This is a genomic window from Flavobacterium sp. KH_001 (genome assembly GCF_057840745.1).
In genome coordinates this window covers 2,768,229-2,825,899 of sequence record NZ_CM174520.1, presented here as the reverse complement: position 1 = coordinate 2,825,899, position 57,671 = coordinate 2,768,229, and the positions used below count along the sequence as shown (strand labels likewise).

Annotated in this window: 54 protein-coding genes (2 of these 54 cut by a window edge); 36 read left to right on the top strand and 18 right to left on the bottom strand. The window is 33.7% G+C overall.

The features are described from left to right. Together AC3ITQ_RS12225 and AC3ITQ_RS12220 are read right to left on the bottom strand one after the other, a co-directional pair. Nucleotides 1–150, bottom strand: the beginning of a protein-coding gene (locus AC3ITQ_RS12225) for a hypothetical protein (protein ID WP_489234514.1). It extends 468 nt beyond the left edge of the window; 150 of the gene's 618 nt are visible here — the first part of the coding sequence; it begins with the start codon at nt 148–150; the stop codon falls past the left edge of the window. A gap of 112 nt (nt 151–262) precedes the next feature. Continuing rightward, nucleotides 263–673 carry a helix-turn-helix domain-containing protein gene (locus AC3ITQ_RS12220; RefSeq protein WP_489234513.1) on the bottom strand — a complete coding sequence of 137 codons (411 nt, stop codon included), beginning with the start codon at nt 671–673 and terminating at the stop codon, nt 263–265. A 212-nt stretch (nt 674–885) separates the two neighbouring features. On the opposite strand from AC3ITQ_RS12220, the gene AC3ITQ_RS12215 reads away from it, so the two are divergent. Next, nucleotides 886–1,209 (top strand): hypothetical protein, encoded by a 324-nt coding sequence (locus AC3ITQ_RS12215; RefSeq protein ID WP_489234512.1) that lies wholly within the window; start codon nt 886–888, stop codon nt 1,207–1,209. Nucleotides 1,210–1,282: 73 nt separating this feature from the next. Beyond that, nucleotides 1,283–1,624 (top strand): hypothetical protein, encoded by a 342-nt coding sequence (locus tag AC3ITQ_RS12210; RefSeq protein WP_489234511.1) that lies wholly within the window; start codon nt 1,283–1,285, stop codon nt 1,622–1,624. A gap of 81 nt (nt 1,625–1,705) precedes the next feature. Here the strand turns inward: AC3ITQ_RS12210 and AC3ITQ_RS12205 are convergent, their stop codons facing one another. Then, nucleotides 1,706–2,149, bottom strand: a complete 444-nt coding sequence (locus AC3ITQ_RS12205; RefSeq protein WP_489234510.1) for a hypothetical protein — start codon at nt 2,147–2,149, stop codon at nt 1,706–1,708. A gap of 215 nt (nt 2,150–2,364) precedes the next feature. Next, a complete protein-coding gene (locus tag AC3ITQ_RS12200) occupies nt 2,365–5,805 on the bottom strand; it encodes a methylmalonyl-CoA mutase family protein (protein WP_489234509.1) in 3,441 nt (1,146 codons plus the stop codon). Between the two features lie 295 nt (nt 5,806–6,100). Between AC3ITQ_RS12200 and AC3ITQ_RS12195 the strand changes: the two genes are divergently transcribed. The 4 genes from AC3ITQ_RS12195 (at nt 6,101) to purU (ending at nt 10,183) form a co-directional block, all read left to right on the top strand. Continuing rightward, nucleotides 6,101–7,708 carry a L,D-transpeptidase family protein gene (locus AC3ITQ_RS12195; protein WP_489234508.1) on the top strand — a complete coding sequence of 536 codons (1,608 nt, stop codon included), beginning with the start codon at nt 6,101–6,103 and terminating at the stop codon, nt 7,706–7,708. A 109-nt stretch (nt 7,709–7,817) separates the two neighbouring features. Beyond that, nucleotides 7,818–8,237 (top strand): cytochrome c oxidase assembly factor Coa1 family protein, encoded by a 420-nt coding sequence (locus tag AC3ITQ_RS12190; RefSeq protein WP_489234507.1) that lies wholly within the window; start codon nt 7,818–7,820, stop codon nt 8,235–8,237. A 263-nt stretch (nt 8,238–8,500) separates the two neighbouring features. After that, nucleotides 8,501–9,220, top strand: a complete 720-nt coding sequence (locus tag AC3ITQ_RS12185) for a DUF4197 domain-containing protein (RefSeq protein WP_489234506.1) — start codon at nt 8,501–8,503, stop codon at nt 9,218–9,220. Nucleotides 9,221–9,328: 108 nt separating this feature from the next. Further along, a complete protein-coding gene (purU, locus tag AC3ITQ_RS12180; RefSeq protein WP_489234505.1) occupies nt 9,329–10,183 on the top strand; it encodes a formyltetrahydrofolate deformylase in 855 nt (284 codons plus the stop codon). A gap of 352 nt (nt 10,184–10,535) precedes the next feature. On the opposite strand, the gene AC3ITQ_RS12175 is transcribed toward purU, so the two are convergent. From AC3ITQ_RS12175 to pyrF, 3 genes are all read right to left on the bottom strand, one after another. Beyond that, nucleotides 10,536–12,029, bottom strand: coding sequence for a catalase (locus AC3ITQ_RS12175; RefSeq protein WP_489234504.1), 1,494 nt, complete (start codon nt 12,027–12,029; stop codon nt 10,536–10,538). A 485-nt stretch (nt 12,030–12,514) separates the two neighbouring features. Beyond that, nucleotides 12,515–13,315: an ABC transporter substrate-binding protein gene (locus AC3ITQ_RS12170; RefSeq protein WP_489234503.1), complete on the bottom strand. Its 801-nt coding sequence runs from the start codon at nt 13,313–13,315 to the stop codon at nt 12,515–12,517. Between the two features lie 179 nt (nt 13,316–13,494). Beyond that, on the bottom strand, nt 13,495–14,322 hold the full coding sequence (pyrF, locus tag AC3ITQ_RS12165; protein WP_489238929.1) for an orotidine-5'-phosphate decarboxylase: 828 nt from the start codon (nt 14,320–14,322) through the stop codon (nt 13,495–13,497). Nucleotides 14,323–14,558: 236 nt separating this feature from the next. Here pyrF and AC3ITQ_RS12160 point away from each other — a divergent pair, with 236 nt between their 5' ends. The 11 genes from AC3ITQ_RS12160 (at nt 14,559) to AC3ITQ_RS12110 (ending at nt 21,090) form a co-directional block, all read left to right on the top strand. Then, entirely contained in the window at nt 14,559–15,032 is a 474-nt protein-coding gene (locus tag AC3ITQ_RS12160; RefSeq protein WP_194655368.1) for a Dps family protein, read from the top strand. Between the two features lie 107 nt (nt 15,033–15,139). After that, nucleotides 15,140–15,325: a CsbD family protein gene (locus tag AC3ITQ_RS12155; protein WP_375033442.1), complete on the top strand. Its 186-nt coding sequence runs from the start codon at nt 15,140–15,142 to the stop codon at nt 15,323–15,325. A gap of 158 nt (nt 15,326–15,483) precedes the next feature. Next, the gene (locus tag AC3ITQ_RS12150; protein ID WP_072975628.1) at nt 15,484–16,035 is read left to right on the top strand and encodes a helix-turn-helix domain-containing protein; all 552 of its coding nucleotides are present in this window, start codon (nt 15,484–15,486) and stop codon (nt 16,033–16,035) included. A gap of 20 nt (nt 16,036–16,055) precedes the next feature. After that, nucleotides 16,056–16,505 (top strand): response regulator, encoded by a 450-nt coding sequence (locus AC3ITQ_RS12145; RefSeq protein ID WP_489234502.1) that lies wholly within the window; start codon nt 16,056–16,058, stop codon nt 16,503–16,505. Nucleotides 16,506–16,517: 12 nt separating this feature from the next. Beyond that, complete coding sequence (locus AC3ITQ_RS12140) at nt 16,518–18,302, top strand: sensor histidine kinase (RefSeq protein ID WP_489234501.1); 1,785 nt, start codon at nt 16,518–16,520, stop codon at nt 18,300–18,302. 201 nt (nt 18,303–18,503) lie between these two features. Continuing rightward, the gene (locus AC3ITQ_RS12135; protein ID WP_489234500.1) at nt 18,504–19,079 is read left to right on the top strand and encodes a DUF4142 domain-containing protein; all 576 of its coding nucleotides are present in this window, start codon (nt 18,504–18,506) and stop codon (nt 19,077–19,079) included. A 43-nt stretch (nt 19,080–19,122) separates the two neighbouring features. After that, on the top strand, nt 19,123–19,764 hold the full coding sequence (locus tag AC3ITQ_RS12130) for a porin family protein (protein WP_489234499.1): 642 nt from the start codon (nt 19,123–19,125) through the stop codon (nt 19,762–19,764). A 37-nt stretch (nt 19,765–19,801) separates the two neighbouring features. After that, complete coding sequence (locus tag AC3ITQ_RS12125; protein ID WP_139257033.1) at nt 19,802–19,954, top strand: lmo0937 family membrane protein; 153 nt, start codon at nt 19,802–19,804, stop codon at nt 19,952–19,954. A 47-nt stretch (nt 19,955–20,001) separates the two neighbouring features. After that, nucleotides 20,002–20,286, top strand: coding sequence for a YtxH domain-containing protein (locus tag AC3ITQ_RS12120; protein WP_072975636.1), 285 nt, complete (start codon nt 20,002–20,004; stop codon nt 20,284–20,286). 37 nt (nt 20,287–20,323) lie between these two features. Beyond that, nucleotides 20,324–20,692, top strand: a complete 369-nt coding sequence (locus AC3ITQ_RS12115) for a hypothetical protein (RefSeq protein WP_489234498.1) — start codon at nt 20,324–20,326, stop codon at nt 20,690–20,692. 20 nt (nt 20,693–20,712) lie between these two features. Further along, nucleotides 20,713–21,090, top strand: coding sequence for a hypothetical protein (locus AC3ITQ_RS12110; protein ID WP_489234497.1), 378 nt, complete (start codon nt 20,713–20,715; stop codon nt 21,088–21,090). Between the two features lie 560 nt (nt 21,091–21,650). Here AC3ITQ_RS12110 and AC3ITQ_RS12105 read toward each other — a convergent pair. Together AC3ITQ_RS12105 and prfA are read right to left on the bottom strand one after the other, a co-directional pair. Continuing rightward, nucleotides 21,651–22,982 carry a DUF5723 family protein gene (locus tag AC3ITQ_RS12105; protein WP_489234496.1) on the bottom strand — a complete coding sequence of 444 codons (1,332 nt, stop codon included), beginning with the start codon at nt 22,980–22,982 and terminating at the stop codon, nt 21,651–21,653. Nucleotides 22,983–23,384: 402 nt separating this feature from the next. Then, the gene (gene prfA / locus AC3ITQ_RS12100) at nt 23,385–24,461 is read right to left on the bottom strand and encodes a peptide chain release factor 1 (RefSeq protein ID WP_026981929.1); all 1,077 of its coding nucleotides are present in this window, start codon (nt 24,459–24,461) and stop codon (nt 23,385–23,387) included. Nucleotides 24,462–24,851: 390 nt separating this feature from the next. Here prfA and AC3ITQ_RS12095 point away from each other — a divergent pair, with 390 nt between their 5' ends. Further along, nucleotides 24,852–25,544 carry a hypothetical protein gene (locus AC3ITQ_RS12095; RefSeq protein ID WP_489234495.1) on the top strand — a complete coding sequence of 231 codons (693 nt, stop codon included), beginning with the start codon at nt 24,852–24,854 and terminating at the stop codon, nt 25,542–25,544. Between the two features lie 335 nt (nt 25,545–25,879). Beyond that, nucleotides 25,880–26,830 carry a hypothetical protein gene (locus AC3ITQ_RS12090; RefSeq protein ID WP_489234494.1) on the top strand — a complete coding sequence of 317 codons (951 nt, stop codon included), beginning with the start codon at nt 25,880–25,882 and terminating at the stop codon, nt 26,828–26,830. A gap of 321 nt (nt 26,831–27,151) precedes the next feature. Here AC3ITQ_RS12090 and AC3ITQ_RS12085 read toward each other — a convergent pair whose 3' ends face one another. Then, a complete protein-coding gene (locus tag AC3ITQ_RS12085) occupies nt 27,152–27,385 on the bottom strand; it encodes a hypothetical protein (protein WP_489234493.1) in 234 nt (77 codons plus the stop codon). 230 nt (nt 27,386–27,615) lie between these two features. Here AC3ITQ_RS12085 and AC3ITQ_RS12080 point away from each other — a divergent pair, with 230 nt between their 5' ends. From AC3ITQ_RS12080 to AC3ITQ_RS12060, 5 genes are all read left to right on the top strand, one after another. After that, entirely contained in the window at nt 27,616–27,984 is a 369-nt protein-coding gene (locus tag AC3ITQ_RS12080; protein WP_489234492.1) for a hypothetical protein, read from the top strand. Nucleotides 27,985–28,051: 67 nt separating this feature from the next. Further along, the gene (locus AC3ITQ_RS12075; protein ID WP_489234491.1) at nt 28,052–29,029 is read left to right on the top strand and encodes a hypothetical protein; all 978 of its coding nucleotides are present in this window, start codon (nt 28,052–28,054) and stop codon (nt 29,027–29,029) included. An 80-nt stretch (nt 29,030–29,109) separates the two neighbouring features. Continuing rightward, a complete protein-coding gene (locus tag AC3ITQ_RS12070) occupies nt 29,110–29,481 on the top strand; it encodes a VOC family protein (protein WP_489234490.1) in 372 nt (123 codons plus the stop codon). Between the two features lie 54 nt (nt 29,482–29,535). Then, on the top strand, nt 29,536–29,880 hold the full coding sequence (locus tag AC3ITQ_RS12065) for an avidin-fold protein (protein WP_489234489.1): 345 nt from the start codon (nt 29,536–29,538) through the stop codon (nt 29,878–29,880). Between the two features lie 32 nt (nt 29,881–29,912). Continuing rightward, nucleotides 29,913–30,344, top strand: coding sequence for a hypothetical protein (locus tag AC3ITQ_RS12060; RefSeq protein ID WP_489234488.1), 432 nt, complete (start codon nt 29,913–29,915; stop codon nt 30,342–30,344). A 106-nt stretch (nt 30,345–30,450) separates the two neighbouring features. Here the strand turns inward: AC3ITQ_RS12060 and AC3ITQ_RS12055 are convergent, their stop codons facing one another. After that, nucleotides 30,451–32,082, bottom strand: coding sequence for a hypothetical protein (locus AC3ITQ_RS12055; protein WP_489234487.1), 1,632 nt, complete (start codon nt 32,080–32,082; stop codon nt 30,451–30,453). Between the two features lie 237 nt (nt 32,083–32,319). Between AC3ITQ_RS12055 and AC3ITQ_RS12050 the strand changes: the two genes are divergently transcribed. The 8 genes from AC3ITQ_RS12050 to AC3ITQ_RS12015 all read left to right on the top strand — a co-directional run bounded on the left by AC3ITQ_RS12050 (nt 32,320) and on the right by AC3ITQ_RS12015 (nt 40,827). Beyond that, nucleotides 32,320–33,399, top strand: coding sequence for an acyltransferase family protein (locus tag AC3ITQ_RS12050; RefSeq protein WP_489234486.1), 1,080 nt, complete (start codon nt 32,320–32,322; stop codon nt 33,397–33,399). 193 nt (nt 33,400–33,592) lie between these two features. After that, nucleotides 33,593–34,495, top strand: coding sequence for a hypothetical protein (locus AC3ITQ_RS12045; protein WP_489234485.1), 903 nt, complete (start codon nt 33,593–33,595; stop codon nt 34,493–34,495). Continuing rightward, nucleotides 34,485–35,240: a helix-turn-helix domain-containing protein gene (locus AC3ITQ_RS12040; protein WP_489234484.1), complete on the top strand. Its 756-nt coding sequence runs from the start codon at nt 34,485–34,487 to the stop codon at nt 35,238–35,240. The genes AC3ITQ_RS12045 and AC3ITQ_RS12040 overlap by 11 nt, the downstream gene beginning before the upstream one ends. A 61-nt stretch (nt 35,241–35,301) precedes the next feature. Beyond that, nucleotides 35,302–36,459: an FAD-dependent oxidoreductase gene (locus tag AC3ITQ_RS12035; protein WP_489234483.1), complete on the top strand. Its 1,158-nt coding sequence runs from the start codon at nt 35,302–35,304 to the stop codon at nt 36,457–36,459. A 325-nt stretch (nt 36,460–36,784) separates the two neighbouring features. Beyond that, nucleotides 36,785–39,100, top strand: coding sequence for a type IA DNA topoisomerase (locus tag AC3ITQ_RS12030; protein ID WP_489234482.1), 2,316 nt, complete (start codon nt 36,785–36,787; stop codon nt 39,098–39,100). Between the two features lie 268 nt (nt 39,101–39,368). Further along, the gene (locus tag AC3ITQ_RS12025; RefSeq protein WP_489234481.1) at nt 39,369–39,845 is read left to right on the top strand and encodes a DUF6265 family protein; all 477 of its coding nucleotides are present in this window, start codon (nt 39,369–39,371) and stop codon (nt 39,843–39,845) included. A 35-nt stretch (nt 39,846–39,880) separates the two neighbouring features. Continuing rightward, entirely contained in the window at nt 39,881–40,360 is a 480-nt protein-coding gene (locus AC3ITQ_RS12020) for a hypothetical protein (RefSeq protein ID WP_489234480.1), read from the top strand. 11 nt (nt 40,361–40,371) lie between these two features. Then, entirely contained in the window at nt 40,372–40,827 is a 456-nt protein-coding gene (locus tag AC3ITQ_RS12015) for a hypothetical protein (protein ID WP_489234479.1), read from the top strand. Nucleotides 40,828–40,905: 78 nt separating this feature from the next. Here the strand turns inward: AC3ITQ_RS12015 and AC3ITQ_RS12010 are convergent, their stop codons facing one another. Continuing rightward, nucleotides 40,906–42,066 carry an MFS transporter gene (locus AC3ITQ_RS12010; protein WP_489234478.1) on the bottom strand — a complete coding sequence of 387 codons (1,161 nt, stop codon included), beginning with the start codon at nt 42,064–42,066 and terminating at the stop codon, nt 40,906–40,908. Nucleotides 42,067–42,277: 211 nt separating this feature from the next. Between AC3ITQ_RS12010 and AC3ITQ_RS12005 the strand changes: the two genes are divergently transcribed. From AC3ITQ_RS12005 to AC3ITQ_RS11995, 3 genes are all read left to right on the top strand, one after another. Beyond that, the gene (locus AC3ITQ_RS12005) at nt 42,278–43,003 is read left to right on the top strand and encodes a DUF4198 domain-containing protein (protein WP_489234477.1); all 726 of its coding nucleotides are present in this window, start codon (nt 42,278–42,280) and stop codon (nt 43,001–43,003) included. Nucleotides 43,004–43,282: 279 nt separating this feature from the next. Continuing rightward, nucleotides 43,283–45,589 carry a TonB-dependent siderophore receptor gene (locus tag AC3ITQ_RS12000; protein ID WP_489234476.1) on the top strand — a complete coding sequence of 769 codons (2,307 nt, stop codon included), beginning with the start codon at nt 43,283–43,285 and terminating at the stop codon, nt 45,587–45,589. A 194-nt stretch (nt 45,590–45,783) separates the two neighbouring features. Continuing rightward, the gene (locus AC3ITQ_RS11995; protein ID WP_489234475.1) at nt 45,784–47,097 is read left to right on the top strand and encodes an APC family permease; all 1,314 of its coding nucleotides are present in this window, start codon (nt 45,784–45,786) and stop codon (nt 47,095–47,097) included. A gap of 83 nt (nt 47,098–47,180) precedes the next feature. Here the strand turns inward: AC3ITQ_RS11995 and AC3ITQ_RS11990 are convergent, their stop codons facing one another. Beyond that, the gene (locus AC3ITQ_RS11990; RefSeq protein ID WP_489234474.1) at nt 47,181–49,817 is read right to left on the bottom strand and encodes a valine--tRNA ligase; all 2,637 of its coding nucleotides are present in this window, start codon (nt 49,815–49,817) and stop codon (nt 47,181–47,183) included. Between the two features lie 207 nt (nt 49,818–50,024). On the opposite strand from AC3ITQ_RS11990, the gene AC3ITQ_RS11985 reads away from it, so the two are divergent. Further along, the gene (locus tag AC3ITQ_RS11985; protein WP_194659342.1) at nt 50,025–50,405 is read left to right on the top strand and encodes a DUF1573 domain-containing protein; all 381 of its coding nucleotides are present in this window, start codon (nt 50,025–50,027) and stop codon (nt 50,403–50,405) included. Nucleotides 50,406–50,477: 72 nt separating this feature from the next. Here the strand turns inward: AC3ITQ_RS11985 and AC3ITQ_RS11980 are convergent, their stop codons facing one another. The 5 genes from AC3ITQ_RS11980 to AC3ITQ_RS11960 all read right to left on the bottom strand — a co-directional run. Beyond that, nucleotides 50,478–50,966, bottom strand: coding sequence for a hypothetical protein (locus AC3ITQ_RS11980; RefSeq protein ID WP_194659341.1), 489 nt, complete (start codon nt 50,964–50,966; stop codon nt 50,478–50,480). A gap of 100 nt (nt 50,967–51,066) precedes the next feature. Further along, on the bottom strand, nt 51,067–53,196 hold the full coding sequence (locus AC3ITQ_RS11975; protein WP_489234473.1) for an OmpA family protein: 2,130 nt from the start codon (nt 53,194–53,196) through the stop codon (nt 51,067–51,069). A 10-nt stretch (nt 53,197–53,206) separates the two neighbouring features. Then, on the bottom strand, nt 53,207–54,136 hold the full coding sequence (locus tag AC3ITQ_RS11970; RefSeq protein WP_489234472.1) for a PorP/SprF family type IX secretion system membrane protein: 930 nt from the start codon (nt 54,134–54,136) through the stop codon (nt 53,207–53,209). Nucleotides 54,137–54,168: 32 nt separating this feature from the next. Continuing rightward, complete coding sequence (locus tag AC3ITQ_RS11965) at nt 54,169–56,802, bottom strand: T9SS type B sorting domain-containing protein (RefSeq protein ID WP_489234471.1); 2,634 nt, start codon at nt 56,800–56,802, stop codon at nt 54,169–54,171. Nucleotides 56,803–56,963: 161 nt separating this feature from the next. Then, on the bottom strand, nt 56,964–57,671 hold the 3' portion of the coding sequence (locus tag AC3ITQ_RS11960; protein WP_489234470.1) for a PDZ domain-containing protein. The gene runs 615 nt beyond the window's last position; only the last 708 of its 1,323 coding nucleotides appear in the window; its start codon lies off the right edge, out of view; the stop codon is at nt 56,964–56,966.

Genomic DNA, 57,671 nt, shown 5'->3' with positions numbered 1-57,671 from the left:
GCAAAAAATATCCTTGAGAAATACCTCTGTATCATAATAATAACCTCCATTATATAAAAACAAAACAACAACTTCACCTTCTTCCAAAACAAAAGGCGGCACATAAAAATAATCTGTTTGGATTCCTTTATTTTCCAGTACAATATTCATTATAACTTCACGATTTGATTTTAAATATACAATAATGCTCCGAAACATTTGCATTAAATAGAAAAGCACCAACCGTGGCTGATGCTTTTTTATGAATAAACTCTTTATGGAATTATTTCCCTTTGAGCAATTTCTCTAAATATTCGATTTTGTCTTTTTCTGCCTGAAGCAAACGCTCGTATAGCTTTTTGTTTTCTTCTACTGTTTCCATTAATTTATCTAATGGATTGAAAGTGCAATTATTTCCAAAATTCACATTACTGTCTTTTGTATCATTAAAAGTATTGAAGTAATTAATAACTCCTTCTTCCGAAAAATTCTTAATTGCTTCTGCCGTTACACCAAGTGCTTTTGCAACTTCAATCAATTTTGCCTCATCAATAGTCTCGCTATTTTCCAGAGCCGATATAGCTTGTTGGTTTGTTCCTAAAGCTTGTGCCAAAGCTTCCTGTTTCATATCACGAAGTTCACGAATACGGCTTATTTTTCGCCCTATATGGTTTGGTTTTGTAAGTGTGCTCATAATTCAAAGATAATAATTAAGTGTAATAACGGCAGCGGCAAACTGTAAAAAACAGATTTAGTGCTGTACAATACGGTTAAAAATGATTGGATACAGCACCCTCTATTGCTTCCTTCGCTGGGTTAAACAAAAGTACGATTTTTCTTTCTATAAAATTATAAAAGTCAAGTTGTAAAACGTTTAACAAGATACAAATTAAAAATATACGCCTTATGAAAACCAATGAAACAGAAACTTTAGAAAGACTAAGAACATTAACTGCCTTACATTTCCGCACCTTAAAACCTGCCAATGACGAATCTAAAACCTATACCGCCCAAATTAAGCTTTTAAATTATTTTGAGTTGGGTTGCGTTATCAGCGATATGATAAAATTATGCATTCTCGCACTCGATCACGATATGCATAATGTTGGAGAAAAGAAAAAACAATCTATTAATGTGAGTTTGATTTTAGAAACGGTATTGCAGCTGTTTCCTTTGGAAGAAATGGAGTTTTTGGGTTGTGTTGGGGAGATGGTTGGTGAAAAGTCTTAAATATTTTTTTAATTTTAAAGTCGAAAGCTTTTGCTGGTACCGCTCGTAAAACTTAAAACTAAATACAAAAGCTATGGATTATAGTACCAAAGAACTTTTTTATTATTTAAATCAATCAATATCAAATAATGTAACTTATAGAGAGTTATCAAATTTATGCTTAACATTATTTTGTACCTGTAGTGTCTTACCCGAAAGGTTTGAAACAACAATTATTAATAAAGAAAAATTAGCGATGCTATTTTCTAAAATTGCAAAAGAGAAAAATATTGTTTCTTACCCACCAACTGCTTCATTTTATGGGGCTTCATTTCATAACACTCATAATGAAGGACATTGGTTAGAGGTAATGGCCAGTGCATTGAAATTAGCAAGAGAACCTAATATACAGGAAGCTAAGAATTTATTAGTATAACTCTTTGTCTCGTACTGAAAAAAGTTTAGAAAACAAAAAAGACAGCTTTTTGAAAACTGTCTCTCTTTTATTATCCCTTATTTAATCTGCAATTTTATAATCTGTGAACTTATAAGTATCATTAATTTTTCCCATTAATTCAATAGATTGAAAATTAACTCCTTCATCGGTAATTTGATAATTATAAACATCAATAACACCATCGTAGTTGTGCAGTTCATAATACTTACCATTTTCAACCCACCACTTTCCGTTTTCGGTTGTTTGTTGTACTTTTCCGTCTGGGTATATCGCAACAAATAGCAAGGTACTTGTTCCATTTTCAAAGCGGCATGATACCCAATATTTACTTACTCCATCTTGTTGCTGCCCAGTTTCTGAGCCCTTCCAGCAACCAAAAAGCTTTGAATCATATGTTTTTGTTTCAGATGTATTTTGTGATTTTACTGTCAGCTTTTCTTTTGCCTGACTAAAACTAAAGTTCGTTATAAGTAATAATCCAAATATAAAAATGCTTTTTTTCATGTAAAATTAATTTTTTAAGTTATTATAGTTTTAAATAAACGTTCATATGATTCTCTATTTCAGCTATCTGATATTCAATTCATATTAATATTCTGCGCTAATATAAATAAAGAATTCTAGTTTAAATTGAGGAAACCCGTAAAGTGGAGAAATTTCGAGTCATAAAAAAACCTCCCATTTCTGAGAGGTTTTTAAAATCTATAAATAATAAAAAATTACATATTCCTTCTATACTGCCCACCCACTTCAAACAAAGCCGAAGTAATCTGACCCAAAGAACAAACCTTTGTAGCTTCCATTAAATGGTCGAATAGGTTTTCGTTTTTAATAGCAGCCTCCTGTAGTTTATTTAAATGCTCATTTACTTTTGCTTCGTGGAATTGGTGTAAATTATCCAGCATCGTAATTTGGTATTGTTTTTCTTCTTCGGTGGCGCGAATTACTTCTGCCGGAATTACCGTTGGAGAACCTTTTGAACTTAGGAAAGTGTTTACACCCACAATTGGGAAATCTCCGTTGTGTTTCAAGGTTTCGTAATACAAACTTTCTTCCTGAATTTTAGAACGTTGGTACATGGTTTCCATAGCACCTAAAACGCCTCCTCTTTCTGTAATTCGGTCAAACTCTTGTAAAACGGCTGCTTCAACTAAATCAGTTAATTCTTCGATGATAAACGATCCCTGAATTGGGTTTTCGTTTTTCGCCAAACCTAATTCTTTATTGATAATCAACTGAATCGCCATGGCGCGACGCACTGACTCTTCTGTTGGTGTTGTAATCGCTTCATCGTAAGCGTTTGTATGTAGTGAATTACAGTTGTCGTAAATCGCATACAAAGCCTGCAAAGTCGTTCTGATATCATTAAAATCAATCTCCTGAGCGTGTAATGAACGACCAGAAGTCTGAATATGGTATTTCAGCATTTGTGCTCTTTCGTTGGCTCCGTATTTGTTTTTCATGGCTTTTGCCCAAATTTTACGCGCCACACGACCAATTACTGAATATTCAGGATCTACTCCGTTCGAGAAGAAGAACGATAAATTCGGTCCAAAATCGTTGATACTCATGCCACGGCTTAAATAGTATTCCACGTAAGTGAAACCATTTGAAAGCGTGAATGCCAACTGTGTAATAGGGTTCGCTCCTGCCTCTGCAATATGATATCCTGAAATCGAAACCGAATAGAAATTACGAACGTTTTTGGTAATAAAATATTCCTGAACGTCACCCATTAATCGAAGTGCAAATTCAGTTGAGAAAATACAGGTATTTTGCGCCTGGTCTTCTTTTAAAATATCAGCCTGAACGGTACCACGAACTTGTGATAAGGTTTTAACCTTTATTTCATTGTAAACATCCAAAGGTAAAACCTGATCTCCGGTAACACCCAAAAGCATTAATCCTAAACCATTGTTTCCTTCCGGTAAATCACCTTGGTATCTTGGACGTTCCGTTCCTTTTTCCTTGTATATTTTGTTGATTTTAGCCTCAACTTCTTTTTCTAAATCATTCTCCTTAATATAATACTCACATTGCTGATCAATTGCGGCATTCATAAAGAAACCTAACAACATTGGCGCTGGTCCGTTGATGGTCATACTTACTGATGTTAAAGCATGTACCAAATCGAAACCAGAATACAGTTTTTTAGCATCATCTAAACAACAAATCGAAACTCCGGCATTTCCAATTTTTCCGTAAATATCCGGACGTAAATCGGGATCGTTTCCGTATAAAGTCACACTGTCAAAAGCAGTCGAAAGACGTTTTGCCGGCAATCCTGCACTTACATAGTGAAAACGTTTGTTGGTTCTCTCCGGTCCACCTTCTCCTGCAAACATTCTTGACGGATCTTCTCCTTCACGTTTAAATGGATATAATCCTGAAGCAAAAGGAAATTCTCCAGGGACATTTTCCTGTAAACTCCAACGCAAAATATCGCCCCAAGCCTCATATTTAGGCAAAGCAATTTTCGGAATTTGTAGGTGTGATAAACTCTCGGTATGTGTCGCGATTTTAATTTCTTTATCACGAACCTTAAAGGTATAAACCGGGTTTTTATATTTGTTTACTTTCTCATCCCAATTCAGGATAATTTCCCAATTGTACGGATCTAAATCCATTTTTACTTTATCAAACTGATTTAGTAAAAGGTTTAAGAAAATTCTGTTTTCATCATGTTCCTGAATACCGCTAGGTAAAACAGTTGCATCATCAAGTCCGGCCTTTGTAATTTGTGGAATTTTACCAGAAACTGATTCTATCGTTTTGAAAATTCCGTATAATTTCTGTGCTACTTTTTGTTGCGAAAGCGCAATTTCATCATAGCTTCTGTTGTTCTCTGCGATTTCAGATAAATAACGTGTTCTGTGTGGCGGAATCACGAAGATTTTCTCGCTCATTTCACGTGTAATTTCAAAAGTCGATTTTAAATCTGAACTGGTTTTCTCAACAATTTTATCCATAATCGCTTTGTAAAGCGTGTTCATTCCAGGATCGTTAAACTGCGAAGCAATCGTTCCGAAAACCGGCATTTCGTCCGGATTTTTATCCCATAAATTATGGTTGCGCTGATATTGTTTCTTAACGTCACGAATGGCGTCAAGAGCACCTCTTTTATCAAACTTGTTTAAAGCTACCAAATCAGCAAAATCAAGCATGTCAATTTTCTCCAATTGCGTTGCAGCTCCAAATTCCGGTGTCATTACATATAAGGATACATCAGAGTGGTCCATAATCTCTGTATCAGACTGACCGATTCCTGAAGTTTCAAGGATAATCAAATCGTATTTTGCAGCTTTCAAAACCTGAATCGCCTCGGCTACATATTTAGATAAAGCCAAATTAGATTGACGAGTTGCCAAAGAACGCATATAAACACGTGGGTTATTAATAGCATTCATACGGATTCTGTCTCCTAAAAGCGCTCCTCCTGTTTTTCTTTTAGATGGATCGACAGAAATCAATCCGATAGTTTTTTCCGGGAAATCAATTAAAAAACGACGAACTAATTCATCTACTAAAGATGATTTTCCGGCTCCACCTGTTCCGGTAATTCCCAGAACTGGAATTTTAGAATCAGCATTATTGGTATGAATCTGATCAAAAACTGGTTTTGCAATTTCAGGGAAGTTTTCTGCTGCCGAAATTAAACGTGCAATTGCAGTTGGAATTTTATTTTCAATATGATCGATTTCTCCATTTAGTTTATCTCCAATAGGATAATCAGCACGTTGTACCAAATCATTAATCATTCCCTGTAAACCTAAAGAACGGCCATCATCCGGAGAATAAATTCTGGTAATACCATATTCATGCAATTCCGAAATTTCGCTTGGCAGGATTACTCCTCCGCCTCCTCCAAAAATCTTGATATGTCCCGCTCCTTTTTCATGAAGCAAGTCATACATATATTTAAAGTATTCATTATGCCCACCCTGATATGATGTCATTGCAATGGCATTTGCATCTTCCTGAATGGCGGTATTCACCACTTCTTCAACGCTTCTGTCGTGACCTAAATGAATCACTTCGACACCCGTTGACTGGATAATACGACGCATAATATTGATCGCGGCATCGTGCCCGTCGAAAAGAGAGGCTGCGGTGACAATTCTTACTTTATTTTTAGGAATATATGGTATTTGTTGTTCCATTTTATGAATATGATAATTTTAAGGGAGCAATTTACAAAATATTTTAATATTTGATCATTGCAATAGCTTTATGTTAACAAAAAAAAGAATAGTTTTTTCATCTTGAAGGGTAACAATTTGAGACCTAATCAAATATACTATATATAAACCTACAAAACATGGCAATTTCGCAACATTAAAATAAAATCTAACAACGTGTTTACCAGCATCCTAAAGTAATTTAGCATCGTAGAAAAGCCCCAAATTTTTACCAAAACTTACTTATTCAAGCAATAACGTAAAAATTCAAAATAAAATGAAAACATTATTTCCAATCACCGCAATTTTAATTACAAGTTTCTTTCTTTCTTCTTTTAATAGCGTGGACAAAAATGATTTAGAGAAGAAGAAAACATTAACTCATAATTACCTTTCTACTAATCAAAATGATGATGTAGTTGATAGTGAACTTTTGAGTGATTTTTTCAAAAGATACACTAACCTAAAAAAATACCAAAACGATGTGATCTCCTTATACAAGGACAGATCGTACGGAACTATTTGGTTTGAAAATGGAAAAATTACGCAATACGGATTTTTATTGTACTCAAAAATAACAACTGCTAGTTTTGAAGTACCACTTGAATTTCCGTACAAAAATGAAATTGACCAGATTTTCAATAAAACTGCAACCGAAAAACCTTCAAAAACGGATTCTGACATGTTATTAAGTGCTGCTTACATAATATATGCCCACCATACATTTGAAGGAGTAGATATTGAAACCGTTAAAAATTCAGAATGGTTGTTGCCTAAGAAAAAAGTAACTGCTGATACCTTAACAGCTGTTGCAACGACAAAACCTGTTGCGGAGAACAATAATAAAATTGTAAAATTTGATCAATACAACAAACTTCAAAGTGTTCTAAACAAATACAAAAAAATAGAAAGAGACAATACCTGGAAACCAATAACTGTTGAAACTCCTTTTAAAGATATTAGACCTGATGCAAAATCAGCTACAATTGCTCAAATCAGAAACAGATTGTTTGTGATGGGAGATTTACAAAACGACTCAAAAAGTGATTTTTATGATCAGGAATTAATGGAAGGTGTAATGAAATATAAAGTACGTAACGGTTTAAAACCAAATTACATTATTTCTGAAGCCAATATTAAAGACATGAACGAGTCGATACAGGAAAAAATTAAAAAAATTACCATTAACATGGAGCGTTGTAAAGAGATTTACCCAACCTTATTAACAGACACAGAATATGTAATGGTTAATGTTCCCTCCTTTGAGTTGATTTATGTAAAAAATGGTAAAGTAGAACTGGTATCAAAAGTTTTTGTTGGAGCACCTTTAACTAAAACAACTATTTTTAGCGGAAAAATTGAAAAAGTGGTTTTTAGCCCTTACTGGACAGTTCCGCAAAGTATTGTTGAAAATGAATTAAAAATGAAAATAGCTGCCGATCCGAATTATTTGGCAGAACGCAATATGGAAATGGTAAATGGTATGGTGAGACAAAAACCGGGTCCGAATAACTCATTAGGTTTAGTGAAATTTATTTTCCCAAATCCGGATGATATTTACATGCACGATACACCCTCTAAAACCTTGTTTGATTTTGAACAAAGAACTTTTAGCCACGGTTGTATTAATGTACGTGATGCCAAAGAACTTGCGATTGCAATGGTGAAAGATTATCCGGAATGGACCACTGAAAAAATTGACCAGGCTATGGACGGAACAGGAGAAACGACTTTTAAATTACCGACTTCAGTTCCTATCTATATTACTTATTTTACAACATGGGTAAACGAAGCGGGTCAGGTAAGTTTCTTTCAGGACGTTTATGAAAAAGATAGTGATTTTGACCAAAACCTTTCTCCTGAAAATAATGTTGTAAGCAATTAAAAATACATTTTTTTTAAACTCGGGGGTAATTTTAGAATTTGATTTAGAATTTGGAAGAAAAATAATATCTTTCGAATATTAAACTCAAATCTAAAATTACCCTTTTATTATGGATGATAATTACACAGAAGTTAGAAAAAATTGGTGGGACAGAAACTGGAAATGGTTTGTTCCGACCGGATGTCTGGGTCTTATAGTTCTTTTTGGATTGTTTATTGCCGGAATCTTCTTTGGTGTAACTTCGATGATGAAAGATTCTGATGCTTATAAAGAATCCATGACTATCGTACAAAATGATAAATCAGTAAACAATAAACTAGGATCTCCTATTGAAACTGACGGAATGGTGAGTGGCAATATCAGTATTCATAATGATACGGGAAACTGCGATTTACAAATCCCTATAAAAGGCTCTAAAGGCAAAGGAACGTTATTTGTAGTTGCCGAGAAAAAAGGCAAATGGAAATACAGTCAAATGTCTGTTTATATTGAGGCAACGGATGAAGAAATTGATTTACTGGCTAAGTAATTTTTTTGCACGCAGATTTACGCGGATTTTAGCAGATCAGCGCAGATTTTGTATATTCTTTCCTCTTAAAAATTGAAAAAACGAAAACCTCTAAACTAGCCCCGATAGTAGTGGAAATCCTTTTGTGCCGGGGTTCGGCACAAAAGATTGGAACGGATAGCGGGACTAATGTTAATTATGAAACAAATTACGTGTGCTCCTAAAATAAAATTGTGGCTTTGTTTTTGAATAAGTAGTATTTTTGAACTCATAAAACCCCAAACATGAAAAAGATTTTATTATTAGCCCTTACGTTCTCACTTACATCCTGCGCTGAGATGCAGCAAACATTAAATCAGTTCCCGCAAATTTCATCACAAATTCCCGGAGTGGGCGGCGTAGACATTGCTTCCGGATTGAAAGAAGCCTTAAATAAAGGAATTACACAACAAGTAAGCAAATTAACTGCTGTTGATGGTTTTTATAAAAATGAAGCTGTAAAAATTTTATTGCCTGCCGAATTACAAAAAGTAGACGCTACTTTACGAAAAATAGGTTTAAGCTCATTGGCTGATGAAGGTATTAAAGTATTGAATCGTGCTGCTGAAGATGCGGTAAAAGAAGCGACTCCGATATTTGTATCAGCAGTGAAAAACATGACTTTTACAGATGCGAAAAACATTTTATTAGGAAACGACAGTGCTGCAACAAGTTATTTGCAAGGAAGTACGACAACAGCTTTGTACGGAAAATTTAATCCGGTGATAAAAAGCTCGTTCGCAAAAGTAGGTGCCGATGTGGTTTGGACAAAGATTATTACAAAATACAATACGATTCCGTTAGTGAAAAAAGTGAACCCTGATTTGACTGATTATACAACCAATCAGGCTTTAACAGGTGTTTTTAAAATGATTGCTGTTGAAGAAAAAGAAATCCGAAATAACATTAGTGCAAGAACAACGCCTTTATTGAAAAGTGTTTTTGCGATGCAGGACGGAAAATAAATTTCTTGAAGGTTCATAGGGACAAAGTAACAAAGGTACAGAGTGAACCTTTGTTACTTTGAGCCTTTGCAACTCTGTCACTAACCAAACCAAAAAAAACAACCAAAAATGCAAAAGATTACCATTCTGATTCACTGTAAAGACCAAAAAGGGATTATAGCTGCAGTAACCACTTTTATTGCCAAAGTAGAAGGAAATATTACGTACATCGATCAACATGTTGATGTGGAGCAAAATGTGTTTTTTATGCGATTGGAATGTGAATTAACGAATAGTCACATTACTATTGATGGATTTAAAGCGGATTTTGACCAAACTATAGCAGCCGCTTTTAATATGTCGTGGGATTTATACAATCAGGAACAAAAACCAAAAATGGCTTTGTTTGTTTCTAAGTACGATCACTGTCTGTTTGATATTTTAGGACGTTATAGTGCCGATGAATTAAATGTCGAAATTCCGGTAATTATTAGTAACCATAATGACTTACGATCAATTGCGGAACGTTTTGATATTCCGTTTCATTGTGTGCCTTTTACAAAAGATAATAAAGAAGAAGGCGAAGCCAAACAAATTGAACTTCTTAAAAGATATCAGATCAATTTTATTGTCTTAGCACGTTATATGCAAATTATTACACCTAAGTTGATTTCGCTTTACGAGAATAGAATTATTAATATTCACCATTCGTTTTTGCCTGCTTTTCCGGGAGCAAAACCTTATCATTCGGCTTTTAAGCGAGGCGTAAAAATTATTGGTGCAACGAGTCATTATGTAACAGAAGAATTAGACGAAGGTCCAATTATCGAACAGGATATTGCAAGGGTTTCGCATATTCATTCTGTTGATGATTTTATTATGAAAGGTCGTGATTTGGAACGTATTGTTTTGGCTCGTGCTATTAAATTGCATGCAGAACGCAAGACGATGGTTTATAGTAATAAGACAGTTGTTTTTTCTTAGGTGCTAAGGTTCTAAGATACTAAGGTTCTAAGGTTTCTACTCAGAATGAAATATATAAACCCGACAGGTTTTAAAACCTGTCGGGTTCTTTTTTACATTTTTACTTAATAAAACCGGACTGAAGTTCAGCTCTACAATATAATTCGTTCCTCCGGAACTATAAAAGAGCCTTTAGCTCGGCTTATATTGTAGGGCTGGACTTCAGTCCAGTCTAAACGAAATATTTAAACATTGTAAATTAAATTCTGTTTGTATTAAATAATAAACCCTACAGGTTTTAAAACCTGCAGGGTTTATTTATTTGCTTCAGAAAAAAACTTAGAACCTTAATATCTAAGCACCTCAGAACCTTTTACCTAACTACAATCGCCAATCTTGGATCATCAAAGTTATTGACTTCCTCCATCGTTAAACCTAAAGCGTTTGCTACACCTTCTCCGTATGCGGGATCTGCTTTGTAGCAATTTCTAATGTGACGAACCTGAATAAATTTCTGGGCTCCTCCTACTTGTCCGGCTGTGTTTTTAAATAACAATTGCTTTTTCTCGTCTGTTAGTAAGCGGAACAATAATCCTGGCTGCGTAAAATAATCATTATCATCTTCCCTGAAATTATGAGCGTACGCATCTCCATGAAGTTTTAATGGCGGTTCTTTAAATTCGGGTTGTTCCTGCCATTCTCCAAAACTATTTGGTTGATAATGTTTACGGCTTCCGTTATTTCCGTCAACACGCATTGTACCATCGCGGTGGAAAGTATTATATGGACATCTTGCTGAATTTACCGGAATCTGGAAATTATTCACACCTAAACGGTAACGGTGCGCGTCTCCATAAGAGAATAATCGCGCTTGCAGCATTTTGTCCGGAGAAAAACTAACTCCCGGAGGCACATGCGCCGGGTTAAAGGCTGCTTGTTCTACTTCAGCGAAATAGTTTTCAGGATTTTTATTTAATTCAAATTCACCAACCGGAATTAGAGGAAAATCACCTTTTAACCAAACTTTCGTGAGATCGAAAGGATGAAAACGATAATTCTCAGCTTGTTCTTCTGTCATGATTTGCACAAACATTTTCCATTTTGGAAAGTTTCCTTCTTCAATGGCATCATATAAATCTCTTTGATGGCTTTCTCTATCGCCACCTACTAATTTGGCTGCCTCTTCATCTGAAAGATTATCAATTCCCTGTTGCGTTACGAAATGGAATTTCACATAATGTCTTTCGTTTTGATGATTGATGAAACTAAAAGTATGGCTCCCGAATCCGTGCATTTGTCTGTACGATCTTGGAATACCTCTGTCACTCATTACGATCGTAATTTGGTGTAAGGCTTCTGGTAATAAAGTCCAAAAATCCCAATTGTTATCAGCACTCCTCAAATTGGTTCTTGGATCACGTTTTACGGCGTGATTTAAATCCGGAAATTTCATTGGATCGCGGAAAAAGAAAACGGGTGTATTGTTTCCTACCAAATCCCAATTCCCTTCATTGGTATAAAATTTCATGGCAAAACCACGAATGTCCCTTTCGGCATCAGCAGCACCTCTTTCACCTGCAACAGTAGAAAAACGCACAAACATTTCGGTCTTTTTACCAATTTCCGAAAACAAGTCGGCTCTGGTGTATTTTGTAATATCATGTGTAACCGTAAAAGTCCCGTATGCACCAGAACCTTTGGCGTGCATTCTTCGTTCCGGAATTACCTCACGATCAAAATGCGCCATCTTTTCTAAAAACCAAAAATCTTGTAATAAAACAGGTCCGCGAGGTCCGGCCGTCTGAATGTTTTGATTGTCTGGAACCGGCGTTCCGGTTGCAGTTGTTAATTTTTTATCTGATTCCATCTTGCTGATATTTAATGTTTTATCAAATATACAAACTAATACTTATCATATTCATAAGTAAAATTGATAGTTATTATATTATAATAATCAAAAACAATTTACCGTAATAAAATCCTCAAAATGAACTCTTAAAAAATCTTAACTTATGTCCAACAAAGTAATAACAAAACCTTAACAGCAAAACATTCATATATGTTAGATCTTTGTAGTGTAATAAACTGGTTATTTATTATTTTGGTTTTGGTTAGTTAAATGATGCCGGCGTCTTCGAGATGCCGGCATTCTTTTTTTGTGCACTTTTGAATAAATTAATTGTACCACAGAGGCACACAAAGTTATTCACAGAGATACACAAAGAATTTAAATAGTTTGTTTGAAATAGTAAGTTTACAAAGCTTTATTTTTAAAAAAAACTTTGCGAAACTTTGCGAAAACCTTTGTGTATCTCTGTGGTAGAATTATACATAAAGCAAGGAAGCCTAAAACTAATTTTTCAATCTTTCGTGGAGTAATTTGAAATATGGGAAAGCCTTTAGAAGTCGGCTGCCGTGCCAGGAGAACATTTCGCCGTCGACGAAGATGGTTTTGGCGTGATGTGTAAAACGGCCTATTTCGAACGCGTCTTCTTCTTTGAAAGGATAGGGTTCTGAAGAAAGGAAAACCAAATCGGGATCGCCTTCCAATCTCATTTTTTTAAGCTCTATTTCAGGATAACGACCTTTCTCTTCGTAGATATTCTGAAAATGATTCAGCTTTAATAGCTCATTAATATATGTATCCTTTCCCGCAACCATATAGGGATTCTTCCAGATAAAATAAGCGGCTTTTTTTGATGGAATATCCTGAATGTATTTTTTAAAATCGCTCAGGGCGAAAGTTAATTTGTCATTCCATTTTTGAGCTTCGGTTCTACAATTAAACAATTGACCGAAATCGGCAATCATTTGAAAATTATCCTCCACAGAAACAATATTCGTTACCCAAACCGGACAAATCGCACTTAATTGCTCGACTATTTCAAGTGTGTTTTCTTCTTTGTTGCAAATGATAATATCGGGCTGCAATAATTTTATTTTCTCAAAATGAATCTTCTTGGTTCCGCCAACAATTTTCTTAGTCGATTTTAGATGATAAGGATGCACACAAAACTTTGTGATTCCTATTATTTTTTCTTCTAAACCTAAATCAAATAGTAATTCGGTTTGAGAAGGAACCAACGAAATAATACGTTTTGGAGCGCTCTCAAAAGAATGTAATGTACCAAGTTGATCTGTGAGTTGTTTCATTTTATTTTTGTTTCAGGTTTTCTTTGTTTCAGGTTTCAAGTTTTGTTGGAATGTTTATTAACCGCAAAGTTCGCTAAGGTTTACGCTATGAACGCAAAGTTAATCCCTTTGCGAGCCTTGCGAAAAAACTTTGCGAACTTTGCGGTTAAATTATGTTCAAAGTAAGGCAACGTGAAACTTTAAACCTGAAACCTGGAATTTAAAATCTCTTCCATTTCCTGTTGTACTTTCAAGGCTTCTTCTCTTGCTTTTTCGACGAAATCTGTTCCTTTTGAGGCGTAGATAATTGCTCTTGCAGAGTTTACTAACAAACCAACTTTATCGTTCATTCCGTATTTACATACTTCAGATAAACTTCCGCCCTGAGCGCCAATTCCCGGAACTAATAAAAAACTATCCGGAACAATTTTTCTGATGTCTGCGAAATATTCGGCTTTGGTAGCGCCAACCACATACATTAGGTTTTCGCTATTTTTCCATGTTTTAGAGGTTTCTAAAACTTGTTTGTATAATTCTGTTCCGTTGGTAGTTAAAGTTTGAAAATCAAATGCTCCTTCGTTAGATGTTAAGGCTAACATGATGGTATGTTTGTTTTCGAAAGCCAAAAAAGGTTCAACTGAATCTTTTCCCATATAAGGTGCAACGGTTACACTATCAAAATTTAAATCTTCAAAAAAAGCTTTCGCATACATGCTCGAAGTATTACCAATATCGCCACGTTTTGCATCGGCAATCGTAAACTGTTCCGGAAAATTTTCATTGATATAGTTGATTGTCTTTTGCAATGACATCCACCCTTTTATTCCGTATGCCTCGAAGAAAGCAGTATTGGGTTTGTATCCAACAGCCAGATCGTGGGTTGCATCTATTATAGCTTTATTGAATTCGAAAATAGGATCTTCAGTTTCTAATAAATGAGGTGGTATTTTGCTTAAATCAGGATCTAAGCCAACGCATAAAAATGATTTTTTTTGAAGAATTTGCTCGTGTAGTTGTTGTGTTGTCATATTGTATTTTACTAGTGCGGCAAAATTACAAATAATATTATTGGTTTGCGAATGATTTTCGGCCACTAATTTCACGACTGTTTACGAATTATGTGATTGTAAACCTGGATTTCATGAATTCATTTTTGTCCTAATTTCTATAAACATTGAATTCCTATAACATCTTCTCAAAATTGTATAAGAGAAAAAATCAACTCCTAATCTATTTTTGTAAAACAACCTTAAATCAAGCAATTATGAGCCCAAATATCGGAATTAGTCCAAAAAATTTAAAGAAGAGCACCAGCATATTAGCCACTATATTATCTAACGAAATGACTTTGTATGTTAAGACCAGAAAATTTCATTGGAATATTTCAGGAAACAGCTTCATGGAATTACACAAATTGTTTGAAGATCAATACAGAATTCTGGAAGCCAATATTGATGAAGTAGCAGAACGCATTAGTCAGCTTGGTGAAAAGACAATAGGTACCATGAAAGAGTTTATTGAAAACTCAACCTTAAAAGAATCTCCAAAAGAATACGCATCACAAAAACACATGCTGGAAGAACTTTTGGAAAATCACGAGCAACTGGTAACAGAATTCAGAACTTATATTCCTGTTTTTGAGACTGAAAACAATGATATTGGTTCGGCTGATTTTATTACAGGTTTGTTACAGGAACATGAAAAAATGGCCTGGATTTTAAGACGTTATCAGGTTTAACAAATATCCAAATGTGAATTATACAACAGTTAGTCGTATAAATGTAACAACAACCTAACCGATAATTTGCAATTTTACAATACTATTAATATACAAATACAACAATCATGAATACGACTCAGATAAAAGGGAACTGGAACGAGATGAAGGGGAAACTTAAACAACAATACGCAGAACTTACAGATGATGATTTAATGTACGCTGAAGGTAAAGAAGATGAAATGTATGGAAAGCTTCAGCAAAAATTAGGTAAGACCAAAGAAGAGGTACAACAAATCATTTCAGATTTGTAAAATTTTCCAGGTCAGCCAGGATACCGTCTAATAAAAAAAACATTAGACGGTATTTTTTTGATTTTTTTTAGTATATTCATGAATTACTTGAAGTATCCGATAGGTCTTAAGCCCGGAACCACAAATAAATTAATTATCTTTAACCAAATTTTTATAAAATGAAGCTATTTATAAAGTTCGACATAAATACTATTTGTTCTCTCTATTTAAAGCAAAACCTGGAAGAGCAAAATGTAAATTTTAAAACTTTAGGTTTTGGTGAGATCGAAATTGAAGATAATCTGAACGTTGAAGCACTTGAAGCCTTAAAAGAAAATTTAGCGCCTCATGGTTTTGAAGTTGTTGAGAATCAAAAAAGTGTTTTAGTACAAAAAATTAAGGATGCTATAATTGAACTCGTTTTCCTGGAAGACAGCAATAATTATAAAAGTTCTGTATTTTTAGCTGAGAAACTAAATCATAGTTATGGCTACTTATCGAACGTTTTTTCAGAAGTAACCTATTCTTCTATCGAAAACTTTATCATTTTACAAAAAATTGAAAGAGCTAAACAATTAATTATTATTAATGAAATGAGTTTGACGGAAATAGCTTTTTTACTAAATTACTCCAGTGTGGCGCATTTGAGTACGCAGTTTAAAAATACTACCGGAATTACGCCATCGGCTTTTCAGAGAATCATTAAAAAACGAAGAGAAAATTTAAAATAAAATCTAAATACTATACTAAAATGCAAAAAAACGCATTAAATATTTTATTGGCGGATGATGATGAAGATGATCGTCTTTTTTTCAAAGACGCATTTGAAGAAATCAAAATACAAACCAAAGTACAATTTGTTCATGATGGAATGCAGTTAATGGATCATTTATTGGATCCTGAAACAAAATTGCCGGATATCTTGTTTCTGGATTTGAATATGCCAAAGAAAACAGGTAAGGAATGTTTGATCGAAATTAAAAAAACAGATCATCTAAAAAACATTATTATTGCCATCTACTCCACTTCATCATCTGAAGAAGATATTGAAGATACATTTGTACAAGGAGCCAATATTTATATAAAAAAACCAAGCGATTTTAATACGCTTAAAAAAATTATCAACGAAGTCGTGACGGTTAACTGGCACTACCATACATCAGGTTTGAATCGTGATAACTTTTTGTTACGACTAAAATAATACGCATACTAAATGAAATGGATACCAAATTTTAATTCTTCAAACTCTTTGAGAGTTATTTTTGTCATCGCAGTTTTCATTCTGTTATTTCTATCTTCTATTGCTTACAAGCACAATCAGGATTTAAACGAATCCAGTAAGCTGGCAATGCATACGTATGAAATCAACATACAGTTAGAACAATTAATGTCGGCGATTAAAGATGCGGAAACTGGCCAGCGTGGATACATCATCACACGAAACAACAGGTTCTTAACTCCGTATCTTTATTCGCGTGACAAAGTGAATGCTTCCTTTGTTACGCTAAAAAAACTCACTGTTGACAATGCTGTTCAACAGAAAAATCTAGAATATCTCTTCAAATTAATTATTCAGCGATTTGTTTCGTTCGAAAATTGTCTTAAATACAGCGATCCAAAAACATACGATAAACGAAAACTGGACAATCATATGTTTGGCGGACGTATATTGATGGAAAACATTCGTTTCCAGGTGGATAAAATGAATGATATCGAAAAAAAATATCTTAAAAAAAGATTAGAAATCTACGATCAGGAAATTTCATTAAGTCCTGTTTTCTCAATCTCATTATTTCTAACAGCCTTACTTTTTATTTTATTGGCTTACAGACAAATCAGCCGAGATTTTCAGAGACTGACAATATTCAATAAACAACTTTTAATTTCCGGAGGTTTGATGGCCGAGTCTGAAATCATTGGAAAATTCAGCACCTGGCAATGGGAATTAGACTCTCATAAAATTACTTATTCTGACAATCAGTATCGATTACTGGGCGTTACACCAAACTCTTTTGTACCTGTTATAGAAACTTTTCTTGATTTCGTACATCCTGATGACAGAGCAGCCGTCTCAGAATCCATGGATAAAATTATAGAGAAAAAGAATCTTCCTTTTATTTATTATAAAATTGTCCGTCCCAATAATGAAATCAGATATTTTAAATCAACCGGAAAATTATTGACCGATCAGCAGGGAAGTAAAATTCTGCTCGGAATCAATTTTGACATTACCGATGAGCATTTACTTAATATCGAACTTCAGGAACGAAACAGAGAATTAGAAAAAAGCAATAAAGAGCTGGCTTCATTCAACCATGTGGCAAGTCACGATTTACAGGAACCGCTTAGAAAAATTCAAACCTTTATCTCAAGGGTTTCTGAGGCAGATAAAGCGGTTATGTCTGAAAGTGGACGCGATTATCTGGCTAAAATTGCCGTTTCTGCTAAAAGAATGCGTGTCTTAATTGACGATTTACTTTTATTCTCAAGAACGAATACGACTAAAAAAGAGTTTATAAAATCGAATTTGAATGAATTGCTTCAAAATGCTGAATCGGAATTAACTGAAGTTATTCATGAGAACAAAGCCGTAATTAAAGCTTCAAAATTGCCGAAACTGGAGGTTATACCTTATCAAATCGAACAGCTTTTCATCAACTTAATCGGAAATTCTTTAAAGTATAATAAACCAGGAGTTCCGCCTGAAATTTCTATTGAAAGCGAAAAAGTGCTGTCAGCAGATTACCCGGATCTTTTAGAACAATCGGTGAAGAAATTCCATAAAATAACTTTTACAGATAACGGAATGGGTTTTGATCCTCAGTTCAAGGAAACCATTTTTATACTTTTTCAGCGTCTGCATTCTAAAACAGATTATCCCGGAACCGGAATTGGTCTAGCAATTTGCAAAAAGATTGTTGAAAATCATAAAGGACATATTCTGGCCGACAGCACTCCAAATAAAGGGTCGGTTTTTACTGTATTTCTTCCGGAATAACCCATACAATATTGTAGGAAGGCGTTTACTGCAAAATGATGTAATATCATTTGCAGTAAACGCTTTTTTTATTCCCAAAAACACCTTAAAAAACGTTGTATAAAGCCGTTATGGGAATTATATAACGTTTCTTTTTTATGCTGTAAAGCAAAACCTTCTATTCGTTAGCATCTTTGTAATGTAATACTTTATGAAGTAATAATGAAAACAATACGCATATCAAAAGCACCCATTTTTAAAGTTCTTTTCTTATTGATTTTTACAATTTGTTTTTCTTCCTGCGGGAAAAAAAACCAACAGACAAACTCATTTAAGAAAGAAGCTTTTAACAAAAGTAATAATGAAGAATTAGAAAATTCTTTTTTTATAGAAATGGGAAATGTTATGAATTCAATGATTTCAAAAAGTCAAGTTGCACAACAAAAAAGTTCTGACAGTAAAATAGTGGAAGTAAGCAAAAAAATTGCGGATCATCAAAATCAATTGTTGCAGCAAGTAACTGAAATGGCCAATAAAAAGCTCATTATCATTACCGACATCAACGCAGCACACAACGAGGAATTAACAGCGTTGAGCAATACAACTGGTTCCAATTTTAATGACGCTTATTTAAGTTCGATGACAACAGCACTGGACCAGCAAATCAAATTATTTGAGCACATTTCAAAAAGAACAAATGATCAGTTGATTTTGAAATTAGTCCTGCAATATTTACCTGAACAATACCAGCTTTTAAGAGAAACAGAACAAATTAAAATTAAGAATGAATTTTATTAAATGCCTTTATATATATTTTTTTAACAACTAAAATTTTTTAACAATGAAAATGCAATCAAATTTTTTATGCGCCTTAGCCCTTTTTATGACAGCTTCATTTGGAATGCTGCAAGCACAAGAAGAAAAAGTAACCACTGAGTTTGGTGTAAAGGGAGGATTTAACATGTCAAATCTTTATCAAAGCGAAGCTGATGATAACAACGTAATTTACGGATTCAATGCCGGTGTTTATGCAACTTTACCAATTTCCGATTTTATCGCGATTCAGCCAGAGATTTTGTACACTACAAAAGGTGCCGAATTAGATTATAACAATGCTTTTGTAGAAGGAAATGCAAAATTCAAATTGAACTATATCGAAGTTCCTTTATTAGTTAGAGTTAACATTACTAAAAACTTTAATGTTCACGCCGGTGGTTATGCATCATACCTGGTAAGTTCTAAAGTTACCGGTGATGGAGACATCAACTTTGATGAAGCAGTTGATACTGATGATTTGAACAAATTTGATGCTGGTATCGCAGCTGGTGTCGGAGTAGATTTCAATCCAATTAGTGTTGGTTTACGTTACAATTATGGTTTAACAACTGTTGGTAAAGAAAGAACTATTGCAGGAACTACCTATACGTTTCCAGATGCAAAAAACAGCAATCTTACCTTATACTTATCATATAAGCTGAATTAAATAAAAACAAATTATTAACCACTAAATAATAAAAACCATGTCAAATTTATTATACACAGTCGCAGTTATCTTAGTTATACTTTGGGCCATTGGGTTCTTTGCTTATAGCGCCGGAAGTATTATCCACATATTATTAGTCATTGCCATTATCGCAATACTATTCAGACTTATTAAAGGTCGCGAAATTTAAAAAATTAAAAATTATACAAATTTATATTAATCACTAAATCAAATATTATGAAAACGAGTAGCACATTATTAGGAATTTTAGGAGCCGCAGCGGCAGGAGCATTTTTAGGAGTATTATTTGCACCGGACAAAGGTTCAAATACAAGAAAAAAAATATCAGATAAATCAAAAGATTACGGAGATAACCTAAAAAGCAAAGTTGATGGAATTTTAAGCACAATAACTTCAAATGGTAAAGATATCCTTGATGAAGGAAAAGCAAAATTCAATCAGGTAAAAGAAGATTACAATGCTATTAAAGACGAAGCTAAAACTGTAAAAACGAACTACTAAATAGTGAAATTTTTCAACCATAAAAATACCCTATATCATGGAACCAAATGCAACAACCACCGAGAACCTTAATATGTATGAAAAAGCTGAGAACTATACTAAAACCAGCCTTGAGTTAATCAAGCTGAAAACAGTAGAAGCATCAGCAGATGTATTATCATCATTAACATCCAAAATTGCGGTTGGCGCTGTTGTTGCATTTTTCACTTTGTTCCTGAATATCGGACTTAGTTTATGGATTGGAAAAGAGCTTGGAGAGTATTATTACGGTTTTTTTATCATGGCGCTATTTTATCTTATTGTTGCTATTGTTTTACACAAAGCGTCACACTCATTGATAAAAACGCCAATTGGAAACATGATTGTTTCCAGTATTTTAAAAGAAACAAAAACTGATTTAAACTAATTGATAAATAAAAAACTGTTATGGAAGCTATTTATACGATTGATGCATTAAATCAGAGAATAAAGCAATTAGAAGCACAACAAGATGCGGAATGGGTTGCAATAAAAGATGAAATCGATGAAATTAAAGAGAATTTAAAACCTCTTAATCTTATTCGAAACACGGTGTCGGAAATCAACGAAACTGTTGGTTTTAAAAGTGATATAGCACAATCAGCGATCAGTATCGGGATTGGCTTTCTGGCAAAAAAATTAGTAATAGGGAAAAGCGACGGAATATTTAAAAATATATTCGGTTCATTAGTACAGCTTGCTGTAACAACCTTAGTTGCTAAGCCACAACACGAGCACGAATCGTCACCCGAAGAATCATCACAACACGAATCATCAGAAGAGTAATTGTCTAAACTAAATATTATGTATTATGGAAAAGATCGAAGAAATAATAATAAAAAATGGTGTATTCATGTACTCTAATCTATATAAATGTTTTGAATTTACGAGAGTATTTCTAGGTATCTAACTCGTTTATACGTTTTTACTTTAACAACGGTTAAACAGTTAATACTTCACTATATTTATTAAGGTTCTGAGGTGCTAAGGGACTAAGATGCTAAGTTTTTCTTAGATTCTAAGTTCCTAGGTAAAAGTCCTCAACTTTAAACAAAAGAGACTATTTCACATTCGTGAAATAGTCTCTTTTTATTTTTAAGATGCTGACTTGACAGACTCTAAGAGTCTAAGGTACTAAGGTACTAAGATTCTAAGGTTCTAGACACTAAGCTAACAAGAAACAAAAAGCCAAACTACAGAGTAGTGAGCCTCTCTATTTTCTGTAATCTATATTCTTTCCTCTTTATTCTTTATTCTTTATCCTTTATCCTTTATCCTTTATTCTTTATTCTTTATTCTAATTCAAAAAAATCTCAGAACCTCAGCATCTCAGTCCCTCAGAACCTTTAATTATAATTCTGATAAATCGGCAATTTCAAACCAACATACAGATTACAAGCTTTTGAAGTGTTTGAAAACAAATTCGAAATCAAAGAACCAGATCCAATAAATAACGGCCCGGCTCTAAAACCAGTTCCAACCTGCGTACCGCTATATTGCATATAGGTTACCGGAAGATAAAAACTGAATTGTCTGGTTTCATATCTTGGTGTAAAAGTAACCGAGTTCGCAATAGCCGTTGCATTTACTTTTTTAGCATCAACCAAATTAAAATCACCGCTTAAATTCAAGTAAAATCTTTGATTTATATTCCAGTCAAAATTGGTGTGCAAAGCCGTTGGCAAATTGGCTTTCATTCCTTTTCTGGTTGCTGTTTTAGTATAGTTTGCGTCAAAAAACTCAAAGATATCATCAGCACTATCAATGTCATCTTGTGTAACAACACCTGTTAAGTCATACGTGTTTTCAATTGCATTTTTATAGTTTAGCTTACCAATATCTGTTACCGAAATAGCTGCTTTATACTTGTAACGGTTTCCAACACAAGTATGGCAATTGGTACGATACTCATAAGTAAAACCTAAGTCAACACCAACACCAGCCGATGTAGCATCAAACTCCGGATCTTCTCCGTTTTCATAATCATAACTAGCAGACGTTCTTAACGTTCCTGTAGAATAATACTGACTCAAAGCCGGATCAACTTCATTTTTGTTAAAGGCAACATTCAAGTCATTTCCGTTGATATAACCGTTCACGCCCGCCATTAAGTATTTTAATGTGATTCCGCCTTTTACAAAATGATAATCGTCATCCCATAATACAGTGGCATAGCTCGCACCAATTTCTGCCCAGGAATTACTAACCGCGTTTGGACTTCCGCCAGAAATCATAAAACCGTTTGAAACATCAATGTCTTTATTCACTTCGTCAATAAGTTCTCCATTTACATCCACAATATTGGTTACACTTCGAACACGTGAAAAAAGCGCCACACTATGTTTCGGCGTAATATTCAGCATAAACGAAGGTCCCATAATATCAACATTAAAATTCCCTCTGTTATTCGATTTAATGTTTTTGCTTGCATCCGCCTGCAAATCAAAACCACCGTCTAAAACTTCGGCGAAATTAACACCATACAAATCGTTTTGTAAAGTCGAACTAACAGAAAAAAGAGTCACATCGGCCTTGTATTTAGAATCTACAACAACAGACGGATTAAATAAAGCACCCTGAATTCCGGCAAAATTGTCATCTCTAAATCCGAAATAAGATTGCGATCGGGCATAAAAAAAGCTTCCCAGGAAGCATAATAAAAGTAAAGTTTTCTTCATAAATTGGTTGGTTATTATTTTATCATGTTTTAAATATTTGCAAATATTTAACAAAAAAACGCAATAAAAAAACTCAACCAATTAGGTTTTAGTTAAGTTTTTAATTTTACTTTAAAAATTGTAATAAAAACCTCGCGTGTAACTTCGCAATATTAAACAAAACGTCTCCCAAAGTTAAAACCGCGGGCTATATTCATAAAAAAAGCCGGACCAAAAAGTAGTTCAGCTTTCTCTATTCTCTATATTCTTTATTCTTTACTCTATTCTCTAAAAAAGCCCCCAAGTTTGAAACCGTGCGCTAAAGTCATAAAAAAAGCCGAACGTAAGTTCGGCTCTAGTCTATTCTCTTTATTCTTTATTCTTTATTCTTTATTCTTTATTCTTTATTCTTTGCTCTAAAAATTAAAACACCTCCGAAGCTTCCTTCAATTTCTCCATATTATTCACCAACTGAAGCTCAGCCACAATTTTCTGAATATCACCATTCATGATGTTTCCTAGATCGTAAAGAGTCAAACCAACTCTGTGATCGGTTACACGACCCTGAGCATAGTTGTACGTACGAATCTTAGCCGAACGGTCACCAGAACTAACCTGAGAAGTACGTTTTGTAGCATCTTCAGCTTCTTTCTTAGCTAACTCTTGTTCGTATAAACGAGAACGTAAAACGTTCAAAGCTTTATCTTTATTTTTGTGTTGTGATTTCTGATCCTGACATTGCGCCACCAAACCAGTTGGAATGTGCGTTAAACGTACAGCCGATTTCGTTGTATTAACCGATTGTCCTCCAGGTCCTGACGAACAGAAGAAATCTACACGAACATCGTTCATATCAATTTGTACATCAAATTCTTCCGCTTCTGGTAAAACCATAACCGTTGCCGCCGATGTATGAACACGACCTTGCGTTTCTGTCTGAGGAACACGCTGTACACGGTGAACACCTGCTTCAAATTTCAAAGTTCCGTAAACATCTTCTCCCGAAACCTCAAAAATAACCTCTTTGAAACCTCCCGAAGTTCCTTCGTTCATATCGACAACCGAAGTTCTCCACCCTTGATTCTCACAATATTTAGTATACATTCTGAACAAATCTCCGGCAAAAATACTCGCTTCATCCCCACCCGTTCCGGCACGAATCTCGACCATCACGTTTTTAGCATCTTCAGGATCTTTAGGGATCAGCATGAACTTGATTTCTTCCTCCAGTTCAGGCAATCTTTCTTTTGCTTCATCAAGTTGCATTTTGGCCATTTCGGTCATATCTGCATCACTTCCATCCGCAATAATTTCGTTTGCCTCATCTATATTAGCCATCAAAAGCACATATTCATCACGCTTTTCAGCCAATGCTTTTAGGTTTTTGTACTCTTGATTCAATTGCACATAACGTTTCTGATCAGAAATAACATCCGGCTGGATAATTAAGTCCGAAATCTCGTCGAAACGTTGTTTTACTATTTGAAGTCTATCTAACATTTTTAATTCCTTTTTATTGGACTGCAAAATTACAAAATTTTTGTTGAAAATTCTATCATTAACTTTTTGAGTTTTTTAGGGGTTGTTTCTTGAGATGTTGCAGTGGAATTATGATGGTTTTTTGGAGCTGTTTCCTGCTATCCGCTATATCTTTTTAGGCAGAATGTTTTCGTTTGGATTAGATGTTTTCGTTTGCCTAAAAAGGATGCCGCTGCTATCAGGGCTAGGGGAATTGTTTGCAGAAGAGTATTTTATGGTTTTCCGTAAGAATTTGGAAATTAAAGAGGTTATGTTTGGAGAATTGAATTCTATCAGATATTCGGTGTTAATTTATATATTTGAAAGAATTAATGGTTAAGCAAATAAATGTTGATTTAGAAAAAACTTAATATGAGAAAAAAACATCGGAATGTAATTTTACAAATAATTAAGGATCATGGGCTATCTCCTTCAAAATTTGAGGTAATAGAAAGTATTTCTGAAGACAAACTTGAACTCTCGACTACTAGTTTTAGATACAAGGATTCACCGTTTTTTTTTGATATAAGAATATCAAATGATAGTTACGACCTTTTTGATTGTCGTTTTGTTTTATATGGACCAAAATTTCCTGTTACAGATTATTATCCTGAAGACTCGTTTGCAAATTTTGATACTATTGCAAGTGATTTTGAAGATTGGATTAAAAAACAAATTATGGAATATGAAGAAGATAAATTTGAACCAGATCTTTGGGCAGATTACATAAATGGGAGTGGAAATATTGATATTAATCAAATTGATTTTAATGATAAAACTAAATTTTCCGATGATCAACAAAAACAAGTACTTATTGCAATAAACGAAGTAAAATATCTGGTTGAGAAACATTTTAGTCCAACTGAACAAGAATTAATCTTAATAAATGAACGTCTTAATTACTTAGTTGATTCTTCGAAAAATTTAAATAAATTCGATTGGAAAAGCCTCTTATTTTCTACTATTATTGGAATCGCAACGACATTAACTTTAGACACGGAAAAAGGAAAATTATTACTAGAATTATTTCGAAGAGTATTTAGTTCTATTAAATTAATTCAATAATAATAACTTATTATTATTTATCTTGTCCTTGATAATAGAATACTTTGAGGACACGAGCGGGATGCCCTGCAGTTCCTTCTAATCTTTTGTGCCGAACCCCGGCATAAAAGGACCTTCCCTCCTATAAGGACTAGGAGTTTAGTTTTTATAATGGCGTTGCGGTTTGTCGTACGCATATTGAGCTGAAAAAGATTATTTTTGAGAAATCATTCTGATGTTTCTAAATGTTAGATTATATATTTCAAAACAATAAATATAAGAAAATTCAATATTTACAATTTGAGTAATGGGCGAACTTTGTCTCGCACACAGGTTATTTGCAATATTTCACACATATGAAACACTTCTTTACAACACTATTACATATAGAATTAACTGATTTTGATGAAGATTATTTAGAAATAATGCCAGGAATAAATTTGACTAATGATTTCAATAAAATAAAAAAATTATTTAATGAAGATATTAGACTACTAATTGGTGGTATAGAATATCAACATATTTCTAAAAGTAAGTCAATATTATATTTTGAATATAGCAATGATGATATTAAGCAGCATTTTAGTGATATTAATAATCTCCAATTTTTAAATTTAATTTTATTATGGACTGACGACTTCCTTAAAAGTACATGGCTAATAAAAGACAATTGCATTTCGTGCGATACAGCTTATTTAATAGATGATGTTAAACTTGAAAATGGAGAATGCTCCAGTCAAAGATTGAATTATCTACATACTGCGACAACTGGGGGAATATACAAAACAACCTTTTCTAAAGCAGAAATTTTAGACACCATAAAAATTCATGAAAAATTACAAGATCATTTAATTTCCAAAGATTCATCTTCATTAAAGTTTTCAATGATTAAAGATTTTAGTAGAATCGGAAGATTTATGTTTTTTATAAAAAACGGTAGAGAATCTAGAAATTTAGGGCACAAATTATTAAATTACTGTTCCGCATTAGAAGCTTTATTTTCTTCAGACAATACAGAAATTGCTCATAAAATTGGTGAAAGAACAGCATTTTTTATGAGCGAAGAAAGAAAGAAAATTGAAATATTTTTGTTAGTTAAGAAAGCTTACGAAATTAGAAGCAAGTTAACTCATGGTGCATCAATTGACAATAAATTAATTGAAAAAATGCCAGAAATATCCTTTGAAATTGATTCACTTTTAAGAGCAATTATTCTCAAAATTATGAATAATGATAGTCTAATTGAAATATTTGAATCCAACAATCAAGTGTTAAATGATTACTTCAACGAACTTATTTTTAAATAAATACTCTCAGCTCTCCGAAGTGTTCCTTCCAAAACGCTACGCAAATGTCTCTGACTTTGCGGAATTTTTTTATCTTCTTAGAAACTACAAAACCTCTAAAAAGTCTCCCGACTTTTAACGATTCATTGTAATAAAATAGTATTTATAAGAATCTAGTTATTTAAAAAAAAATCAGTACAAGTTCGGTAAAAGTCGGGAGACTTTTTAGAGGTTTAGCGCTTTCGAACAAATCATATAAATGGCGCAAAGTCAGTCCCGAAGGCTTTCGGGATTGCGCAGCTTAGAATCAATTCAAAGCTCGTAATTACAAGACCATAAAAATCATTCAATATCCAAATAAGGATTTAAAACCTCGGCTAATTCATTCAACCAATAAAAGCTATTTTCCAGATTGGTTATATTGTTTTGAAGGGTTTCATGCTCTCTCATAATGCCTAAAGCAACGACATAATTTAGCTGTCTTATTGCCTTTGCCATTACTTTTGGATCAACAGATTTATTGAAAAAATCAATTAAATTCTTTTCGGTTTCTTTTGAAAGAGTATTTGCGCTCATAATTCTAAAATTTTGGAATATAGATTTCCTTTTTCGATGGAAACGAAATTATGCATAATCGATTATTTCTATATGATTGTATTCAACCGATTGTATACAACTGATATTACATAGTGATGAAGTCTTATTATTTCTTACTTTTTACAAATCCCACTAAAATTATAATTACGGTTTCACGTAAGGTTTTGGAATTAAAAGAGATTATGTTTGAGAAATAATAAATTAAAATCATGAAAAAATTCTATTTCTTCCTTTTCTTCTGTCTCCTTTTTAACATCGGTTTTTCTCAGGAATCTATTTGCGAAAAATTTAAAATCGGAAAATTTCTCTATACCAGCGAAGGACTTCCAGACATAACCGTTACCCGAACCAAAACCACTCAAACGGAAACTATTAAAGAATCGCCAGCAGTTATTCAAGGCACAATCGTTTGGAAATCAAATTGTACTTATGAATTTATTTTCACGAAAGGGCCTGTACCAGAGCTTATAGGAAAAACGATGTCTGTAGAAATATTTAATATAAACGGAAATACGGCTAAAGGAAAAGCTTTGTTTGAAGGAAAGTATGTAAATTTCGGTTTAGAAAAATTAGAATAATTTCAAACAAAATGAAAGTTCTCGCTGGCGGAGTTCAAAACCAAATTACAAACCAAATTACAAACCATTGAAATCAAAAAACCTACTCATCATTATCTTTTTACTATTACTTGGAAAACCTATAAAAGCGCAAAATAAAATTGACGAAATTTTTAAACTTAAAATTGAAAGGGCTATGATCTCGAGAGGAGATAATTTTCCCGATTTTAAAATAAAAAAAGACAGCTTGGATAAATTTTTATTTGCACTTCACAAAGGCTTTTCACCAAAAGATTTTCAGGAGTATGTAAAGTTCAGCGATGAAAAAATGACGGGTTCAATCGCACTTTTAGAATCTAAAAATTGGCTTCATAAAGTTACTAATCAATACAAACCCACCGTTTTTATTGCCGATGCAAAAGATGGTGAGCTGCTTTTTAAATATGCAAAACCAATTTCAGGAAAAATAACGAAATCTATACGTAAAAATTTAGCCGCAATAAAAGAGCAATTTGGCAAAACAGAAATAGCAAAAAAACAGGATTTTCAAACCTGGTCGTTTTTTATTTTAAGCGACGTTCTATTAGATTCCTGGCAAATTGATAATGTTGAGAAAGAATTTCTTAAGCAGGATGACAGACCTTTACGAAACGGCAAACATTATTATTTTAGAATCACTGAAAATACCAACCAGCAAATAGAATCTTTTGGAATTTACGGCAATCAAACCGAACAAATTGAAGGCCGTTATGTGAGTGTCTACGGAAATAACCGCGATCATTTAAAAATGGCTGTTTCTGATAATCTGGTTTCAACTGCAGACAACGAAACTTTTGATAAAATGGCCAAAAGCTTTTTGCCTGAATTATTAAAAATCTTAGAAGAGGAAAGAAGCTACAGTAAAAAAATATATGTTCAATTGGGCTACGATAAAGAAATAACTTTCGAAGAATTTTTTATCTGGTGGTACCACCTTATTTATACGCAAGCGACAAACGAAATGAAAGAGAAAGGACTTTTGATAATTCCAGAAAGTGGTAATTTCCCTTATACAATTGAAGGATAAAGTATTATTTTTAATTATCTATAGGATAAATCCTTATATTTCATTTCTTAAATAGCTATTAATTAAAATAAATTTTAATTATGGAAACAAAATTTGAAGCAGGAATTAATATTGCAATAAAGCTCCCGAAACATAAATACGATGAAACAGTAGCATTCTACCGCGACATTCTAAAACTGGAAGTTAAAGAAGTGCCTATAACTAATCCGACGGTTTCAAGAACACATTCGGTGCAATTTGGACATAATGTTATTTGGCTGGATTGTGTTGATAATTATACCCATTCTGAAACCTGGTTACAATTGACAGTACCTGATGTCGAAGAAGCGACCAATTATTTAAAACAAAATGGTGTATCGACTTGTGATGAAATTGAAGAAATTCCGCAAAACATGCATTGGATAATGGATCCTTCAGGAACCGTTTTTAATTTGCAAAAAAAGAGCGAGTAAAAATGGCTTCAGAAGAGCTACTCAAACAAACCAGAAATTAAGCCACCATTCCAAATGAATAAATTTGACTTTAATAATAAAAGATTTGCCGTTATTGAAAATTCCGATAACGGAGAAGTAAACACACAAACCATTTTCCACTATCAGCAGAAAGGCAATCTTGTAACAGCAGACTATTCTGGAGGAACAATAACCTATGGGAAAATTATCGCCGACTTAAAAGATGATAGATTACACATGCTTTATCAATGTTTAACAGTAGACAATGAATTGAAAGCGGGTAAGGCTTTAGCAAAAATTAGATTGACAGAAAACGGAAAAATTAAATTGACTTTAGATTGGGAATGGCTCGACGAAGAAAATGCAAAAGGAAGATCTGAATATCTGGAGATTGAGTAAAATATTAATCTGATACTTAAAAAAACAATCAAATGAAACGACTAACCACAACCCTATTTTTAATTTTCAGTTTAACCCTATTCGCCCAATCAAATCAATTTGCTGGCGAATATCAGCGTACACTTGAAGACACAAAAAACAAACATTTAATCGAATATAAATTGACGTTAAATCAAGATGGAACATTTTTATTTCATTCCTATTCAAAGACTAATGGCGGTGTTCCACCAGAAGTAAATAAATACGGAAAAGGAAAATGGACTGCAAAAGATAATCTGATTACTTTTTCTTCAAACAAACAAGAGGATTTAGATGCAAAATATACTTTGGATTTTAATAAGTCTACGGCGAGATTTGTAACTAAAAACCCAAGAGATAAGTCGGACAAAATTGTTAAAACGAAACTTGCTTTTTTGGAATCAGAAATTCCCTGGATGGAGAGAATTGATGTTTTTAAGATATAAATTAAAAAAGTAAAGGGTAACCATTAGTTACCCTTTACTTAAATATCATTTTTGAAATTGTTATTTCTCTTTTTTAATAGTACAGTACAATTTATTCCTGCCTTTTCTATTTCGGAATACTTTCAATAATATAACTGCTTTCCAATTGATTGAAAGCGATAATTTGATTTTTTAAAACCTCAATACGAACCGGAATTGCACTGGTATTGTAGTGCTTAATTGGTGCATTGAAATTATTCTTTTCAAAAACGTCAATCCCGGCAGAATACATTCTTGAAAAGTAAATACGATTGTCTGCCGTAATTTTTACATCGGTCAAATCTAATTGCTGAGAATATTTTCCAGCAAGAACTTCTGTGAAATTTTCATAATTAATATCACATTGGTAACCATAATTGGTACTTATAAAATAACTTTTATCCTCAGATAAAGCAAATAAGTGACTGTCAGCTACTGCTCCTTCAAAAGTGTAATAGTACGATACTTCATCACCCTCTACGATCAGTTTTGTTAAAGCTGTTGAACTTCCATATTCTCGCCCTTCAGGATCTAAAACATAAAAATAATCTCCTTTTGCGTATACCAATTTTCTGTTTGCATTTGTACCAAATGAACCAAAGCGATTCAAAACTTTATCCGTTGAACGGTCATAAACAAGCAATCCGCCTATATCTGCATGTATATGTTTTTCAACAAAGACTATATAATTATTGATCGGTATTGCAGTCCAAATATCGTAATCTGTCTTTAAACTTATTGTTTCCTTTATTTGATGAGTAACTAAATCGATCACAAAAACGTTTCCTTCTTTACTCGGTACATACAAATCTTCAACGCCATTGTATTCTCCAATCGAACAAAAAAAGATTCGGCCCTTTACTGCAATTTTATCCTTATTCTGGTTATTTACATTATAAAATATAACCTCACCTCCCTCGTTGTCAATGATGATAACTTCGTTTTCGTTTTTAGGATTTTTAAGGGTTTGCCCGGGTTTGAATTTCAATCCTCTTGGATTTTCTATGGATAAGATATTTTTACTCTTAATTGTTTTTCCATTTACAACCTTTGTTACCGTATAAAATACGTTAGGTTTCATGTATTGTTTAAGATCAATACTGTTATTCTCTTTCTGATTAACATTGACCTTTATTATATTTTCAGGAAGATAAATTTCCTGATTATTTAAATACGATGCGCCTATGGCATGTATCGTGTACTTTTCGAAACCAGTATTAGTGTCTTCTTCCCATGTTAATTTTAAACCGCCATCTGCTGTTTTTTCTAAAGACGTAAGGGAGAATGACAGCTCTTTATTTTCATGAAAAAGATAATTAATACTAATGGCCGTCATTTGTCTGTCCTCCTCATTAACATATTCTGTTACAACGGCGTACCCTATAAATGAATTAAACGGAACTCCATTATCTGTAAATGTAGTGGTTAAGTTTTTAGTAGTTTCAAATACCAGTTCTCCTGAATGTACGATCACCTCCTGATTCATAAACTCACTTGCATTTGTTTCGAATCTATAAACCTTATAACTTTTAAATTTATTTATTACAACAGGTTTCCATGTTAACTCTAACTTATTGTTATTGCCTGTTAAACTAAGTAATTCCGTTTGGGGTTCATAAATTGCATTTTCCGGAATCCGCTCTTCATCATTCGAACAATTAACAAATAATAATAAAGTGAAGAAATAAAAGAGATAGCTTTTTAAGTTTTGTAAGTTCATAAAGGCGGCTGTACTGATTTTTTGGTATGGATAAATTACATTTTTAATTGGCTATTCTTTTATTTTTTACAAGCCAGTTCTAACATCAGAATAAAAAAAATGGTTTTAAAAACGAGCACGAAGTTATGAAAAATTATAGTTTATTTAACAAATCAATTTTGTGAAAAAATATAGAAAAAATCAATCTTTGCTAAACAGTGTTGCAAATCTGGCAATCTATTTTAAGAAAAGTTAAACATGACACAAATCACTACCGAAGTTTTAAAACCAAAACAACATTTTGAAATCCTTGACGGTTTAAGAGGAATAGCCGCTTTGGCCATTGTCGTTTTCCACTTTATGGAAATCGTTTATCCGCCTGCTGAAAATTTCATTGCTCATGGTTTTTTAGCTGTTGACTTTTTCTTTTGTCTCTCCGGATTTGTTATCGCCTACGCCTATCATGATCGTATGGAGAAAATGACTCTTACTGAGTTTTTTAAATTACGATTAATTCGATTGCATCCGCTGGTAATCTTTGGTTCGGTTTTGGGCTTGCTGACTTTTCTTTTTGATCCGTTTAATAATCATGCGGCAAATTACGAAACCGGTAAATTGATTCTGGTAATTCTCAGCACGCTGCTTCTGATTCCTTTTCCGGCAATGCCAGATCGTTATTTCAATATATTTGGTCTAAATGCGCCTGCCTGGTCTTTGTTTTGGGAGTATGTTGCCAATATTTTTTATGCCCTTTTCCTTCACAAACTAAGCCGCACTGCACTCTTTATATTGACCCTTTTTGCAGCAGGAGGAATTTGTTTTGTTAGCCATCGTGCGGGAGGTTCATTAATGGGCGGATGGAGCGGAGAAACCTTTTGGGATGGATTTGGTCGTATCTCATTTTCTTTCTTATCCGGTATGCTCATTTATCGTTCTAATTGGATCATCAAAACAAAACTGGGTTTTATTGTGTTGTCTGTATTATTGTTGTTGGCCCTATTATTGCCTTTTACTAGTTGGAACTGGCTGACAGAACCTATAGTTGTATTAGTTTATTTCCCGTTACTAATTGCATTGGGAGCTGGAGCAACGCTAACACAAGGTTTCAGAAAACTCTGCATCTTCTTCGGAAAAATATCGTATCCGTTATACATGACACATTATGCCGTGATGTGGATATTCGCTGGCTATTATGGGAAATACAAACCAGCAACAGGTCAATTGGCTTTTATTATAATAATTGGAACATTGCTTTTACTTGGTTTCGCTTATTTAACAATGGTTTTTTATGATACTCCAATTCGAAAATATTTAACGGAGCGAAGAAAGAAAGCTTAATAATCTATCTCAGAGAGACACAGAACTAGTACATGGATATTTAAATCTGGAAATTTAACGATAATACTAAAATAATAAGTTGACAGAGAAAGTATTGAAATCAAAAAATAAAAAAGGGTATTGGAAATCTTATTCTCTAGGCATTCTTATTTGTTTAGCGCTATCCCTTTACTCCTATACAAAATTCATAGCTTTGAAATATCCCAACTATATTGGTTTGATCTTTTCTGTGCTGTTTTTAGTGATTGCCTTACTCATTTTCTATTTTTTAATTTCTATAAAAACCTATACTGTTGCAAACAACAAATTGACTGTAATGTCATTTGGAAGATTGCAAAAAACTTATAATTTAAATGAAGTTAAAAGCTGGACGAAAGCTGACGTAAAAGGGAAATATGGCAGATACGAAATTTTCACTTTACACTTTAAATCGGGCGAAAAAATCAAACTATCAAGCGACACCTATGATAATTATTTTGAAATAAAAATTGAGTTGACTAAAAATAAGCAACGCAATCTAAAACTGGAAGAATTAAACCGAAACAAAGCAGGCCTGATTGCTTTCATTGTCTTCACGTTAATTGGAATATTATGTCTTATCGGTGCGTATGATAAATTGCAAAGTAAAGATCTTGACGATAAGGACATTATCGCTTTTGGTGGCAAAACATCTGGAAGCATTCAATATTTTAATAGAAAACATGATTACATTTTAATAAAACTGGAATCCTATCCTGACTTCGATTTCAGAATTCAGGGCAAGGATTTAAAAGCTACTTTTGTTGAAGATTTAATGAATGAAATTAAAACAGGTGATTCCATCTTTTTAGGTATCGATAAAACAGAATACAGGACAAAAATAATAAAGACAGATTCCTTGTCGTTTCCTGACAACTATTTTTTTAATGAAACAATCAGCGTTAAAAGTGTTCACTCAAAAAATAATGATTACCTAAAATTATCAGAGGTTAATGCTATTCGTGCTGATGATAAATATTGGGATTTTGGAATTTTTGGTGTCTTTGGATTGATATTTATGCTGACGGGTATTTATGGAATAAAAACAGTAATAACAAAAATGAACGATGAACAATGACTTCTATTATAAAGCTGTAGAGCCAGACCAGTCACTTCTTGACTTTGTAGAAAATATTGGGATGTTTCATAACCCGTCAAACGATCCTATGGAAGTGGTCTTAATGCCAGACGGAAGAATTGATTTGTTTTTTATGAAAACAGAATCAGAGCCATTTGAAATTACACTTATTGGTCTGGAAAATGTACCTGAACAACAAATTATTCCGGCAAATGCATTGGCTTTCAAAATTAGTTTTAAACCCTTAGGAGCTGAATATCTTTTACAGACTTCTATTGCCGATATTTTAAACAGCGCCAAAGTTTTACCTAATGATTTTTGGGAATTTACCGCTGATGATTTAAAAGATTTTGAGGGTTTTCATTCTATAGTAGCCACAAAACTAAAGGAACTTTTACCCGCTAAAATCGACGAAAGAAAACGCAAACTTTTTAAACTGGTTTATGAATCCAACGGCGAAATAAAAATACAACAGCTTTCAGAAGAAATATCCTGGAGCAGCCGCGAAATCAACCGGTATTTCAATAAACAATTCGGACTTTCTTTAAATGCATTTTGCAAAATCCTGCGCTTCAAGGCATCCCTGGAACATATTGCAAAAGGCAGACTTTTTCCGGAATTGAACTTCACCGATCAAACGCATTTCATCAAAGAAATAAAAAAATTCTCTGGTGTTGTACCCAGCGAATTGCTAAAAAATAAAGATGACCGATTTATACTATTATCCGTTCTGAAACAACAATAATTTTGTTCCGACCAAAGGCTGAAAAGCCAAACGGAATCAAATTAATTTAAAATGGAACCGAATGTTACTAGAAAATAAACAAGTCGCTATTATTGGCGGCGGTCCCGGCGGACTTACTTTAGCCAGACTTTTACAATTGCAGAATGTGAATGTAAAAGTATATGAAAGAGATTTAAATAAAAACGCAAGAGTACAGGGTTCACCTTTGGATATGCATGACAATTCGGGTTTAGCCGCTATTCGAAAAGCTAATTTATTTGAAGAATTCAGAACTAATTTTATGCCTGGTGCAGATAAAACGCTGCTTTTAGATGAGCAGGCAACAGTATTTTACAGCGATCATGAAACGAATGTGGAAGAAGATTTTGACAATGAATATTTTCGTCCTGAAATTGACCGCGGTGTATTGCGAAAAATACTAATCGAATCACTACAGCCTGAAACCATAGTTTGGGACAGCCATTTTATTTCGATGGAACCACAAAACGAAGGCTGGTTACTACACTTCAAAAACGGTTTATCTGTTTACGCTGATGTTGTAATTGGTTCTGATGGTGCCAATTCTAAAATTCGCCCCTACATCACTGACATAAAACCGTTTTATTCAGGCATCACTATGCTGGAGGGCAATATTTACGATTCTGAAAAAGCCGCACCACACCTGCATTCGGTAATAAAGGGAGGCAAAATAATGGCATTCGGAAATGAAAAAAACATATTGATGGGACAAAAAGGCGACGGTGCTCTTGGTTTTTACGCCAGCTTTAGAGCAGATGAAAACTGGTCTATTGAAAGTGGTTTAGACTACGCTGACAAAGTGCAAATTTTAGAATGGTTTAAAAATGCCTATCCCGAATGGAGCACTGTTTGGTATGAACTATTCGAAAATGTTTCGGTACCTTTTATTCCGCGTCTTATTAATTGCATTCCTTTAGATCAAACCTGGGAAGCTTTGCCTAATGTGACCATCATTGGAGATGCTGCACACGTAATGCCTCCATTTGCAGGTGAAGGCGCTAATATGGCCATGCTTGATGCTTTAGAATTAAGTGAATGCTTAACTTCTGATAAATACAAAACCATTCAGGAAGCTATTACCTTTTATGAATCAAATATGCGTCAAAGAGCTTCAAAAGCAGCAAAGGAATCTTTAGAAAACGGCGAAAAAATGCACTCGAAAGATGCATTGAAAACGATGTTGGAGTTCTTTAATCACTAAGGTGCTGAGCTAAAAATCAATCAAAGATAGTGCGAAATTTTCGCATAAAGTCACTGAGTCGCAAAGTTTTGTTTCACGCAGATTTTAAAAGATTTTAGCAGATAAACGCAGATTTTTTACAACTGATTTTAAGTAAAAAATCTGCTGAAATCTTTTAAAATCTGCTTGAAATAATTTGCAGCAAAAAACTTTGCGCCTTAGCGGCTTTGCGAGATTAAAAAAATCAAGCTCAAAAAAAATCTTAGTGTCTTTGTGCCTTAGTGGCAAAAAATTTCAATACCAATTTCTAATTCCCTAATTTCGCTTTCCAATTAAGAAAGAGAAAATGAAGGTCTGTATTGCCGAGAAACCAAGTGTAGCACGTGAAATCGCATCCGTTTTGGGAGCCAATACCAAGCACGACGGCTATTACGAAGGCAACGGTTATGCCGTGACCTACACTTTTGGGCATTTATGCACCTTAAAAGAACCCAACGACTACAAACCACACTGGAAAAGCTGGGATTTGAATAACCTGCCGATGCTTCCGGAGAAATTCGAAACCAAAGTCGTTGAGAATTCAGGAATCCAAAAACAATTCAAAATTGTAAAAAGTCTATTCGACAAAGCCGAAGTGGTGATAAACTGCGGGGATGCCGGGCAGGAAGGAGAATTGATTCAGCGTTGGGTAATGAACGAAGCCAATTATAAAGGCGAAGTGCAGCGTTTGTGGATTTCGTCTTTGACAACAGAAGCCATAAAAGAGGGTTTTGATAACTTAAAACCTTCTGCGAACTACGATAATTTATTCTACGCCGGATTTTCAAGAGCGATTGGTGATTGGCTACTCGGAATGAACGCAACTCGTTTGTATACCGTAAAACATGGCGGCTACAAACAAGTATTGTCTATCGGCCGCGTGCAAACGCCGACTTTAGCGATGGTTGTAGATCGATTTAAAGAAATCGAGAATTTTAAACCCCAACCCTACTGGGAATTGCAGACTTTATACAGGGAAACACTTTTTAGTTATGAAGAAGGCCGTTTTTTGAATAAAGAAGACGGACAACTTTTGGCGAATAAAGTCAAAGAAAGTGACTTCGAAATTGTTTCAGTAGAAAAAAAGAACGGAAACGAATTTGCTCCAAAACTATTTGACTTAACAGGTTTACAGGTTTATTGCAATACCAAATTTGGGTTTTCGGCTGATGAAACGCTTAAAATTGCGCAGAGTTTGTACGAGCAAAAAGTGGTTACGTATCCCAGAGTTGATACGACATTTTTACCTAGTGATATTTATCCGAAAGTACCGGGAATTCTGCAGAAATTATCGAATTACAGTACGTTGACCCAACCTCTTTTAGAGAAAAAAATTAAAAAATCGCCAAAGGTTTTCAACGATAAAAAAGTAACCGATCACCATGCGATTATTCCAACAGGAATAGAAAGCAATTTACAATACAATCAACAACAGGTTTACGATATTATTACAAGACGTTTTATTGCGGTGTTTTACGACGATTGTTTGGTTGCCAACACCACTGTAATTGGTAAAGCGGCTGAGGTACTATTTAAAACGACCGGAAAAGAGATTTTGAAAAAAGGTTTTCGCGTAGTTTTTGAAGATCCAAATGCCAAAGAAAAAGAAGCTGATATATTACCAAGTTTCATTGTAGGCGAAAGAGGTCCGCATGAACCTTCGTTCTTAGAAAAGGAAACCAAACCACCCAATCAGTTTACCGAAGCGACTTTACTGCGTGCGATGGAAACCGCCGGAAAACAGGTTGACGACGAAGATTTACGTGAATTAATGAAGGAGAACGGAATTGGCCGTCCGTCTACGCGTGCGAATATCATTGAAACACTTTTTAAACGTCAGTACATCGTTCGAAATAAAAAACAAGTTTTGCCTACACCAACTGGAATTCAGCTTATTGAAACGATTCAGAATGAATTAATCAAATCGGCTGAACTGACAGGTTCCTGGGAAAAGCAATTGAAAGATATCGAGAAAGGAACTTATACTGCAGGTGCTTTTATTAAAAACATGAAGCGCATGGTTGAAGCTTTGGTTACTGAAGTCCGAAGTGAAACCCGACACGCCAATATTTCGCATGTTGGAAATGTGCAGAAAGAAGCCGTAAAAGTCGAACAAAAGAAAGCGGCCGGAATTTTGGCAGAAGCCTGTCCGAAATGTAAAAAAGGAAATCTGATAAAAGGAAAATCGGCTTATGGCTGTTCTGAATATAAATCAGGTTGTGACTTTGTTTTGCCTTATGTTTTTTTCGATAAAAAAATAACAGAGAGTCAATATATGCGATTGCTTCAGAAAGGTTCAACCGTAAACATAAAAGGCTTTAAAACCGAAGCCGGTGCCGTAGAAGGTTTAATTCGTTTTGAAGAAAACTACAAACTTAAATTAGAAGCAAAAAAAACAGCTCCGAAAGCAAAATCAGAAGTAAAACCAGAAACCGCCTCAGACTCCTTAACCTGTCCAAAATGTAAAAAAGGAACAGTTCTAAAAGGAAACACAGCCTACGGTTGCAGTGATTATAAATTGGGTTGTGATTTCAAAGTGACTTTTGATGAGGTAAGAGCCAAACTAAAAGACCAAAAACCAAGCAAAGAGTTGGTTTATACTATTTTAACGGAAAGTTTTTAAAGTTTTTAAAGTTTTTAAAGTTTTTTGCCACTTCCGATAGCTATCGGGATCAAGGATTAAAATGATTTGTTTCACGCAGATTTAAAAAAGATTTAAGCAGATGTGCGCAGATTTATATATTTTAAAATCAAAATTAATCTGCCTAAATCTGCAGAATCTGCGTGAAATAAAAATTATTGAATCTGATTCACCTATTCTCTTCGGTTGAGTTTTGGTAAGCTTTTTTTTCATACTTTAGTACCACTATTTAATACCTAAAACCAAAAATATGTTTCAAAAAACCACTCTTCTACTTGTTTTATTAACCGTTGTCTCTTGCAAAAAAGCAGAAACAGTTGAGAAAGATAAAATCAAATTGGCCGACTGGCTTATTGGAACCTGGGAAGCTAAATCAGAAGACGGCGTTTTGACCGAAAGCTGGCAAAAAGTAAACGACAGTACTTTCAGCGCGACATCGTATTTTATAAAAAATGAGGACACTTTACATTCAGAAAAAATAACCTTAGCTCAAAATGGCGAAATGTTATTGTACAGCGCAACAGTAAATGGCCAAAACAATGACAAAGCCATCGATTTTGGTTCGACTACTGAAAGTGAAAACAAATTGGTTTTCGAAAATCCTTCACATGATTATCCTCAAAAAATCACGTATTCAAAAGGAGCAAATAATACTTTGACTGCTGAAATTTCCGGGAATTTACAAGGGAAGATGACTACGGAGAAGTTTGTTATGAGTAAGAAGTAGATTTTTTTTGTAAACAGTTAAAAGTAAGAAGTAAAATGCTTGAAATCATAAAAAAAGTAAAAATTCTATTTCTTCATCTTCTTTTACTTTCTCTTTTTATATCATGTGGAGATCCAGGATTGGATTATAAAAACCTCAAGTCCGGTTTTATTTATGAAGCTGGAATTTATTCAAACACACATCAACAAAAAAATCTTTTAGTCAAAGAATTAAAAGATGGCTCGCTAATATTTGCCATTAGAAATTCGAGAAACAAAATACTATTCCAGCAAAGCCTGAATCAAACTTTCAGCAAATATCATTATTGGGCTTTATACGTCGATATAAATTTTGACGTATGGTATTATAATTCAGATTATAGTTCTTCACACGCGATTTTATTTAATAAAGAAACTCAAGTCTATGAGATAAAAGACTTTTGCGACGCTAAATTGCAATTACCCGAAAAATTTAGAAAAGAATTAAAATTGAAAAGTACATTGCTAAATTGTAAGTCATTAGAAAATAATAAATAAAAATTAAAACTTTGAAAAGAGCTTTCTTCTTAATTTTAACTTTAATTTTCATCGTAGGTTGTAATTCAAAAATTGAAAATACATTAGAAGATTTTATTGATAACTATTCCTTTAATAAAACAAAATCTAACAGTAAAGAAATAATTATCAAGCTATACGATACAACAATTACCAAAAGAAGAATAACAGATGTTGAATTTTTCGCTTCAAAAAAAGAATTCAAAGCTATAAACAAGCAACAACTTGAAAGCTTTGACAGATTATTTATAAATGCTGAAAAAACTGGATACTGTTGTTGTCCTCTAGCTATTTATTCTATTCATTTTTTAAATAAAAAAGAAGAACTGGATCTATTTTATGTTGATACGCTTCAATTTAAAAACAAGGTAAGAATCTATGAAAAGGGCTTACAATACTCTTATATCATTGAAAAACAAAAATGGAAAGATTATTTAAACGAATTTTAAAAATAAAAAGAACCATCGTTTCTACCAAATTTGTAACAAAAATTCTTAGCGTCCTCGTGCCTTCGTGGTAAAAACTCACTACTCGTTTTCCCCAATCTTATTCACCATAAAAATCATAAGTATTCCTAAAAGCGCCATTACTAGAAACGCCCATTTCATACTTAGATATTCAGAGATAAAACCCACCATTGGCGGAACAAGCAAAAATCCAAGATAACCAACAGTAGATATAGAAGTTAAGGCAGAACCACTGCTTAATTTTGATGATCTGCCCGCAATAGCAAATACTAGCGGAACCACGCAGGAAACCCCTACTCCAATCAAAACATAACCAAAAATAGTTGGGTAAGCGTACGGTAAAATAAAACAAATTCCAAATCCTGCAGTTATTAAAATTCCACTATAAAACAGAATTCGTTTTGTGCCAAATTTCATTACACCATAATCTCCGAACAAACGTCCTAAGGTTACTGCTGTTGCAAAAAATACAAAGGCAGCACTGGTTAATTTTGGAGAAGCATGCAAAATATTTTTAAAATAAATACCGCTCCAGTCGTACATCGTGTTTTCGCAAGCCATAGACACAAAACAAATCATGGCAAACTTAACCAGGTTTTTTTCCGGCATCGAAAAGAACTTCTTTTTAACCGGTACCGGCTCATTGTGAATACTCATTGGATAAAAACAAGCCGTAAGTCCCATCATAAAAACACTCACTCCTAATAAATGATACGATGGTGCAATATGCTGTGTAACCATCACATAGCCTAAACCTGCTCCGGAAAAAACAGCAATACTCCAAACCGCATGAAACCGCGTTATGATCGATTTTGGATATAATTTTTGAACCTCCAGCGACTGTGCATTAATAGATAAATTGAAAATATTACGAGAAGCTCCAAAAATTAAAAGAACTATAACCAACTGCCATACAAAAGCCACTAAACCAGGTAAGGCCAAAGCAATATTAAACATGACTGCTCCTAACAACATAATGTAACGGCTGCTGTATTTATTTAATAACATTCCAGTAAAAGGCATTGTCAGCATTAAACCAATTGGGAATGCAAATAAAACAGCTCCAAATTGCGCTTCAGACAAATGTAATTCTGCTTGTATATGTGGAATTCGTGATACCCAGGAAGAATATCCAAATCCGGAAAGAAAAAAAAATACAGTGTTTGCTAGTCTAAACCCTTTTGGCGAACCCTGTATTTTTTTAAAAAAAGGAATGATCATGTAGTTGTGTCATTTTGTTCGGCTGCAAAATTAAGGCTTTTAAACCTATTCTATTCTACGATACTCTTTTTAATTTTTTAAGTCATTCTTTAAACTCAAAAGTCAATTATAAATCAAATACTATATTTTTTGTTATTTAATTTTTAATTATTCTAAATAAGGTTTAGATTTGTGAAAAATATCATACTTAACAATTTTATACCTTGATCTTATGAAATCAAATACTTTAAAAAAAGTCAGCCTTTTCCTTTTTATGCTTGTAACAACTCCGCAATTGTTTGCACATGCCCTTTGGATCGAAACTAAAGCAACAGGAACAAAAGGAAAAGCACAGGAAATCTCTGTTTACTTTGGAGAATTTTCAGATAACGATATTACTAAAGCTGACAAATGGTTTTCAGATCTAAAAGATTTTTCGCTGGTTGTGATTAGCCCATCAAAAAAGGAAACTAAACTTTCAGCAAAAGCATTAGATAATAAATATCAGGCCTTTTTTACACCAGATGAAGAAGGAGTATATACAATTGTAATGCATCATAAAGTAAAAGATGTTTATGGTACTATGGTTTTAGATTATAACTCAAGCGCTAACGTAACTGTTGGTACTGCAGCAAAAGGAAATGAAGCTGTAGCGAACACAAATGTTATCAGTTTATTTTCTAAAGATGTTTTAACGGCAAAACAAAATACAAAAATCAATGTAAATGCTCTATACGAAGGTAAAATTGCCAAAGAGCAAAAAATGAAAGTAATTGCTCCAAACGGATGGGAAAAAGAATTATGGAGTAATGAAAATGGAGAGATCTCATTTACACCAATCTGGCCAGGAAATTATATGGTAGAATTTGCTTATACTGAAAAAGCTTCTGGCGAACACAATGGCAAAAAATACGATGAAATCTGGAAAATGGCTACTTACTTAATTTCTGTTAAATAACATACTATATTTAGATCTTTATCTATTTGCAATAATTAAAACCTTGTTCTTTTGAGCAAGGTTTTTTTCATTTTAATTAGTACCTAAAGCTTTAGAACTGAAATACATTATTACTATTTATAATGAATAAAAATAAAAACCGCAATATCTTAAGCTAATCTTAAGACAAAAATAATGCAATATTAAGCAAGAAAAGACATTGTTAAATTTTGTTAAAACTAATAAGTAGACTTATATTTGCACAAAAAAAATTATTTTTATTAAATCTAAATAAAGAACATGAAACATAGTTTACTACTTGCATTGTCGTTTCTAAGCTTTGCAGCTTATAGCCAGGAATACACAAGTGCAGAAAACACGACTACTTTAAATGATACTGTAAAAAATAAAAAAGGAGAGATTCTTAAAGAGGTATTAATAACACCAAATAAACCTAAAAAGCCAGTTGAAGCAGCTCGTTCAGGCATTAAAGTTATGGACTTACCACAAAGCGTTCAGGTTATTGGTAACGAAGTAATCGAACAGCAGCAAGCAATACGATTAAGCGAAGTAGTAAAAAATTTAAACGGTGTTTATGTAGGATCTGCTCGTGGTGGAGCCCAGGAATCATTTTTTTCAAGAGGATATGATATGGGACCAAATAATATGTTTAAAAATGGTTTTCGCTATAATGCAGGTTCCATACCAGAAGTTTCCTCATTAGAAAAAGTAGAATTCTTAAAAGGGGGTTCTGCTTTATTATATGGAAATGTTACACCAGGGGGAATCATGAATTTGGTTACCAAAACACCAAAATTCACTCAAGGTGGCGAAGTATCAATGCAAATGGGAAGCTATTCTTACTACAAACCATCCATTGATTTTTACGGACCATTAAATAAATCTATCGCATACAGATTTACCGGATCTTATGAAAACTCTGAAAGTTTTAGAGATTATGTGAAAAATGAGCGTATTTATATCAATCCTTCTTTTCTATTTCATCTTTCAGATAAAACACAAATTACATTACAGGGAGATTATTTGAGTGCTGACTGGACTCCCGATTTTGGTACAGGAATCTATGAAAAAACAATTCTGGATTTACCTCGTAATGAATTTTTCGGAGCGCTTTGGTCTACTGCAAATACTAAGTCTTCTAGTGCTTCCTTATTATTTAATCATGATTTTAATAAGAACTGGAAATTAAACTTTAATTCTTCTTACCAATCTTACAGAAGGACTCAAACCTCTACAGCACAACTAAGTACAATTGACGCTAACGGAAATTGGAAACGTGGCTTAACAAAATCTGACGCTGCCGAACAAATTTTTGGCGATCAATTAAGTTTACAGGGAACTTTTAATACTGGTAGTATTAAACACCAAATATTTACAGGGGCTGATTACGAAAATTCTCTTACTCCATCTTACACATTTGGATTCTTTGCTCCTGAAAAACCTGCAGACCTTTTAACAACGGAAGCTAAGCCGATCAACTTATATACTTACGATTATAGTACACAAAGTACTGTTATTCCTTATCCAACAAGAACTACTCAATTAACAAGTACAGAAACGCAACGTTTTGGAGCTTATTTTCAGGATTTAGTTTCAATAAATCAATATATAAAAGTTCTGGCAGGATTACGTTGGTCATGGCAACAAAGTGAAGCCACCACTACAAAAGAAGTGATAGAGAAAAAGAATGATATAAATGAAATTACAATTCCGTACGAAAATGCAGTACCAGTAACTGGTACTAAAGCTATAAACAAAGCATTCTCACCAAAAGCAGGATTGGTAGTACAGCCTACTAAAGATTTGTCTTTGTTTGCAAGTTACTCTAACTCTTTTTCTCCAAATACAGGAACAACCGTAGATTCAAAAACATTAGACCCGTCGATTATAGATCAATATGAAGTTGGTGTGAAAAAAGATTTCTTTAGAGGTCTTTTGACAACAAACGTTACAGTATATCAAATTACGAATGATAATTTAGCACAAACGGCTCAATATTTATCAGACGGCGTTACACAAAACATTAACAGTAATATAAAAGAGTTGGTTGGAGCGACAAAAGGAAAAGGAGTTGAAATAGATATCACAGCGACACCTTTAGAAGGCTTGAATATTATGGCTGGTTATAGTTTTAATGAAACTAAAGTATCTAAATCTGCAGGAACAAATGGTAGCCTTGTTGTTGGTGATGTTTTAGCAAGAACTCCGAAAAATACTGCCAATTTAAGTTTCTTCTACAAATTACCTAGTGGTTTATTGAAAGGGGTGACTTTTGGAGCCATTGGAAGCTATGTAGGTGATCGTACTGGAGGCTGGAATGATGATTACTTGTGGACAGAGGTTAAACCTACACCTGAAAACCCAAAACCAGATCCGGCATACACAGTTACAATCAGAGATCGCGATATTCCGTTAGAAGGATACGTTACTATAGATGCTTCCCTTGGATATGAATGGAAAAAATTCTCAATCTTATGTAGACTTTCAAACATAACAAACGAATTAAATTATACAGTTCACGAAAATTATAGTGTGAATCCTATCGCGCCTCGTCAGATTATGACAAGCTTACGATACAAATTTTAAATTTTTGAATTAGATTTTAATATTCCAAAGCTTTTTCTGTCTATTCATTCTTGAAATAACAGAAGAAGTTTTGGTTTCATTTCCACTAAAAACCTTATTTAGCATAGATGAGGTTTTTTATTTTCATAGACAAGACTGCTTTAAATATCTTTACTTTTGCACAAAGCATTTAAATTTCAATAAAACAAAATTCTATGTCAGATTCCAAACCAAACCAATTAAAAAAAACACTCGGATTAAGCTTTAACATTGCCGTATTAATTGGAGGAACAATTGGAGTTGGAATTCTGCGAACACCTGGAACAATTGCCGGAATGTTAGATAATTATTGGCTTATTATTGCTTCCTGGCTTTTTGGCGGAATCTATGTTTTAATTGGCGCCAATTCGTATGCAGAACTGGCTACAATGCTTCCGAAAGCCGGAGGCTCTTACAATTACATTAAAAGGGCTTTTGGAGATTATGCCGGTTTTTTATCTGGGTGGTACGATTATATCTGCAATGCCATTCCGCCCGCATTTTATTGTATTGTCATAAGCGAATACATGATTATTTTGTTTCCTGCCCTTGCCAATTATTCAATGGTTATGGCCATTTCCATATTGGCCGCTTTTGTAATAATTCATTTAAGTGGCGTTAAAAACGGAAGCACAATTCAACAAATTACGAGCTTACTTAAAGTCATTTGTTTTGTAGCTTTGGTTGTGGCTTGTTTTATGTATTCTGGTGTTGCCGTACCAACAATTAAAACAGATAATTCGTTTTTTCAAATCGGACTTTTATTTGGATTTTTTAAATCATTACAACTTATTATCGGGACTTATAATGGCTGGAACAGTGTTTGCTTTTTTGCAGAGGAAAATGATGATCCGAGTAAAAATATTCCAAAATCATTATACAGTGGTGTTATTCTCGTTGTTGCCATTTATGTTTTGGTAAATGCGGCATTTTTTCACGTTTTACCAATTGCAACTTTAGCGAAATCAAATCTGGCTGCTGCCGATGTGGCTAAGATTCTTTTTGGCGAAAACGGAGCTATAATAGTTACTGTGATTTCTATCTTCTCTTTAATCAGTATTCTGAATGCTTTTATGATGATTCCGCCGAGAATTCTTTACGGATTAAGCCGCGATGGATTTTTTATTGAAAAAGGAACTATGGTTAATAAAGGCGGAACGCCAATTGTGGCACTTTTAGTTTCGTCATTTGTTAGCTTATTTTTAATCTGCATTGGTTCTTTTGAAGTTTTGTTTTCCTTTGCTGCCTTTATCTCTATTATTGTTTGGGGATTGGCGTATTGCTCACTTTTGAAGTTAAGAGCTTCAGAACCGGACTTACCAAGGCCTTATCGCTCTTTTTGGTATCCGTGGACGACGATTATCGCAATCATAGCTTCTATCGCATTATTGATGGGATTTATTTACAGCGATCCTAAAAGCTTTATTATTATTGTTGGAATTACGTTGGTTTCTTATCCATTATTTTTGGTTTTGAAAAGAAAGAAGTGAAAGGTGAAAGGTGAAAAATAAAAAAAATCCCAATTCTGAAAAATTCAGCATTGGGATTTTATATTTAAAAACAAATCTGATTCTTATTTCAACCCAGCAATACTCTGCTCGATTGTAGCAATTTTTGCCAAAGCATCTGCTTCTTTTTGTTTTTCATTAGCCAAAACTTTTTCTGGTGCTCCTGCAACAAATTTCTCATTAGATAATTTTGCCTGAACTGATTTTAAGAAACCTTGTGTGTAAACCAACTCTGCAGTTAGTTTTGCAACTTCAGCTTCAACATCAATATTTCCTCCTGAAATCGGAATAAAATATTCATTTGATTTTACACGGAAAGATAATGCTCCGTCCACTTTAGCAGAAACATATTCGAAAGCAGAGATATTCCCTAATTTCGTTACGATTGTATCAAAATAAGTCGAAAGATTCTCGCTGTTGATTGCTTTCAATTCGATAGCATCTTTAAACGGAATATTTTTATCTTTTCTGATCGTTCTGATTCCAGAGATTACTTCAATTGTACTTTCAAAATCAGAGATCAAACTCGCATTAAACGGTTTTAATTCTGGCCAGGTTGAGACAATTAAAGCCTCTTCGGGAGTTCTGTCAGCAATTAAATGCCAAATTTCCTCAGTTAAGAATGGCATGAAAGGGTGTAACAATTTCAAGTTACTCTCTAACATTTCAATTGCTTTATCAAACGTTGCTTTGTCAATTGGTTGTTGATACGCCGGTTTGATCATCTCTAAAAACCAAGAACAGAAATCATCCCAAACTAATTTATAAATTGCCATCAATGAATCTGAAATTCTGTATTTCTCGAAATTATCTTCAATGTCAACTAAAGTTTGCTGCAATTTAGCTTCATACCATTCAATTGCAACTTTTGATGATTCCGGTTGTGGAATAGTTTCAGAAACTTCCCAACCTTTAATCAATTTAAAGGCATTCCAAATCTTGTTAGAAAACGCTTTTCCTTGATTACACAATTCTTCATCAAACATAATATCGTTTCCTGCAGAAGCACTCAAAAGTAATCCTACACGAACACCATCGGCACCAAATTTTTCGATCAGATCTAAAGGATCAGGAGAGTTTCCTAATGATTTAGACATCTTACGACGTTGTTTATCACGAACTAAACCAGTCAAATAAACATTTGTAAATGGTTTTTCGCCTGCATATTCGTAACCTGCAATAATCATTCTCGCAACCCAGAAAAACAAAATATCCGGACCTGTTACCAAATCGTTTGTTGGATAATAATATTTGTAATCTTCACTTTCAGGATCCATTATTCCCCCAAAAACTGACATTGGCCAAAGCCAAGACGAGAACCATGTGTCTAATGCATCAACATCCTGCTTTAAGTCAGATGTTGTAAGTGAGTTATTAGAAGTTCTTTCTTTTGCTAATTCTAAAGCATCTTCGATATTTTCTGCAACTACGAAATCTTCTTTTCCGTCTCCATAATAATAAGCCGGAATTTGTTGTCCCCACCATAATTGACGTGAGATATTCCAATCACGAATATTGTTTAACCAGTGCGCGTAAGTGTTTTCGAAACGTTTTGGATGTAATTTAATATCACCATCAACCAAAACAGATTGGATTGCCGGTTTCACTAAATCTTCCATCTTCAAAAACCATTGATCTGATAATCTTGGTTCGATTACGGCTTTAGTTCTTTCAGATGTTCCCACTTTATTCAAATGGATTTCGGTCTTTGCCAAAGCTCCAATTTCTTCTAATTCTTTTGCAATTTCAGTACGAACCACAAAACGATCTTTTCCCTGATAATGTAATCCGAAACTATTTAGTGTAGCATCTTCATTAAAAATATCAACGATTTCAAGATTGTGCTTCTCCCCTAGCGTTTTGTCATTCATGTCGTGCGCCGGAGTTACTTTCAAACATCCTGTTCCGAATTCAACATCTACATATTCATCTTCGATAATCGGAATAACTCTTCCACAAATAGGAACAATTGCTTTCTTACCTTTCAAATGTGTAAAACGCTCGTCATTTGGGTTGATACAAATTGCAGTATCCCCAAAAATAGTTTCCGGACGTGTTGTTGCAATGGTTAAGAAATCTTCTGAACCTTCAATTTTATATTTTAAGAAAAAGAGTTTTCCTTGTTGTTCTTCATAAATAACTTCTTCGTCAGACAAAGTTGTTTTAGCTTCCGGATCCCAGTTTACCATGCGGTATCCTCTGTAGATTAGTCCCTTGTTATATAAATCAACAAACGATTTAATTACAGACGCGGACATGTCCGGATCCATAGTGAATTTGGTTCTTTCCCAGTCGCAAGATGCTCCTAACTTTTTAAGCTGATCAAGGATTACTCCACCATATTTATCTGTCCACTCCCACGCATGCGCCAAAAATTCTTCGCGGGTTAAATCATTTTTATTGATTCCTTCCGCTTTTAATTTTGCTACAACTTTCGCCTCGGTCGCAATTGAAGCGTGATCCGTTCCCGGAACCCAGCAAGCGTTGAAACCTTTAAGACGAGCACGACGAATTAAAACATCCTGAATTGTATTGTTCAGCATATGCCCCATGTGAAGGACTCCTGTCACGTTTGGCGGTGGAATTACAATTGTATAAGGCGTTCTATGATCTGGCTCCGAATGAAAATAGTTATTTTTCATCCAGTAATCATACCATTTATTCTCGATCGTTTTAGCGTCAAATTGTGCTGGAATTGTCATTTTATCTTGGATATGTTATTTCTTTAAATTTAATATTCCTAACAGCTGTTAAACAAGTAACTAAGTCAGAAATTAACTTTGGTTCAATATTTGTAATTATAATTGACAGCAAAAGTAAATAATTAAAGACACTATAAAAAGCGAATTAATAATTTGTGTGTTAATTAAAAGAATGTATATTTACTTACAACTTAAAATAATTTCAAAATGAAAAATGTTGCCTCTTTTATTGCAATCGTATTGTTTAGTGCAATAGGTTACGCGCAAAATGGTCCCAAAATTGAATTTGCGGCCCAGGACAATACAATTGATTATGGAAAAATTTCTAAGAGTGATAATGCCGTTCGTTCTTTCGAATTTACAAACACTGGAGATGCACCGCTATTGATTTTAGGTGCCGAATCTACAGTAAGCTCTATTATTGTGACTAAACCTGCAACTGCCATTCAGCCAGGAAAAAAAGGAAAAATTGACGTAAAATATAATATGGCCGCTGGTCCTATTCGTAAAACTATTACAGTTGAAACCAATGCGGTGAATTATCCTGATGGTCGTGTAGCCTTAAAAATTAAAGGTGAAGTTTTATAAAAAAAATAAGCAAAATAGTAAAGCCGTTTCATTAAATTGTGAAACGGCTTTTTCATTTTAAATTTTCTCTACTTATTTTGCTTTTTCAACGCAATCAACAGCTGAGAATTTATATTTCACATTTTCGAAATCTATCGGTTTATCTTTCACTAAATACGTAACTCCCATTGTAGTCTGCATAGTTCCATTACCTAGGATAAGTTGTTTGTCACGTTTTAACAATGCCATCGGATTTTTGAATTTTGTGTCTTTATGTTCGGTATCTACAAACGTGTAATCAATAAACAGCGTATCTCCTTTAAATTCTCCTGTTATTTCTCCGGTTCTTTGCGGAGTCTTGGCAACTTTCATTACCATATCTCCGGATACTTTTCCATTTTTTAATGTATTTACATTTAAGTCAATCGTATCCTTTTCATATATTGCTTTAAAACACTCCGTATTTACAACCTTTTCACCTTCAGCTTTTGCAGCTTCAATTTGCTTTTGTTTTTCATCATTTTTACAACTTTGAAATCCGATAGAAGCCAAAACCAAACACAATAACACAGTTTTTTTCATAATTTAATTTTTAAGTTCATTCTTATCCTATAAAAATAAATAAAAAAGAAGCCAAAAAAAAGGCTTCTCAATTAAAATTATATTTTTATTCCGATGAATTTTATAAGTTCTTAATTACAAATTCACTTCGTCGGTTCAATTCATGATCTTCTTCTGAACAGGCATCATCTGTTTTACATTTAACAATTGGCACAGATTCCCCGTACCCTTTAGCTGAAACTCTAGTGGCATTAATACCGGACTGAATAATAAATTCTCTGGTAGAATTGGCTCTTTTTTGAGATAGTTCCTCATTGAATTTCGCATTTCCACGAGAATCTGTATGCGAACCAATTTCGATTACCATTCCCGGATATTTGTTCATCAAAGCCACTACTCGACCTAAAACAACTTTTGATTCTTTACGAATGTACCACATATTATAATCAAAATAAATAGGATCTGTTTTGATAATTAAACGGTCTTTATCTTTTACGACATCTTTTTCTTGTGTCAAAATTTGATTCTCTTTTTCTTTTTTCTTCGCTTCTCCAGCAGCAATTTCATCGGCTTTAGCCTTTTTTGCTGCTTCATTGAGAGCAATAAGAGCCAGCGCTTCTCTATCTTTCTTCTCTTTCTCTAAACGAATTTCTTCTTTTCGTTTGTCCTCAGCATTTTTCTGCTCTTCTAATTTAATCGCATCCAAAGATTTTAGTGCCAATGAACCATCGTTCGTTATATTTCTGGTTTTCCCAATTTCTAAAGTTCTTGACTCGTTGGTGTATTTTTCTTTAAAAGCTACAATTGTATAGGAACTTTCGCAGGCAACTGTAAAACTAAATTTTCCATCGGCAGAAGTCGTAATTGTATTTAAAACCTTTTTAGTAGCATCCTGCAACATCACAGTCGCGTTATCAAGTACTAAATGCGTATCAATATCTGTAATTGTTCCGGCAATAAACTGCTTGCAATCTTCAACAATTAAATCTTTAATTTCTTTGAACTGATAAATATCATCGCTTCCTTTTCCACCTTCTCTGTTAGAAGCAAAATATCCTTCTTTTGTATCTGAATCAATATTAAAAGAGAAATCATCCAAATTAGAGTTTAGTGGCAAACCAATATTAAGAGGTTCTGAATATTCATTTCCAGCAATATCTGAAACAAAAACATCCAGAGATCCATAGCCTAAATGTCCATCAGAAGAAAAGTATAATTTATTGTCATTTGAAACAAAAGGAAATTGCTCTCTTTTATCTGTGTTGATTAGTACTCCTAAATTTTTCGGTGTATCAAATGCTCCTTTATTAATATTTACGGAATAAATATCAAAAGAACCAACACTTCCTGGCATATCAGAAGCAAAATACATTACTTTTTCATCAGCGCTAAGAGCAGGATGCTCTACAGAATAATTTGGGCTATTAAAGGGAAGCGCCGTAATATTGGTCCATTTTCCATCCACTAATTCGGCCTTAAAAATTTGAAGATTCGAAATCTTCTCGTCATTTTTCTTTTTTGTTCCGTTTTTAGAATAATTACGAGTAAAATACATTGTTTTACCATCTTTCGTAAAAACAGCATTTGCTTCGTGCATTCCGGTTTTTAGCTCATCAGCAAAATAACTTACATTTGATTCCGTGGCATTAATTTCAGTTAAAGGAACCGTAACCAGATTCAAATACGTTTCATTATCCCACTTAAACTTTTTATCGAATAAACTAGGTTTTAATTTTACTCCGGCAAAAACTATATTACCTTTATATTTTACAGCCCCAAACTCTGAATTTGGTGTATTAATAGCTAGATTTTTTATATCAAATCGATTGCCGATTGCCGAAACATTCTCTAATTCGTGAAGCTCATTTTTAAAATAAACAGAATCCTTGCTAGTTGTGGATAAGGCATAATATTGTTTTAAAACCTCATTGGCATCTGCATAGGTATTACTCGCTTTTAATGTTTGAGCATATCTGAAATAATATTCCCTATCTAAATCTTTTCCATACTTTTGAAATAAAAGCCTGTAATAACGTTGTGCCTTTATTAGCTCATTGGTATAATAATAAGAATCGGCTAAATTTTTGATTACTTCCTGAGAAGGTTTTTCTTCAGCTAATTTTTCATAAAGAATAATAGCTTCACTATAAAATGTTTTATCAAAAAATCGTTTGGCTCTCGCCACATCTTTATCCTGCGCGTTTATAAATTGTATTGAAAATACGAATATAATAACAAGTAATTTTTTCATATTTTTCATTTTAAAAGAATCTAGGTGATTTATCATATCCTTTTCCCAATAAGTCTAAATCAAACAGCAGCATAATTTCATGCGTTCCGGAATTGAACTGTCCTAAATTTGAAAGCGTATAATCGTATGCGTAACCAACTCTAAGAGTTGGCGTAACATTAAAATTAAATAAAGCACTTACTGAATCATCAATTCTATAGGCCATCCCTAATTCAAACTTCTCATTATACAATGCATTCGCTGTCAAATCAACAGAAACTGGAGCTCCTTTTACAAGTCGTGACATAAATGTCGGTTTCAATTTTAAATTATCATTAATTTGAAAAACATATCCTCCTGTAAAAAACATGTGTATTTCTTCAGCACCAAAAGCATTTACCCCTGATTTTTCTTCGATGTACTTTGTCTTTAATAAATTAGGTGCTGAAAATCCCACATACAAATTGTCTCTAAAATAATAAGCTCCAACTCCAATATTTGGTTTTGTTGCGTTAATATTTTCGGCGAAAGCCCTATCAACATCGGGATCACTAAAACGGAATCCATTAAAGTTAGTCTGCATTGAAGATACGCCCGCTTTAAGACCTAAGGAAAGTTTATTTTTTCCTCCTAAGTTCAACACATAAGCAAAATCGGCGTAAATATTATTTTCTTTTTTCGCACCGTCTCCAATATCGTCAGAAATGAAGGATAGACCAACTTCAACCTTTTCGGTCAAAGCACTGTGTCCAAAAAATGTAAAAGTTTTTGGAGCTCCAACCGCACCAACCCATTGAGTTCTATACAATCCTCCAAAATTCATCATCGCTGGAACACCTGTAGCGTAGGCTGGATTTACTACGCTCATATTATACATATAATGGGTATACTCTGGATCTTGCTGCGCAGAAACCGTGTTTACATAAAAGAGAAAACTTACAAAGAGTATTATTTTTTTCATTTGAAAAATATATTAGGAATGCAAAAAAGAAATTATCGATTTAAATAAAGACGTCCCTGTTGCGGAGGTTTATTGCCTTTATTAAAATTGAGAATATAAAAATAAACTCCATTAGGTGCAATGCCATGGCTAAGTCCTTCTGTTTCGTAATTTATACCGTCCCAGCCTGGTTTATTTTTATAACTTCTATACATACCATTTCCGTAACGGTTGAAAATTTCAAGTGTATAATCCGGATATAAAAAATCAATGTCAGGAATAACAAAAGTGTCGTTTATACCATCACCATTTGGAGAAAATCCATCTGGCACAAAGAAGGTATCAGGCACAGTATTACAGTCTGTTAAATCAGGAATAACAGAAAGACTTTCAAAAGAAAGACAACCAGTTGTTGTATCAAAATCAAAACCGTAATAGGTAATATTCTCGCGCAAAATAGTAGTTGACGGAAGAACATTTCCATTATCCGGAGCATCATACCAAACGATTGACGAAGGAATATTTGTGTTATTAGATAAGTCTGCAATCGTAGGAACATCAGTACCGCAAAAATTTTGCCCATCCGGATTCAATTCAGGTGCCGGAGTGTCTTTTAACGTCACTGTAATCATGGTTGGATCTGACTCACAGTCTAATATTGTCTGTCTCACCCAGTAGCTTTCAGATTTTAAAAGATAAGTATCCTCAAGAGGGGTTGTTTCAGTTGCAGAAATATACCATTTGTATTGAGCACCATTAGGTTCTAAATTAGCAATCGTAGCTCTATCTGACTTACAAAAAGGCTGATCAATAGCAGTTGGTGCAACAGGAATAGGATTTAATAAAAAAGAATCTGCAACACCACGCACATTTACATCACAATTTGTAGTATTATTTATCAAATTAGTTACTGTTGCGGTTGTTGATCCCAAGTTTAAAAGTAAATCAGCAGGAACAACAAAATTTGCATTTCCAGTTGTAGGGGTTAGATCGATCGTTTGTAATGTTGAAGTATTACTTCCCGACAACACATAAGATAATTTGACATTCGTTAAACTTCCTAATCCTGAAACTGAAGCTGTAACAGGCGAACCAAAGCAAAAATCGTTAATTTGTATTCGTAAGCCTGATACATTCGGCAATGGATTTATAACAAGGCTTCCCTTTAAATCTGCTGCATTTTCACACGGTGTCACGACCAGCGCGATACTTGTAATTTCAATTTCCGTAGTGCCACTTTTGGCATTTAATATTCCTGGAATTATAAAATCATTCGCAATTCCCCCTGCAAAGCTAACTCTTGCAATCTGACCTGAAACCGTATTTGCACCCGACAAATTATATGTAATTTGATATATTCCATCAGCTACCTTAGCTGCATCCGAAATTTGTACAGTTGCATCAGCACCCTGACAAGTTACTGCCTGTACAATTTTGGCTCCTGTTAAATCAGGAATAGGATAAATAGTTAATTCACCAGATAAATCATTGATAATGTTAGTACAGGCACGCGAACTATTTTCAGCAACAATATTGAGAATCTTTACCGTAAAATGCCCAATTTGTTGAAAGTAATCCGATTTTATTGGAAATATTAAAACTCCATTAATAAAATTCGCCGTTATAGTTTCACTAGCTGCATTAGGTCCAGACACACTATAGCTAACAAAATAAGTAGTGTTCGGTATAGCTGCCGGTCCTTTCGTGATTTTCACAGAATAAGTAGCTGTCGGGATATCTTTTTCACATAAATTGGGTGGATCTATAAAAACTTCAGCTCCAGTAAAATCGAGCTTTTTTTCAAGTCTTATTCTAACGGTTGATTGTCTGTCTGAACAAATAGGATTTGTAGATTTTACTCTATAACTATAAGAATAAGTTCCCTCTCCTTTTGCGTTGAATATTTTTTGAAGATCAACAAAATGATCTGTTGAAGAGGTTAACTCTCCTGTGGCGCTAAGATCAATCCATACTCCATCAGGATCTTGCCCTGTAAGCAAATTATTTAAATCATAATTTGTATAAGCAGCCAAACCATCTGTACCACATAAAGATAAATTTTTTGGATCTCCTGGTTCTGGTGATCTAAAAATTGTGATTATTGCCGTTGAAGACATCGCCGGACAAGTACTAATTGCAGGCATTGTGTAAGTGAATTGAAAGGTTCCTTCCAAATTCTCTACATTAATAACAGCACCTACATTCCGATTTGTTGTATCATTATGCCATTGCCCATTAGAATGAGGTCCCATGCCAACTCCATTAAAAGCAGAAAAAAGATTAAAGGTTTCAACAGCACTACAAACCGAAACGTTTGGAGAAGTGATACCGGAATATCCTCCAATTGTAAGCGTAAGAGTTGCAGAATTATCAGGACAAAGAGGAAGACCTTCAACCTTATAAGTATAATGATAAACACCACTCTGGCGAATAAGTTGGGCATTTAAAACTCCTGTCAATACATCTAAACCTCCCGTTTCATCATCATCCGTCCATTCTCCGCCAGGAACAGGTGAACCTTTTAACAAATCAAATAAATTGAGTGTTTGGTTGCTTACATCAGAAACGTTGCAAATAGTCACGTCATTATCTTCACCAGCACATTGCGCATAAGTTGTCGCAGAGATACAGAAAATAAAAACAAAAGACAGGATTACTTTTAAGAAATTAGAGTATTTTTCCACCATAAACTATTAATTTGGGATAAACTTAATAAAATTCTAGCGCTAGTGAACTACTATTTCTTTTTAAACAACAAAATTTAAATGATATTCAAATAATCTCAAAAAATATTATTGATAATCATCATTTTAATATAAAATTATATATATATTTCAGTAGCATTTTCCTATAATTCATCTTCTAATCTAAACTTAAATTTCAAAATTAAACTATCCCGCTCTACTTCCAAAGTAATCCAAATATCCTCTTCCGATTTTAAAAGTGTATTTATTTGTTGTAAAGAATATTTATAAGGCTTATTTTGATTAATGCTAACGATAATATCTCCGGGTCTTAAACCACATTTTTCAGCTGTTGAGTTTTTACGAATATTTACAATTTCATAGACCGGCTTTAATGAGAACTTATATCTAAAATTATCATCTTTTCTATTATCTGTAACTTCATTCGGAGATGAGGCAACCTGGACAGTTTGTAAATGAACAGTCTCCTGAACCCATTGCAGACCATTATGCTGAACAGTTATTCCACTTTTATTATAAGTAAAAGGTTCAGAAAATTTACTATTTTTTTTAAGAAACATTTTTTTATCCTGGTAATCTAAAATCACAGTAAAACGCTTCAAGATTTCCCCACCAACAGAACCAATACGACCAGGAACCATTCTGACATTTTTAATAGAAGTTAAATCAGGAAAAGCAACAATTGGATTTTTAAAATCAAACTCATCAACAGAAAATTTTGCAATTTTTGCCCTATGCCCTTCAACATCACCACTAAATCCTTTTCCTAAAAAATCGGGAAAATTCTTTTTAGGCAGTTTAATTTTGTCATTTTCAAAAATCCAAAAAGCATCGCTATTACCAATATCAAT

Bases quoted from the DNA above. Each gene is read 5' to 3' on its own strand.
- AC3ITQ_RS12175 (WP_489234504.1), bottom strand. From the start codon at position 12,029: ATGGAATCAGATAAAAAATTAACAACTGCAACCGGAACGCCGGTTCCA.
- AC3ITQ_RS12130 (WP_489234499.1), top strand. From the start codon at position 19,123: ATGAAAATGCAATCAAATTTTTTATGCGCCTTAGCCCTTTTTATGACA.
- AC3ITQ_RS12080 (WP_489234492.1), top strand. From the start codon at position 27,616: ATGAAAAAATTCTATTTCTTCCTTTTCTTCTGTCTCCTTTTTAACATC.
- pyrF (WP_489238929.1), bottom strand. From the start codon at position 14,322: ATGACAACACAACAACTACACGAGCAAATTCTTCAAAAAAAATCATTT.
- AC3ITQ_RS12170 (WP_489234503.1), bottom strand. From the start codon at position 13,315: ATGAAACAACTCACAGATCAACTTGGTACATTACATTCTTTTGAGAGC.
- AC3ITQ_RS12010 (WP_489234478.1), bottom strand. From the start codon at position 42,066: ATGATCATTCCTTTTTTTAAAAAAATACAGGGTTCGCCAAAAGGGTTT.
- AC3ITQ_RS12110 (WP_489234497.1), top strand. From the start codon at position 20,713: ATGGAAGCTATTTATACGATTGATGCATTAAATCAGAGAATAAAGCAA.
- AC3ITQ_RS12200 (WP_489234509.1), bottom strand. From the start codon at position 5,805: ATGGAACAACAAATACCATATATTCCTAAAAATAAAGTAAGAATTGTC.
- AC3ITQ_RS12205 (WP_489234510.1), bottom strand. From the start codon at position 2,149: ATGAAAAAAAGCATTTTTATATTTGGATTATTACTTATAACGAACTTT.
- AC3ITQ_RS12000 (WP_489234476.1), top strand. From the start codon at position 43,283: ATGAAACATAGTTTACTACTTGCATTGTCGTTTCTAAGCTTTGCAGCT.
- AC3ITQ_RS12120 (WP_072975636.1), top strand. From the start codon at position 20,002: ATGAAAACGAGTAGCACATTATTAGGAATTTTAGGAGCCGCAGCGGCA.
- AC3ITQ_RS12125 (WP_139257033.1), top strand. From the start codon at position 19,802: ATGTCAAATTTATTATACACAGTCGCAGTTATCTTAGTTATACTTTGG.
- AC3ITQ_RS11990 (WP_489234474.1), bottom strand. From the start codon at position 49,817: ATGACAATTCCAGCACAATTTGACGCTAAAACGATCGAGAATAAATGG.
- AC3ITQ_RS12210 (WP_489234511.1), top strand. From the start codon at position 1,283: ATGGATTATAGTACCAAAGAACTTTTTTATTATTTAAATCAATCAATA.
- AC3ITQ_RS12140 (WP_489234501.1), top strand. From the start codon at position 16,518: ATGAAATGGATACCAAATTTTAATTCTTCAAACTCTTTGAGAGTTATT.
- AC3ITQ_RS12220 (WP_489234513.1), bottom strand. From the start codon at position 673: ATGAGCACACTTACAAAACCAAACCATATAGGGCGAAAAATAAGCCGT.
- AC3ITQ_RS12160 (WP_194655368.1), top strand. From the start codon at position 14,559: ATGAGCCCAAATATCGGAATTAGTCCAAAAAATTTAAAGAAGAGCACC.
- AC3ITQ_RS12090 (WP_489234494.1), top strand. From the start codon at position 25,880: ATGAAACACTTCTTTACAACACTATTACATATAGAATTAACTGATTTT.
- AC3ITQ_RS12155 (WP_375033442.1), top strand. From the start codon at position 15,140: ATGAATACGACTCAGATAAAAGGGAACTGGAACGAGATGAAGGGGAAA.
- AC3ITQ_RS12215 (WP_489234512.1), top strand. From the start codon at position 886: ATGAAAACCAATGAAACAGAAACTTTAGAAAGACTAAGAACATTAACT.
- AC3ITQ_RS11980 (WP_194659341.1), bottom strand. From the start codon at position 50,966: ATGAAAAAAACTGTGTTATTGTGTTTGGTTTTGGCTTCTATCGGATTT.
- AC3ITQ_RS12085 (WP_489234493.1), bottom strand. From the start codon at position 27,385: ATGAGCGCAAATACTCTTTCAAAAGAAACCGAAAAGAATTTAATTGAT.
- AC3ITQ_RS12035 (WP_489234483.1), top strand. From the start codon at position 35,302: ATGTTACTAGAAAATAAACAAGTCGCTATTATTGGCGGCGGTCCCGGC.
- AC3ITQ_RS12005 (WP_489234477.1), top strand. From the start codon at position 42,278: ATGAAATCAAATACTTTAAAAAAAGTCAGCCTTTTCCTTTTTATGCTT.
- AC3ITQ_RS11985 (WP_194659342.1), top strand. From the start codon at position 50,025: ATGAAAAATGTTGCCTCTTTTATTGCAATCGTATTGTTTAGTGCAATA.
- AC3ITQ_RS12150 (WP_072975628.1), top strand. From the start codon at position 15,484: ATGAAGCTATTTATAAAGTTCGACATAAATACTATTTGTTCTCTCTAT.
- AC3ITQ_RS12195 (WP_489234508.1), top strand. From the start codon at position 6,101: ATGAAAACATTATTTCCAATCACCGCAATTTTAATTACAAGTTTCTTT.
- AC3ITQ_RS12025 (WP_489234481.1), top strand. From the start codon at position 39,369: ATGTTTCAAAAAACCACTCTTCTACTTGTTTTATTAACCGTTGTCTCT.
- AC3ITQ_RS12190 (WP_489234507.1), top strand. From the start codon at position 7,818: ATGGATGATAATTACACAGAAGTTAGAAAAAATTGGTGGGACAGAAAC.
- AC3ITQ_RS12185 (WP_489234506.1), top strand. From the start codon at position 8,501: ATGAAAAAGATTTTATTATTAGCCCTTACGTTCTCACTTACATCCTGC.
- AC3ITQ_RS12145 (WP_489234502.1), top strand. From the start codon at position 16,056: ATGCAAAAAAACGCATTAAATATTTTATTGGCGGATGATGATGAAGAT.
- AC3ITQ_RS12070 (WP_489234490.1), top strand. From the start codon at position 29,110: ATGGAAACAAAATTTGAAGCAGGAATTAATATTGCAATAAAGCTCCCG.
- AC3ITQ_RS12020 (WP_489234480.1), top strand. From the start codon at position 39,881: ATGCTTGAAATCATAAAAAAAGTAAAAATTCTATTTCTTCATCTTCTT.
- AC3ITQ_RS12040 (WP_489234484.1), top strand. From the start codon at position 34,485: ATGAACAATGACTTCTATTATAAAGCTGTAGAGCCAGACCAGTCACTT.
- AC3ITQ_RS11965 (WP_489234471.1), bottom strand. From the start codon at position 56,802: ATGGTGGAAAAATACTCTAATTTCTTAAAAGTAATCCTGTCTTTTGTT.
- AC3ITQ_RS12050 (WP_489234486.1), top strand. From the start codon at position 32,320: ATGACACAAATCACTACCGAAGTTTTAAAACCAAAACAACATTTTGAA.
- AC3ITQ_RS11975 (WP_489234473.1), bottom strand. From the start codon at position 53,196: ATGAAAAAATTACTTGTTATTATATTCGTATTTTCAATACAATTTATA.
- prfA (WP_026981929.1), bottom strand. From the start codon at position 24,461: ATGTTAGATAGACTTCAAATAGTAAAACAACGTTTCGACGAGATTTCG.
- AC3ITQ_RS12065 (WP_489234489.1), top strand. From the start codon at position 29,536: ATGAATAAATTTGACTTTAATAATAAAAGATTTGCCGTTATTGAAAAT.
- AC3ITQ_RS11970 (WP_489234472.1), bottom strand. From the start codon at position 54,136: ATGAAAAAAATAATACTCTTTGTAAGTTTTCTCTTTTATGTAAACACG.
- AC3ITQ_RS12055 (WP_489234487.1), bottom strand. From the start codon at position 32,082: ATGAACTTACAAAACTTAAAAAGCTATCTCTTTTATTTCTTCACTTTA.
- AC3ITQ_RS12135 (WP_489234500.1), top strand. From the start codon at position 18,504: ATGAAAACAATACGCATATCAAAAGCACCCATTTTTAAAGTTCTTTTC.
- AC3ITQ_RS12105 (WP_489234496.1), bottom strand. From the start codon at position 22,982: ATGAAGAAAACTTTACTTTTATTATGCTTCCTGGGAAGCTTTTTTTAT.
- AC3ITQ_RS12115 (WP_489234498.1), top strand. From the start codon at position 20,324: ATGGAACCAAATGCAACAACCACCGAGAACCTTAATATGTATGAAAAA.
- purU (WP_489234505.1), top strand. From the start codon at position 9,329: ATGCAAAAGATTACCATTCTGATTCACTGTAAAGACCAAAAAGGGATT.
- AC3ITQ_RS12095 (WP_489234495.1), top strand. From the start codon at position 24,852: ATGAGAAAAAAACATCGGAATGTAATTTTACAAATAATTAAGGATCAT.
- AC3ITQ_RS12060 (WP_489234488.1), top strand. From the start codon at position 29,913: ATGAAACGACTAACCACAACCCTATTTTTAATTTTCAGTTTAACCCTA.
- AC3ITQ_RS12030 (WP_489234482.1), top strand. From the start codon at position 36,785: ATGAAGGTCTGTATTGCCGAGAAACCAAGTGTAGCACGTGAAATCGCA.
- AC3ITQ_RS11995 (WP_489234475.1), top strand. From the start codon at position 45,784: ATGTCAGATTCCAAACCAAACCAATTAAAAAAAACACTCGGATTAAGC.